This is a genomic window from Nonomuraea sp. NPDC005650, assembly GCF_040605375.1.
GTDB lineage: Bacteria > Actinomycetota > Actinomycetes > Streptosporangiales > Streptosporangiaceae > Nonomuraea.
This window is the reverse complement of the sequence record NZ_JBEXCR010000043.1, coordinates 57,129-114,799: the sequence shown is the minus strand read 5'-3', so window position 1 is coordinate 114,799 and position 57,671 is coordinate 57,129. Positions and strand designations below refer to the sequence as shown.

Genomic DNA, 57,671 nt, shown 5'->3' with positions numbered 1-57,671 from the left:
AGGAGATCGCGGAGACGCTCGTCATCAGCGTGAAGACCGTGGACCGGCACCGGGCGAACATCCTGCAGAAGCTCGGCATGCGCGACCGCCTCGACCTGACCCGCTACGCCATCCGCGCGGGCCTCGTCGAACCCTGATCTGCCGAACCCTGATCCGCCGAGCCCTGATCACAGGGCCAGGAACCGGCCGTCGTGGTGGACGAGCGGGCCGCCGCCCGGCCCGACCACGGTCTCGACCACGGTCTCGCGTACGTCGGCCACGACCAGCAGGTGGTCGCCCACCACCAGCCGGGTACGCGTGCTCACCAGCATCCACGCCGGCACCCCGTCGAGCAGCGGCAGCCCGCACGGCCCCCACCGCCACTCCACGGGACCGGCGAACTTCTCCGGCCCGGTGACCGCGAACGCCGACGCCACGTCCGCCTGGTCCGAGCGCAGCAGGTGGACGATCCCGTGGGCCGCCCGGCGCCAGGCCCGCCCCGACGTGGAGCCCAGGGCGACCCCGAACGACACCGTCGGCGGCTCCAGCGACACCGAGGCCAGCGAGGTCGCGCAGAACCCGACCGGCCCGCCGCCCCTGGTCGTGATCACGGCGACCCCGGCCGCGTGCCGCCGCATCACGGCACGCAGCTCCTCCGGGCCGGCGGCCCGGCCGGGCCGCTCTTCCGCGCGGGCGGGCAGCTCTCCCGGACGGGCGGGCAGCGGGGAGGACAGCGGGGACGGCGGCAGCGGGGAGGACAGCGGGGAGGACATGGTCACCGCACCAGCGCGGCCCTGAGCCGGGCGATCTCGTCCGCGTGCTCGGACACCTCGCCGCGCTCGGTCATGAGCCGCAGGTGCGTGTCCCAGTCGGCGGCGGCCCGGCCGTGGCTGCCCAGGGCGTGGTGGCTCAGCCCGCGCCGGAACAGCACGTCCGCCGGGTCCACCTCGCCCGAGGCCAGCGCGGCGTCGTAGTCGTCGACGGCGCCCGCGGCGTCGCCCAGCTCGTGCCGGCCGATCCCGCGGTTGACCCGCAGCATCGCCGCGTCCCTGAGCGCGATGGCCCGGTCGAGGTCGGCCACCGCCTCGGCGGCGCGGCCCGCGGTGAAGTGCAGGACGGCGCGGTTCCCGTACACCTCGACCAGCTCCGGGTCCAGCCGCAGGGCGGTCGCGTAGCACTCCAGCGCGCCGGCCTCGTCGTCCTGCTCGGCGCGCAGCAGGCCCTTGGCGGACCACAGGTGGGCGTGGCCGGGCTGCAGCGTCAGGCCGCGGTCAACGTCGGCGGCGGCCCGCTCCAGGTCGCCGGCGCCGATGAGCAGGGCGGCCCGGTTGAGCAGCGCCTCGGTGTAGTCGGGGTCGATGTCCAGCACGGTGTCGAGGTCGGCCAGCGCCGCCTCCTCCTCGCCGAGGTCCAGCCGGAGGTCGGCGCGGTTGTAGTAGGCGTCGGTGAAGGCCACGCTCAGCTCGATCGCGTGGTCGAGGTCGCGCAGCGCGCCCTCGATGTCGCCGCTCGCCTTCAGCGCCACCGCCCGGTCGAAGTACGGCTCGTCGTACTCGGGGTCGCGGGTGAGCACCTCGTCGAACGCCGTGATCGCGCCGTCGTAGTCCTTCAGCCCCAGCAGCACGCGCGCCCGGTTGTTGATCAGCACCGTGCGGTGGAGCTGGTGCTGGTCGGGGTCGAGGTGCTCGTCGAGGATCTCGATCGCCTGGTTGACCAGGTCCAGCGAGCCGGGCAGGTTGCCGCGGTGCAGCTCGACCAGGGCGCGGGCGTTGCGCATGAACGCGCTGTAGAACGCGTGCCGCTCCGGGTCCGGGGCGCCCTCGGCCAGCGCGAGCGCCGTGTTCACCCACGACAGCGCCTTGTCCTGGTCCAGCCGGTCCTTCTCCAGGTGCCGGGTGTAGATCATCGCCATCATGTAGGCGTCGTTCATCTGCTCGGCGACCTCGGTGGTCTCGCGACGGTGCTCGTCGATCACCTCCATGGCCTCGTCGCAGCGCGACAGGTACGTCAGCGCGCCGATGACCCGCTTGGTGAGGTAGTTGTGGGTCTTGGGGTCGTCGGCGTAGGCCAGCAGCGCGCGCCCCCGGCGGCCGAGGTCCAGCGCGGCCTCGTAGTAGCCCTCGCGGAACGCCTGGTTCTGCCCGGCGACCAGCCACTCCAGGGCCTCGGCCGGGTTCTCGCCGCGCTCCAGGTGGTAGGGGACGGCCCCGAGCTGGCTGCCCGGCTCGTTCAGCCCGATCAGCAGGCGGGCGCGCTCGCTGTGCCGCCGCTCGCGCTCGGCCCCGGCCAGCGACTCGTACGCCGCCAGCTCCGCCGGGTCCGCGCTGGTGCCGTCGGAGTCCACGTACCGCTGGGCCGGGTCCCCGCCGCCGCGCAGGCGTACGGGCGAGCTGACCAGGTCGGCGTCCACCACCTCCAGCAGGGCCGGGTCGCGGCGGCGGCGCAGCGTCCCGAACAGCTGGACGTCGGTCGGGTCCGCCTCCGTCAGCTCCCTGAACATCAGCGTGACCCCCTCGGGGTGGCACGTCCTGACCCAGAGGTTCACCAGCTCGGACACCATGAACGCGAGATCGCGGGTGCGCTGGATCGCGTAGAAGCGGGTTCGTTCGTCGCCCTTGGCCAGGTCGGTGAGGGTCTGCGGCCGGATGGGCACGTCGGACTCCAGATCGGGCGCGATCGCGACCACGGCCGTGGCGGCGGGCTTCACCAGCGCCGGATCGACGGCCGTCAGCTCGGGCACCAGCCGGCGCAGCAGCTCACCCCCCGCCGTGTACGGGCCGCGCAGCCGGCGATGGCCGCGTAGTTCGAGGAGGTGACGGCCGATCAACTGGCCGGCACGTGCCGGCAGGCGGACGGTCATGACGAGTTCCTTTCGATTCTGCGACGGCGCAGGTCGCGGATCGTGACGTAGGCGAGCAGGCCCAGCTCGGCCAGGGCGAGCAGGACGAAGACGGCGGTGTCGACGGCTTCCCAGACGGTCGGCGTACGGTCGAAGCGGTGGGCGACGGTGGTCCAGAACCGCACGGCGGCGGGCACGCCGACCGCCAGCAGCGTGCCGAGCGAGAGCCCGTAACCGGCCACCATCAGCGGCGCGTACCAGCGCGCCGCCGCGCGGTCGCGCTCGGACCACTCCTCGTCGCTCTGCCGGGCGGGCCGCCGCAGCACCGCGGCGAGCAGGCCCTTGACCCGCTGCCTGGCGGCGCCGTGCAGGTCGGTGCAGCCGGTGGCGGTGTTGATGACGAAGTAGAAGTCGGTCTCCAGGTAGAACAGGCACTCCCAGAGGATGCGCAGCACCCCGCTGAAGGCCAGGGCCAGCAGCAGCCCGGTCAGCCACGGCGGCCACCCCCACTGCCGTCCGGCCGCTGCGAGCAGCGTGAACGCGCCGACTCCGACGGCGTCCACCAGGGCCCCTGCGAGCAGCGGCAGGTAGCGCCGGGCCCGCGGGACGCTGTAGAGGGAGTCCATGCGGGTCTCGGCCACGAGGTAGTAGAAGCGCCGCCCCACCCCGAGCGTGGACGGCAGCCCCAGCCGCCGCGCGGCCAGCGCGTGGAACCCCTCGTGGAGCAGCAGCAGGGGGAACTGGGAGAGCGCGAGCACGATCGGGATGAACGACAGGTTCGAGGTGAAGAAGATGCGCTCGTAACCGGGCCGCAGGCCGGGGTCCAGCACCATGGCCGCCACCCCGGCCGCCACGACGACGGCGTACATGGCGAACGCGGGCGGCGAGAACAGCGCCCGGCCCAGCCACCGCCAGCGCACGGCCGGCGGCGCGGCCCGTTCCTCGCCCTCGCCGACCACGAACCCGAGGTCGTCGAGTATGCCCAGGAAGTCCTCGACGTCGAGCTGCTCGCCCGTCCGCTCGTGCCACCCGCGCGCGCCCGACTCCAGCGTCTCGCCCGCCTCCAGGCAGCGCAGCAGCTCGGCGCCCTCGCGGGGGAACAGGCCGTACGAGCCGGTGTCCGGGCGTCCCACCATGACCCCGTCGCCCTCGTCGACGTAGGTGAGCGGCTGCAGCCGCACGCGCGTGCCGACGCTGCCGTCCATGTCCTCCCCTTTCATTCATGATCAAGGAGAATCCCGGGGCGTCCCCGTCCCCGGGATCTCGTTCATGCCACTCGTTCATGCCGCCGTGCCGGCGGCTAGCCGCAGCACGGGCAGTAGTACGCGCAGCGGGCCGTCAGGCGGATAGCCCCCGGCTTGCGCACGGTCATCTTGGTCATCGAGTCACCCCCTCGGATCACGTGGCGAAGTCGCGAGCAACGCGACGGGAATCGGCCGGCGTGGGGAGAGTGGAAGGGCCCGCGCCGGCCGCACTCCCATGAAGCCACGGGCGTGCGGGCGCGAACCAGGACCACTCCTCGCGCTGTGGGAGCGGGTAGTGGCCCTCTGCCCGGGGATCAGAGCATGCGCTGGATGACGTCCGGCACGTCCGGCACGTCCGCGTTCTCGATCGAGTGCCGCTCCTCGGCGGTGATCAGGCCGAGGCCGTGCAGGATGGCGGCCGACCTGTGCCAGAGCCGGCGGGCCTGGCCGCATTCGCCGATCTCGCTCAGCGCGTGCCCGAGCCCCCAGAGGCTCTCCGCCTCGACGTAGTCGCCGCCGTGGCCCGCGGCCCGGTGCCGGGCCAGCGCCTCGCGGTGGTGCCTGACGGCCTGGTCCGGGTCGCCCGCCAGCCGGTACGCCTCCGCGAGGTTGGCCAGGGCGGTCACCGTGTCGAGCGCCGCGTCCGCCTCCTCCATGATCTCGACCGATCGGACGCCGGCCTCGACGGCCTCGGCGAACCGCCCGGCCCGCTGGTAGACCAGCCCCAGATGGGTGAGGATGACACCCTGGCCGTAGCGGTCGTCCATGAGTGCGAGGGCCTGCCGGTGATGGTCGGCGGCCTCGTCGAAGCGGCCCGCCCCGCGGTAGGCGATGCCGAGGTGGTCGAGCAGGGCGGCCGCGCGGCGGGTGTTCCCCAGCCGCCGGTGGATGGCCAGCGATCGGTTCAGGTGGGCGATGCCGACGATCTGGTTGCCCATGCACACGTGTGCCCAGCCGAGGTCGCCCAGGACGACGGCCTCCTGGAACGGCTCCGCGGTGTGCTCGGCAGACCGCAACGCGGCCTCGCTGACCGCCAGCAGAACGCGCCAGCGGCCCGCGTAGTAGAGCGGGACCGCGAACGTCACCGCCAGCGCGATCCCGAGCTCGACCAAGGCCGTGCCGCGGGTCTGGCCGACGACCGCGAGCAGGTTGTCCTCCTCGGCGTCGATCCAGGCCCGCAGGTCCTCGTTCGTCCGCAGCGCCAGCCCGGGACGCGTGAGGGAGCTCGGGCCGACCTCGTTGCGCCACGTGTAGGCGGGTTTCAGCATTCTGATCGCCGTGCGCGCGGTGGCCAGGTGGTGGTGCAGCACGCGCTCCACGGCCTGTTCTCCGGCCGGCTCGCCCTCCTCCTCCGCCGCCCGCTCGCGCGCGAACAGCCGGAGCAGGTCGTGCAGGCTGTAGCGGTCGGGGGCGCGGTCCTGCACGAGCTGCGCGTCCACCAGGAGGTCGAGCAGGCGCTGGGCGCGCTCCTCGGGGAGCCCGGCCAGCGCGGCGGCCGTGGGCAGGTCGAGGTCGGGGACGTCCAGCAGGCCGAGCAGCCGGAACATCCGCGCCGCCGCGACCCCGTCGAGGTCGGACTTCAGCCCCTGGTAGCCGGCCTGGAAGCTGGCGCGCACCCCCCGGTCGTCGGCCCGCAGCTCGTCGAGGCGGCGGTGGGCGGAGGCCAGCCGCCCGGCCAGCTCCGACACCTTCCACGACGGCCGGGCCCGCAGCCGGGCCGCGGCCAGGCAGAGCGCCAGCGGCAGGCCCCCGCACAGCCGGACCACCTCGCCCGCCGCTGTGGGCTCGGCGGCGATCCGCTCGTCGCCGACCACGCCGCTCAGCAGGGTCAGGGCGTCGCCGTCCGGCAGCATGTCCAGCGACAGCTGAACGGCGCCGTCGAACGAGGTGAGCATCCGGCGGCTGGTGACCAGCACGGCGCACGTCGCGCTGCCGGGCAGCAGGGGCCGCACCTGCGCGGCGTCCCTGGCGTTGTCCAGGATGACGAGCAACCTCTTGCCGACGGTCAGCGAACGGAACCGCCCCGCGGCCTCCTCCAGGTCCAGGGGCACCGTCGAGGCGGCCACGCCCAGCGAGCGCAGGAACCGCCCCAGCGCCTCGACCGGTTCGACGGGGGCGACCTGCGGCGAAGTGCCGTGCAGGTTCACGTAGAGCTGGCCGTCGGGGTATTGGGCGGCCAGGGCGTGCGCGACGTGGATGGCCAGGGAGGACTTGCCGACGCCGCCGATGCCGCTGATCTGGCAGATCCGCACCGCGCCCGGCTCGCCCCCGGCCAGCGCCGCGCTCACCCGCGCCACCTCCCCGGCCCGCCCGACGAACGACGCCACCGCGGCGGGCAGCTCCGCGGGCACCGGCTTCGTGGGCGCCGGTGTTGTGGGCACTGGGGTTGTGTGCGCTGAGGTCGCGTGCGCTGAGGTTGCGGGCGCCGGGTTTACGTGCGCCGGGCTTGTGTGCGCTGGGGCCGGTGGCGCGTCGCCGGCGGCCGGGGGCTCGGCGTCCGGCTCCTCGCGCAGGACGCGCTGGTGCAGCTCCTGCAGCTCGCTGCCCGGCTCGACGCCCAGCTCGGCGACGAGCCGCCGCCTGGCGTCGCGGAAGACCTCCAGGGCGGCGGCCCTGCGCCCGTCCTGGTGCAGCGCCGCCATCATCAGGTACGCCAGCCGCTCCCGCAGCGGATGCTCGCCGATCAGCACCGGCAGCTCGGCCAGCGGCTCCCGGCACAGCCCGAGGCGGAGGTCGGCCGCGATGCGCTCCTCGACGGCCGCGAGCCGCTCCTCCTCCAGCGGCCCGCCGAACGTGTCGCTCAGCCACTCGCCGGCGACCCCGGCCAGCGGCGGCCCGCTCCACAGGTCCAGCGCCCGCCGCAGCAGCGGGCCCGCCTCGTCCCCGCCGCCCGCCCGCGCCCGCTCGACCAGGTGGCGCGACAGGTAGAGGTCGACGCGCAGCGGATCGAGGTCGAGCCGGTAGCCGGGCGGGGAGGTGGCCAGCTCGACACCGGGGATCTCGGCCAGGACCCGGCGCAGCCGCGACACGTACCCCTGGATGGCGTTGCGGGCCGACGGCGGCGACTCCTCGCCCCAGACGGCCTCCACCAGCCGGTCGAGCGGCACCGTACGGCCCGGGTGGAGCAGCAGCACGGCCAGCACCGAGCGCTGCTGCGCGGTCGTGGGCCCGAGTGACCTGCCGTCCGCCCAGATCCCCACGGGCCCCAGCAGCCGGAACTCCACGCCGTCCAACGGCCGTCCCCCTCAGTGATCGGCCTTCAGCCTACCCAGCCGACGATCTTCGCGAGCGGAACCGACTTATCCTCCGGAATCGACCCGGCGGCCGTTGACCCACACGTCGCGCAGAACGAACCCCGTCACGTCGCGCACGACGTCGTCCTCGGCCATCTCCTCGAACACGCTGTCGGCCACCCGCACGCCCCTGATCGGGTTGCCCGGGTTGCCGATCAGGTTGAACGCCCGGGGCGCCCGCCCGGCCCGCAGGCGGCGCACGTCGATGGCGCCCACGTCGGGGAAGTACGGGCCGGTGTCCTTGTTCTCGTAGTTCAGGGCCACCTCGATCACCGCGTCGGCCGCCTGTCCCACCGTGATGTCCCTGAAGTAGACGTCCCTGACGTAGCCGCCGCGGTCGGGGTTGGTCTTGACGCGGATCGCGCGCTCCAGGCGGGCGCTGCTCATCGTGCAGTCCCAGGCGTAGACCCAGCGCACGCCGCCGGTGGTCTCGCTGCCGATCGTCACGCCGCCGTTGCCGTCGCGCATCACGCAGGAGTCCACGAGCACGTTCATGGAGGGCGCGTCGACCCGGCGGCCGTCGGCGTTCTTGCCCGCCTTGATCGCCACGCAGTCGTCGCCCGTGTTGAACTCGCACCGCTCGATGAGCACGTCCACGCAGGACTCGGGGTCGCAGCCGTCGTTGTTGGGGCCGTTCGGGCTGTCCACGGTGACCTCGCGGACGGTCACGTTCGTGCACAGGACCGGGTGGATGTTCCACATGGGGGAGTCCTTGACCGTCACGCCCTCGATCAGGACGTTGCGGCAGCGGTAGAGCTGGATGAGGTTGGGGCGCAGGTAGTGCCCCTCGCCGAACACCCGCTCGGCCACCGGCACGCCCTGCTCGGCCATGGCGGCCAGCAGGTTCTTGTCGGGCCGCTCGGACGGCGGCGGGTCGCCCGACCAGTCCCACCAGTGCGTGGCGTCGGCCTGGCCGTCGATCGTGCCGCCGCCGGTGATCGCGACGTTCTCCTGCCCGTAGGCGTAGATGAACGGCGAGTAGTTCATCAGCTCGACGCCCTCGTAGCGGGTGTGGACGACCGGCAGGTAGTCGGCCGGGTTCCGGCTGAACCGGATCGTGGCGCCCGCCTCCAGGTGCAGCTCGACGTTGCCGGCCAGGTGGATCGCGCCGGTGAGGTACGTCCCCGCGGGCACCAGCACGCGCCCGCCGCCCGCCGCCGCGCAGGCCGCGATCGCCTGCCTGAAGGCGTCGGTGCACATCGCGGTCCCGTCGCCGGCCGCGCCGTAACGCGTGACGGGGAAGGCGCGGCGGGGGAAGCGGGGCGGCCTGATCCGCCGCCGGATCAGCGGCACCCTGGCCCAGCCGCCCAGGTCGGGGGCCGCTTCCGCCCGGCCGGCCAGCTGGGGCGCCAGCGCGGCGCCGGCCGCGGCGGCCAGGAAGCTCCTGCGGGACCGGTTCATCTAGTTCTCCTATCCATGGGCCAGGGAGATGCCGCGCCGCTCGACCAGGGTGTGCTCGCCGACCCGGTACGGCTCCACCCGCCGCACCGCCGTGTAGAAGTGGTGGAGCCGCCCGCCGTGGGAGACGAGCGCGGGCTTGTGCGCGTACGTGTCGTCGGCCGAGCCCGGCGGCCCCACGTCGACGAGGATCTCGCCGCTCTTGCGCCAGGTGTGCAGGTCCCGGGAGACCGCGTAGCTCTCCCGGGCGTGCCCGTCGAACGAGAGCCCGAAGTAGAACATCACCCACCAGTCGCCGTCCCGCAGCACGCACGGGTCGGAGGCGAACCGCTCGTCGAACTCGCCAGGACCGCCGTGCGGGACGACCGGGCCGGGCTCCGGACGCTCCCAGCGTTCGAGGTCGGGGGAGACGGCGTAGCCGATCTGCTCGCGCCAGCCGTCGTAGGTGCGGTTCTTGGCGTTGTAGAAGCAGTAGTAGAGGCCGTCGTGGCGCAGCAGCCACGACTTGTAGAGGCCGCCGCGCTCCCACGCGCCGCCGTCCTGCGGGCGCAGCACCGACCCGACGTCCTCCCAGGTACGCAGGTCCTCACTGGCCACGAACCCGATGACCGCCGCGCCCATCTCCATGCCCGCCTCGGGATAGGCGTGGTACGTGCCGACCGCCCGCCCGTCCACCCGGGTCACCTGGCCGGGGGAGCCGAGGCGGTTGTCGCGGACGATCGAGGTGAGCGCCGCGTTGTAGCCCCGGTACGGGTGCGCGGGGTCGCGCGGCAGGATCACCTCGCCCGGGGTCCACGACACGAGGTCCGGCGAGCGGCTCAGCGCGGTCTGGTAGCCGGTGCCGTCGAAGCCGACGTACGTCATCAGGTACTCGCCGCCGTCGGAGCACACGAACGGGCAGTCCACGAAGAGGCCGTCGAACCTGCCCGGCTCCCGCGACCCCTCGACCAGCAGCCTGCCGGCCTTGTGCGGCGTCCTGACGCGAGCGCCGTCGTACCCGCCGATCACCGAGCCGCCCCGAACGTCCAGTGCCCGGCGGGCACCTCGTAGGCGCGGGCCCCGAGCTTGACCGCCCCGTCCGGCACGGCGTGCCGCGCGAGCCCGAGATCGGGCAGCCGCACCTCGGCCGACGAGCCCGGCGGGACCGTCACGTCGAGGGTGAACTCCCCGTCGGCGCGGGTCCAGGAGACCTCGACCGTGCCGTACGGGGTGCCGGTGCTCGCCCGCACCGACTCCAGGTCGCCGGGGGCGGCGGGCTCGATCAGCAGCCTGCGGAAGCCGTTCGAGCCCGGGGCCTGGCCGATGCCGCCGAGGCCGCGGTAGAACCAGGAGTCGATGGCGCCGAGCATGTAGTGGTTCTGCGACAGGCCCCGCGTCGGCCCGTCCCACGCCTCGGTGAGCGCGGTGGCGCCGTGCCTCACCTGGTAGCCGTAGCTGGGGTGGCTCGTCGAGGTGGCGAACGCCCACAGCGCGTCGTGCCGCCCCGCCCGGCCGAGCACCCTGAACAGGGCGGGCAGCGCGATCTCGCCGACCGTGATGCCACCGCCCGCCACCGCTTCGGCGATCCGGTCCAGCACCCGCTCGTCGGTGACGACGCCCATGTCGAAGGCCAGGATCTCCGACGCCTGGCTGCGGGGCTCGGCGAGGGTACGGGTGAACGCGGCGGTGATCTGCTCGGACAGGGCCCGGTAGCGCTTGGCGTCCTCGTCGCGGCCCAGCACCCCGGCGGCGCGGGCCATCGTGCGCGCGGCCCGCCAGTAGCCCCAGGTCGAGACCAGCGGGACGGGCGTCGAGTCGTCCAGGCCGATCCAGTCGCCCAGCCCGTGGCCGAGGACGCCGTGCTCGGCCTTGGACGTGAGGTAGTCCACGTAGCGGCGCATCGCGTCGTAGTGGGTCCTCATCGCGGACAGGTCGCCGTACCAGCGGTAGAGCTGCCACGGGATGCGGACGATCGCGCCGCCCCAGTTGGGGTCGTCCCTGAAGGGGGCGTCGAACACCAGGAACTCCGGCGCGATGTCCGGCACCAGCCCGTCCGGGGTCTGCGCCTCGGCGATGGTGACCAGCAGCTCGCGGTAGTAGGCGGCCACGTCGTAGTTGTAGGCGACGACGTCGAACAGCAGGTGGGTCTGCTCCAGCCAGCCCAGCTTCTCCCGGTGCGGGCAGTCGGTGAGGACGCTGTACATGTTGCCCCGCACCGCGCGGTCGATGATCGTGTGGATGTCGTTGACCAGGGCGTCGGAGGTCTCGAACGCGCCGGTGGGGGTGTTGTCGGCACGCAGCACGAGCGCGGTCACGGCCTCCGGGCCGACGTGCTCGGGCAGGCCCTGCACCTCGACGTAGCGGAAGCCGTCGTAGCGGAAGCTCGGGTGCCAGGTCTGCGGCCCGTCCTTGGTGACGTACGTGTTGAAGATCGGCGCGCCGGTGGTGGGCTTGGACTGGATGACGCGGCCGTAGTCGTCGAGCTGGTCGCCGGGCACGAGCCGCAGGTAACGGCCGGCCGGGAGGTCCAGGCTCAGCTCGGCCCAGCCGGCGACGACCGCGCCGACGTCGAAGACCGGCGTGCCGTCGGTGGCGACGAGCCTGGCGGTCGCGGGCAGCCGTTCGGTGACCCTGACGGGCGGGCAGGCGCGCGAGCTGAGCACGTCCTTCGTGCCCGGGACGACGGTGACGGGGCGCCAGCCGGTGGTGGTGCGGCGGGCGTCGTGGTCCTCGCCGCCGTACCAGTGCGAGCGCACGGTCGGGCTGTCGGCGGCCCGCCAGTCCGGGCCCGTGACGAACCGGCCGAACGAGCCGTCGGCGTAGCCCAGTTCGAGCTGCGCGATGGCGCGCGGGGCGGCCTTGGAGCCGAAGAACTTCATGTACCGGTCCTGGTGCGGGAAGACGTGCGCGATCCCCGGGCCCAGCTCGACGCCGAGCGTGTTGCGGCCCTCGCGCAGCAGCTCCGTCACGTCGTGGGTGGCGTAGACGACGCGCCTGGTGAAGTCCGTGTACGGCGGCTCCAGCACGGCGTCGGTCACCGGGGCGCCGTTCACCGTGGCGACGTAGACGCCCAGGCCCGCGACGTGCAGCCGGGCGCGGGTGACCGGCCTGGCCAGTACGAACTCGCCCTTCAGCAGCGGGAGCGGGCGCCCCTCGCCGGCTCGCGGGTTGCCCTCGTCGTACCAGTCGGGGTGGGTGATCCACGAGGCCGACCAGTCGTCCGGGCGCAGCAGGCCCAGCTCGAAACGGGCGTCCGGGCTCCAGCCGGACCAGCGGCCGGCCGCGTCGCGGATCCGCACCCGCCAGCGGGCCGCCGTGCGCGAGGTCAGGGGCCGCCCGTCGTACACCACGCGCTGGTCGGCCGACTCGACCTCGCCGGTGTCCCACAAGCCCGGCTCGACCTGTAGGTGGTAACCGGTCTGCGGCTCGGTGCCGGTGAGCTGCCAGCTCAGTGCCGGCCGGGTGATCTCGATGCCGAGGGGGTCGATCAGGTCGCACGTTCGCAGGTTCGTCACCATGGCGATGGGCTCCAGGTCAGGTGATTTTGATCATGTACGCGGCTTTCGTGGGCGGTTTCTGGGGCAGGTCGGCGTAGAGGGCCTCCTCGGCCAGCCGCCAGGCGACGGGGCCGTGGCCCAGGAGCTCGACCCCGGCGGGGCGGCGCTCCAGCAGCCCCGCGCCGGTGCCCAGGCTGGTGATCGCGGCGGTCCGGTCCTCCGGCCAGGCGAGCAGGGTCGCGTACACCGCGTCGCCGCGCCGGGTGAAGCGGATGTCGCCCGGCCGGTAGGCGCGGTCGGCCTCGTTGTAGCCCTCGTAGCCCTTGCTCTCGCCCAGGCCCGTGGCGCCCTCGGCGGCCCGCCGCCACGGCGTCGTGCCGTACACGCCCTCGCCGCACACCCGCAGCCACTCGCCCACCTCGCCCAGCAGGGCGCGGGCGTGGTCGTCCACGGTGCCGTCGGCGCGCTGCGGGACGTTGAGCAGCAGGGTGCCGTTCTTGCTGACCACGTCGATCAGCGTGTGGACGACCTGCTGGGACGTCTTGCGCGGGTGGAACATCGGGTCGTCGTCCGAGCAGTCGAACCACTCGCCGTCGCTGGTGTCGAACTGCCAGGGGTACGGCTGCGCCGCGTCCAGCTGGCGGCGTTCGCAGTCGAGGACGACGGCGGTGCGGTCGGCGTCGGGCACGTCCTTGACGGTCACCAGGCCGCCGGTCGGGCAGTTGTTGTAGTAGTGGGCGAGCAGGTCGAGACCCCGCGTGCTGACCGGGTCCGACTCGACCACGCTGCCCGCGTCGAACGGCAGGCGGCCGTCGTCGAGATAGACCAGATCGGGCCGGTAGCGGTCGAGCGCCTCGCGCACGCGGGCGTAGAACCGGTCCGCCACGCGGGGCGGGGGCTTGGCACCGGGGGCGTGCCGCTCCGGGTAGAGCTCGGCCGGGTCGAGGCCCTCCCACCAGGTGCCGGCGCCGTCGTGCTCGGTCAGCCCGCCGTCGTGCGGCTCGCCGGTGTCCGGGTCGGTGCCGTGCGCGACGTCGAGCCAGCGCCAGGTCCAGTTGTTGTGGAAGCTGAGCCCGAACGGCAGCCCGGCGGCGCGGGCCGCCCGCTCCCAGGCGCCGACGATGTCACGGCGGGGGCCGACGCGGGTGGCGTTCCACGCGTGCTGCTCGGAGTCCCACAGGTCGAAGTTGTCGCAGTGGGCGGCCAGGGCGACGAAGTAGCGGGCGCCGCTGGAGACGTACAGGTCGATCAGCTCGCCGGGGTCGAAGCGCTCGGCGCGCCAGCGAGGGAAGAGGTCCTTCGCGCCGCCGCCCCGGCCGAAGTGGGCGTGCTGGCGCTCGGCCCTTCGCCGCTCCCAGGGCTCGGACCAGGGCTGCATGCCGTAGAGGTGGCGGGCGTACCAGTCGCCGGAGCTCCCGACGGACTGCGGGCCCCAATGCGACCAGATGCCGAACTTGGCCTCCCCGAACCACTCGGGGATGCGGTGACGGCGTAACGACTCCCAATCCGGCAGAAACCCTCTCAATGGGCACACCTACCTTATTGAAACGATTTACGCATGATATATTTATTCAACCTCTGATGTCAATGCATACATTGGAGGATGACGGGCTGGCAAGTGGGGATCTCCGTATATAGGGTTAAAACGTTTTGTCTCGGAGGGACGTGCGGATGGTCGAATTCCATGAGGACCCCGGGCCGGGATCCGGGCGGCGGGCGGCCCGCGCGGACTTCCTCTCCGACGCGCCGCGCCTGTCGCTCAACGGCCGGTGGCGCTTCCGGCTCTCCGGCACGGCCGAGGGCACGGGCCCCTCGCTGCCCGACCCGGCACTCGACGACGGTGGCTGGGAGACGATCCGGGTGCCGTCGCACTGGGTCCTGGAGGGGCACGACCGCCCGCTCTACACCAACACCGCCTACCCGTTCCCCGTCGACCCGCCGCACCTGCCCGACGGCAACCCCACGGGCGACTACCGCCTCCGCTTCGACCTGCCCGGCGGCTGGCCCGGCGGCAGGTCCGTGCTGCGTTTCCAGGGGGTGGACTCCTGCGGCACGGTGTGGCTGAACGGCTCGCTGCTCGGCCACTCGAAGGGGAGCAGGCTGCCGTTCGAGTTCGACGTCACCGGGCTCGTCCGGCCGCGCGGCAACCTGCTCGCCGTACGCGTGCACCGCTGGTCGTCGGGCAGCTACCTGGAGGACCAGGACATGTGGTGGCTGCCGGGCATCTTCCGCGACGTCGAGCTGCTGTCCCGCCCCTCCGGCGGCGTCGACGACTTCACCGTCCGCGCCTCGTACGACGCCTCGGACGGCTCCGGCGCCCTCCTCGTCACCGCCGACGCCCCCGGCCTGGTCGAGATCCCCGAGCTGGGCCTCGCCGTCGCCACCGGCGAGGAGGCCGCCGTCCCCGGCGTCGAGCCGTGGAGCGCGGAGCGCCCGCGCCTCTACCGCGGCACCCTCACCGCGGCCGGGGAGACGATCGACCTCGCGATCGGGTTCAGGACCGTCGAGATCGCCGGCGGGCGGCTGCTGATCAACGGGGCGCCGGTCCTCTTCCGCGGCGTCAACCGGCACGAACACCACCCGGAGCGCGGCCGCGCCCTCGACCGCGAGACCATGATCCGCGACATCGTCCTGATGAAGCGGCACAACGTCAACGCCGTCCGCACCGCCCACTACCCGCCGCACCCGGAGTTCCTGCGGCTGTGCGACGAGTACGGGCTGTGGGTGGTGGACGAGTGCGACATCGAGACCCACGGGTTCATCTACGCGGGCTGGGAGGGCAACCCGCCGGCCGAGCCGATGTGGCGCGACGCCCTGCTCGACCGGGCCCGGCGCATGGTCGAACGCGACAAGAACCATCCCAGCGTGGTCATCTGGTCGCTGGGCAACGAGAGCGGCAGCGGGCCGGCGTTCGGCGACATCGAGCGGTGGATCCGGGCCCGCGACCCCGGCCGGCCGCTGCACTACGAGCGCGACCCGAGCTACCGGCACTCCGACTTCCACAGCCTCATGTATCCGTCGCTGGACGACCTGGAGCGCATCGGGCGGCGCGAGGAGGACACCCCGGACGGGGTGGCGCCGGAGTCGGCCGACGACGTGCGCCGTCGGGGGCTGCCGTTCCTGCTGTGCGAGTACGCCCACGCCATGGGGAACGGGCCCGGCTCGCTGGCCGACTACCAGGCGGTCCTGGAGTCGTACGAGCGGTTCTGCGGGGCGTTCGTGTGGGAGTGGATCGACCACGGGCTGACGGGGCACGACGCGTCGGGCCGCCCGTACTTCCGGCACGGCGGCGACATCGACCACCAGCCGAACGGGGGCCGTTACTGCCTGGACGGGCTGCTGTTCCCCGACCGGACGCCGTCCCCGGGGCTGGCGGAGCTGCGCAAGGCGATCGAGCCGGTCGGGATCGCGGTGGACGTGGCGGCGGGCTCCGTCGTGGTGGCCAACAAGCATGACCTGATCGACCTCGGCCACCTGGAGTTCCGCTGGTGGGCGGAGGTGGACGGCTGCCCCACGGATGAGGGCGGGGCGCTGCCGGTCCCGGCGTGCGGGCCGCGCGAGACGGTGCGGGTGCCGTTGCCGGAGGTCGCGGTCCGCGCCCTGGAGGGCGAGACGTGGATCACGGTCGAAGCGGTGCTGGCGATCGCGACCAGCTGGGCACCGGCGGGGCACGTCGTCGCCTTCGGCCAGGCCCGCTCAGGCGCCGCGGCCCACCGCCGCCCGCCCCCTCGGTCCACCGCCCAGTCGGCGGGCGGTCCACTGGATGGCGTCGGGGGCGATGCGACAAGCACGGCGGGCGGCGCGCCGGGCGGTAGGTTGCGGTTGGGTGGGGCGGTGTTCGAGCCCGGGACCGGGCGGCTGGTTCGGTTGCACGGCGTCGAGCTGGACGGGCCGGTGCTGGACGTGTGGCGCGCCCCGACCGAGAACGACCGTGGCCAGGGCCCCAGGAACGCGCTGGCCGCCGACTGGGAGGCCGTGGGGCTCGACCGCTTCCTCCACCGCACCGCCGCACTGGAAAGACCGGACGACCACACGCTCGTCGTACGCGGCCGGAGCGGCCCGGCCACCCGGACCCTGGGCTTCCGCACCACGTACACCTGGCAGTGGCGCGACGGCGCGCTGCACCTGCGGATCGAGGCCGAGCCCGTCGGCGACTGGCACGACACCGCGTACGGCCACCTCAACGTGAGCCCGCCGCGCATGGGCGCCAGGTTCGCCCTGCCCGGCGGCTACACCGACGTCACGTGGTTCGGGCGCGGCCCCGGCGAGTCGTACGCGGACAGCCGGGCCGCCGCTCGGGTGGGCAGGTTCGCGCGGGCGATCGACGAGCTCCAGACCCCGTACGTGGTGCCGCAGGAGAACGGCAACCACGTCGAGACCCGCTGGCTGGAGCTGTCGGGCCCGGGGCTGCCGGCCCTGCGCGTGGACGGCGAGCCGCACCTGGACTTCACCGCCCGCCGCTGGACCGGCGAGGCGCTGCAGGCCGCAGCCAGGCCGCACGACCTGCGCGACTCCGGGCGGGTCTGGCTGAACCTGGACCACGGGCAGCAGGGCGTCGGCAGCGCCTCCTGCGGCCCCGCCCTGCCCGATCGGTACCGGCTGCCGGTCCGGAGCTACTCCTGGTCGATGACGTTGACCGCCTGAGAGGATGAGGATCGCATGACGGAACCGACCGAGTTCGACTTCTGCCCGTGGCTGTTCTGGGACCACGCGACCGAGGAGGACCGCCGCGCCCAGGAGAGCCACCTGGAGGGGCTGGGGGCCAGGTTCGACCTCAAGGCGGGCAAGGTGTTCGTGTCGCCGCTGGCGGCCGTGTACGCCGACCGCCTGCGCATGGGCGACCACTGCTACATCGCGGCGCACGCGTACGTCACCGACGACGTCGTCATGGGCGACGACTGCACCGTCAACCCGTACGCCGTGGTGCGGGGGAACATCGTGCTCGGGAACGCCGTGCGGATCGGCGCGCACACGTCCCTGCTCGGCTTCAACCACGGCACCGCGCCCGACCGCCCGGTCTTCCGCCAGGCGATCACGTCGAAGGGCATCAGGATCGGCGACGACGTGTGGATCGGCTCGAACGTGGTCGTGCTCGACGGGGTGACGATCGGCGACCACGCCGTCGTCGGCGCGGGCGCGGTCGTCACCAAGGACGTGCCCGCCTGGGCCATGGTCGCGGGCAACCCGGCCCGCCGCATCCGCGACCGCCGCGCCGCCGGCCCGGGGGGCGACCTGGAACGGCTGCTCACCGGGTTCGCCGATCGCGCCAGGGAGCAGGCGGCGGACGTGCTCGGGCGCTGCTGGACGGGGGAGCGGTACGTGGACCGCCCGGACGCCCAGCCGACCGTACGCGCCTGGTGCGACGCGGTGGAGATCGCCGACCTCCTCCTGGACGGCCCGCCCCCGACCCCGGCGCGGGAGGAGATCGTCGCGTTCCTGCGCGACCGTCAGGACCCGGCCACGGGCCTGGTCCCGGAGCTCGACGCCTCAGGGACACCGGAGCTCGACGGGGTCACCGCCTATCACGTGCTCTGCGTCGGCTACGCCCTCGACCTCCTCGGCACCCCGTTCCGGCACCCGGTCCACGCCGTCGCGAACCTCAACTCGCAGCAGTTGACCGCCGCGCTCGACGCCCTCGACTGGGAGCGCAACGCCTGGACGGCGGGCTCGTGGGTGGACGCGTTCGGCACCGGCCTCCATCGCAACCTCGCCGGCTTCGGCGTGCGCGGCGAGACGGAGACCCTGTTCGGATGGCTGCTGACCCGCTGCGGCCAGGCCCACGGGATGTGGGGCGAACCGGACCCGGACGCGGGCTGGCTGCAGGTGGTCAACGGGTTCTACCGGCTCACGCGCGGGACGTTCGCGCAGTTCGGGGTGCCGGTGCCGTACCCCGAGCGGGCCGTCGACACCGTGCTCGCCCAGGCCCGCGACCCGCGCTACTTCGGCCCGGACACCGGCAACGCGTGCAACGTGCTCGACGTCATCCACCCGCTGTGGCTGCTGGGCAGGCAGACCCGGCACCGCCGCGAGGAGGGCGCGGCGTGGGCGAGGGAGCACCTCCTGCGGGCGGTCGCCGGCTGGCATGACGGCGCGGGCTTCAGCTTCGCCCTGACCGAGGGGAGCGGCGCGGCCCGCACGCCGGGGCTGCAGGGCACGGAGATGTGGCTGGCCATCATCTGGCTGCTCGCAGACTACCTCGGCATCTCCGACGCGCTCGGCTACCGCCCCCGGGGCATCCACCGCCCGGAGCCGGCGACGCGCCTCCCCGGCCCCGGTCGCTGACCGGCCTCGTCGAGCAACCTTTCCGGTCCCGGCCGCCGGCCGGACTCATTGAGTAGCCTTCCCGGTTCGAGCGCGGCGGCCATCGCCCGGTGGCCCGCCGCGCTCGGGTGCAGGTGGTCGCCGCAGTCGTAGCGGGGCAGCAGCCGGTACGGGTCGGCGGGGTCGCGCAGCGCCGCGTCGAAGTCGGCCAGCCCGTCGAACACGCCGCCCTCCCGTACGAACGCGTTCACCGCCTCCCGGGCCCGCTCGCCCTCGGCCGTGTGGTACTCGGCGCCGGCGAAGGGCGGGAGCGTGCCGCCGATCACGCGTACCCCGGCGGCGTGCGCCCGCTCAGTGATGCGCCGGTAGGCGGCGACGAGCGGCTCCGCCCGCGCGCCCGCCCCGAGGTCGTTGATCCCGGCCAGCAGGATCACCGCGCCGACGCCCGGCTTGGTCAGCACCTCGGCGGCCAGCCGCTCCTCGGCGTGGCGTCCCGTCCCGGCGGCCAGCACCCGGCCGCCGGACACGCCCTCGTTCACCACGGCGAGCGGCCACGACTCCAGCAGGGCCCGGTCGGCGAGGAGGTCCGGCCAGCCGTGGCCGGTCTCCGACCCGACGCCCGTCGTGATCGAGTCGCCGAGCGCCGCCACGGCCGACACCGGCTCGGGCGCGGTGACGATCAGCGCGTCCAGCCAGTGCCAGATCGCCACCCCTTCGACATACGCGGCCCCGTCCTCGTCGGCGGCGTGGTCGCCGGGGAGCGACCGGTAGGCCGCGTCGCCGGGGAGCGACCGGTAGGCCGCGTCGCCCGGCGGGGCCGTGGCCCGGTTGCGCCCGGTCAGGATGCCGCCGTCGCCCTGAAGGCAGAGGCTGACGGCGAGGCGCTGCCGGGGCGGCACGTGGCCGGGCAGCGGGTCGCCGAGCGCGGTCGCGCCCGGGGCCAGCGTCACCTCCGGCCGCCCGCCGAACGTCACCGCCCGGTTCGAGCCGGGCACCAGCGCCGCCCCGGAGCGGGGGACGCCCACGCGGACGCGCCCGAACGTCACCGGCCGGTCCCCGTGCGCGTTGGTCAGCCGTATCCGCAACCCGGTCCCGCCCACGCTGGTCCGCACGACGTTGCGCACGGTGAGGTCCCGCAGCCCGCCCCCGGCCCGCTCGGCGGCGGCCGCCCACGTGGTCACCGGACGGCCCTCGATCATCGCTCCCACGCCGCGGTGAACGCGTACCGGCCGGACGCCACCCGGCACACCAGCGCCCCGCCGGCCGCCTCACCGGAGAGCGGCGTGCCGGACTCCCGGACCGACGCCGGGTCGGTCGTCGGCACGTGCACGGTGGCCAGCGCGCCGGGCGGGACGCGGACGTCCAGCCGGAGCGTCCCTCCGTCCACCTCCCACCGGCCGGCCAGCCGCCCCAGCGGCGTCTCGTACGCGGCCGAGGCCCACCGGAGCCGTCCTCCGGGCAGCGGCCGGATGATCGGGCGGCGGAACCCGGCCGACCCCTCCTCCTGACCGATCCCCGCGACCCCGCTGTACAGCCACGCGCCCACGGACCCCAGCGCGTAGTGGTTGAAGGAGTTCATGGCGACGGGCCCGAAGCCGCCCTCCTCCGTCCACCCGTCCCACCGCTCCCAGATCGTGGTGGCCCCGCGCTTGATCGAGTACCCCCACGACGGGTAGCGGTCGTCGTGCAGCAGGGAGTAGGCCAGATCGTGGTGGCCGTGCGCGGACAGGACCGGGCCGAGCAGCCCCACCCCGGCGAAGCCGGTGGTCAGGCGTCGCCCGCGTTCTTCCAGGTCGGCGACCAGGTGCCCGACGGCCGCGGGGACGAGGGGCGCGGGGACGAGGCCGTGGGCGAGGGCCAGCAGGTAGCCCGTCTGCGTGCCGCCCGTGACGCGGCCGTCCGCCGACACGAACGCCCGGACGAAGGCCTCCCCGATCCTCGAACGCAGCTCGGCGTAATGGGCGCGGGCGGCGGCGTCGCCCACCACGGCGGCGGCCTTCGAGGTGAGCTCCGCGCTCAGCGCGAAGTACGCGGTGGCCATCACCTCGCGCGAGGTCCGCACGCCCGCCTGCAGCCAGTCGCCGTAGTGGCTGCCGGTCCGGTCGCGCCAGATGAGGCCGGGGTTGTGGCGTTCGACGTGGTCCACCCAGCGCCGCATGCTGGGCAGGCTGTCGCGCAGCACCCGCTCGTCCCCGTACACCCGGTACAGGTGCCACGGCACGACGGTGGCGGCGTCGCCCCAGCCGGGGGTGCCGTGCCGCTCGGTCATGACGTGCGGCACCACGTCCGGCACCGCGCCCTCGGCGGTCTGCGCGCACCGCAGGTCCGCCAGCCAGCCGGTGAAGAACGCGGCCACGTCGGCGTTGTAGCAGGCGGTGGGCAGGAAGACCTGCGCGTCGGCGGTCCAGCCGAGGCGTTCGTCGCGCTGCGGGCAGTCGGTCGGCACGGAGACGAAGTTGCCGCGCTGGCTCCACCGGATGTTGCCCATCAGCCGCCGCACCATGTCGTCCGAGCACGAGAACTCGCCCGCCACCGGCGTGTCGGAGTGCAGCACCCGTCCCAGGACCTCGACGTCCGCATGCCCGCTGACCTCGACGTACCGGAAGCCGTGCACGGTGAAACGCGGCTCGAACGTCTCCACCGCCGCCCCGGCGGCCACGTAATGGTCGGTCGCCTCCGCCGAGCGCAGGTTGGCGGTGTAGAGGCCGCCGTCGTCGTCGAGCGCCTCGCCGTGGCGCAACGTGACCCGGGCGCCCTCGGGAGCGCCTCTCAGCACCAGGCGGACCCGGCCGGCGATGTTCTGGCCCAGGTCGACGATCGTACGGCCGTCGCCCGGGCGGCGGACGTCCACCGGCACGAGGTCCTGGGTGACGCGGACCGGCTCGGCGACGGACGGGACGAGGACGTCGTGCGCGGTGTCCACGACTCCGGCGGGCGCCCAAGAGGTGTCGCCGAAGCCGGGCAGGTCCCAGCCGGGCTGTTCGAGGCGGGCGTCGTACCACTCGCCCATGAGCAGGTCGGCGTAGCGCAGCGGCCCGGTGCTCTCCCTCCACCGCCCGTCGGTGCCGACGACCGTACGGGAGCCGTTCTCGTGCTCGGCCACGATCTGGACCAGCAGTTGCGGGCGCCTGCCGTACCGCTGCGCCTGCTGGCGCGCGTCCCAGCCGAGGCTGCCCGACCACCAGCCGTCCGCGAGGATCGCCCCCACGCAGACGGGCCCGTCGCCGGCCAGGTTCGTGACGTCGTACACCTGGTACGGCACCCGGTGCCGGTAGTCGGTCCAGCCCGGCGTCAGCTCGCCGTCGCCGGCGCGGACGCCGTTGACGCGCAGCTCGTACAGGCCGCGGGCGCTGCACGCGATCCGCACGGCGGTCGCCGGGGGCAGGTCGAGCACGCGCCGGAAGTACCTGGGCGCGGGCAGGGACGCGGTGCGGGCCGAACGCGGCTCCCGGTCGTCCGTGGGCGGCTCGAACGGCGGCTCGGTCTCGGGATCGTGGCCGATCCACGCCGCCACCCACTCGTCCCGGTGCAGCACCCCGGTCTCGAACCACGACTCCGCCGCCTCGCCGGGCCGCGTCTCGACCCGCCACGTGTAGCGCGTGAACGACGCCAGCGGCGCGCCCCCGTAGTCGGCGCTGACGTCCTGCCCCTCGACCCAGCCGCTGTCCCAGACCAGGGCGCCGCGCGCGTGGACCCGGATCCGGTACGCCTCCTGCGCGTCCCCGCGCCGGTCCGAGGCCAGCCGCCAGCTCAGCCTGGGCACCGGCGCGCCGACGCCGAGCGGGGTGCCGAGGTGCTCGCAGCGCAGGTCGTACGGCCGCAGCGAGTCGCCGGCGGGCACCTCGGGAAGCAGGTCGTACGGCCGCGGCGCCTCGGGGAGGGATCGGCTCACCATGCCCACTCCTTCGCCGGCCGGGCCAGCGGGTAGTCGCGCCGGGGCGCGGTCGGGTGGACCTTGCGCCCGCTGTACATCGGCCGGGCGGTCCCCTCCGGGCTGATGCCGATCACGTCGTCGCCGCGCCATCGCACGCGGTACTCCCGCCCCGCCGCCACCTCGGTGGTCGCCGTCTCGGGCACGGGGAACGTGACCGTGACGCGCTCTCCCCGACGTGGCGCGGGGATCGACAGGTAGCCGTCCGGCGCCCACGCCCCGGCCTGGGTGCCGTCGAAGCCCCCGCTCTCGCGGGCGACGCGGACCTTGGCGTACCCGGCCCAGTCGGGCACCCGCATCCGCAGCTCGGGCAGGTCCTCGTGGACGTCCAGGTCGACGCGGCCCTCGTGGGGGAGGTGGCTGAGCACGGTGACCTGCCGGGTGGCCCGGGTGAGGAGCAGGTTGACCCGGACGGCCCGGGGGCCGGCGGTGACGATCGAGTTCCAGCCCCAGAACAGGCCGCGCAGCCCCGAGCCGACGCAGCACGCCTGCACGTCGGCCGTGTGCCCGCGGCCCAGCTCCACGTCGCAGACGAAGTCGTTGGGCGCGCCGTACCCGGCGAAGGCGCCGCGCACCCGCTCGCCCACCCGCACGTGCGTCACCCAGCCCGGCTCGTCCCCCGACGCGTCGGGCGCGGACTCCACCCAGCTCAGGTCCAGGAGCTGCGACTCCACGAGGTGGTTGCGCAGGAACCGCTCCACCACGCCCCAGTACGCGGTGTGGCCCGACCCGGCCAGCGTGGTGCCGGTGCCGATCAGGTCCACCAGGGAGCAGCTCTCGTGCTCGTACCGCTGGTCGGCCAGGTCGCCGGGCGTCCAGCCGAACGCGGTCGCCTGGCCGAGGGCCCAGTCGTAGGCGCGGCGGACGTACGCGGTCAGCCCGTGGTCGCCGACGAAGCGGGCGTAGCGGGCGAGCCCTTCGAGCGTGCCGAGCCGGGTGTGGAAGTGGGCGCTGCGGTACGCGCGGGCGGGGTTGAAGGAGCCGTCCTCGTTGAAGACCCCGCTCTTGTGCACGATCAGGCGGGCGAACCAGCCGCACAGCTCCAGCGCGTCCTCGTTGCCCGTCGCCTGGTGGTAGCGCAGCAGCGGCATGATGAGCCGGCCGCTGAACGAGGCGGGGTCGGGGGCGAGATGCAGCGCGACGGCGTTCGGCGAGGGCCAGCCGTCGGGGGTGTACTCGGAGGCGGGGTAGAACCACACGTCCCGCTCCTTGATCGCGATCCGCTTGAGCGCGGCCACGTGGCGGTCGGCCAGCCTCCTGGCCTCGGGGTCGCCGTCGGAGACGTACCAGGTGGTGAGCGACAGGAGGACCGCCCGCTGGTCGATGAGGTTGGCGTTCGGGGGCCAGCCCACCTCGGGGCGCGCCAGGCGGTAGCTCAGCCCGTCGTCGCCGAAGAAGCCGATCAGCCGCCGCCTGAGCCCCTCCTCCACCTCCCGCCAGGTGTTCTTGCCGGTCATGTGCCGGGCGAGCACGCAGGCGTCCAGGAGCCGGCCGTGGCTGGAGCCGTAGTCCCAGTCGCCGTGCCGCAGGGCCGCCGGGCGGGCCAGGAGGTCGGCGCTGAAGTACGGGATGCCGTCCATGTCCTGGTCGGGCAGTCCGGCCACCGCGTTCATCGCCAGCTCGGCCCGTTCTTCCAGCAGCACCGTGTCGGGGATTTGGGGCATGGGCGTCCCTTCGCATAGATATTCAAGCATGCATAGACGTCCCATTCAGCGTGCGTCGTCCCTTCCGCCCCGTCAAGGTGCCCCCCGCACTTCGGCCGAGGTCCCTTTGGGGGAGGGGTCTCCTCCCGAAGGACGGCAGCCCGGGTCGGCGGGTCCGGGTGCCCAGTCGGGATGGGCATAAATATTCGACTCTTGTTGGATATATAACCCTGAGGCAGGATGAAAAGCATGAGCGATGATCGGATGTCTTCGGCCGTACAGCCCGGTCCCGACGCGGCGGTGGCCCTGCGTCCCGTGGCGGGAGGGCGGGTCGAGGGCGGGTTCTGGGGCGCGCGGCAGCGGGTCAACCGCGAGGTCACGATCCCGCTGGGCGGCCGGCGGGTACGCGAGTCCGGCGCGTTCGACAACCTCAGGCCGGCGGGCCCGCATCGCGGCAAGGTGTTCGCCGACTCCGACGTCTACAAGTGGCTGGAGGCCCTCGCCTGGGAGCGCGGCAGGGCCGACGGAGACGACCTCGCGGGGCCGTACAAGGAGGCGTCCGAGCTGGTCGCGGCCGCCCAGACCGCTGACGGCTACCTGCACACCCACACCCAGCTCACCGGCGCCGAGCGCTACTCCGACCTGGCCTCCAGCCACGAGCTGTACTGCGCGGGCCACCTCATGCAGGCGGCCGTGGCGGGCAGCCGGGCCGTCGGCGACCGCACGCTGCTGGGCGTCGCCACCCGGTTCGCCGACCACCTGGTGGCGGCGCTGGCCCCGGACGCGCTCGACGGCCACCCCGAGGTCGAGATGGGCCTGGCCGAGCTGCACCGGGAGACCGGCACGCGCTCGTACCTGGACCTCGCCGCGCGCCTGGTCACCACCCGCGGCCACGCGCTCATCCCGCTCAAGGGGCACCACGGGCCCGGCTACCGGCAGGACCGGGTGCCGGTGCGGGAGGCCGCCACGGTCGAGGGGCACGCCGTGCGCGCCATGTACCTGGCCGCCGGGGCGGCCGACGTCGCCGCGGAGACCTCCGACCTTGAGCTGCTCGCCGCCCTGGAGCGGCAGTGGCACGACATGGTGGCGACCAAGACGTACCTGACCGGCGGGCTCGGCTCCAACTGGTACGGCGAGGCGTTCGGCGGCCACCACGAGCTGGCCCCCGACACCGCGTACTGCGAGACCTGCGCGGCCATCGGCAGCGTCCAGTGGTCGTGGCGGATGCTGCTGGCCACCGGCGCGCCCGGGTTCGCGGACCTGATCGAGCGCACGCTTTACAACGCCGTCCTGCCCGGCGTCTCGCTCGGCGGCGACCGCTTCTTCTACGTCAACGCGCTGCGCGTGCGCGCGGGCGCGGACCCCGACGACCTGCGCTCGCCCGCCCGCGGCCGGCAGGACTGGTACGGCACCGCCTGCTGCCCGCCGAACGTGATGCGCCTGCTCTCCTCCCTCGACCACTACCTCGCCACCCAGGACGGCGACGGAGTCCAGCTCCACCTGTACGCGCCCGGCACCGTACGGGCGGGCTCCGTGGTGCTGGAGGTCGCGACCGACTACCCGTGGAGCGGCCGGATCGAGATCACCGTCAGGCAGACTCCCAACCGGCCGTGGACGCTCTCGGCCCGCATCCCCGCCTGGGCCGACGCCGCCGGAGTGGACGACCGGCCGGCCGAGCCCGGCACCTACCATCGCGTCCGCCGGACGTGGAGACCCGGCGACCGGGTCGTGCTCGACCTCGGGATCCGGCCCCGGCTGACGGTGGCCGTGCCCCGGCTGGACGTGGCCCGCGGCCAGGTGGCCGTCGAGCGCGGCCCGCTGGTCTACTGCCTGGAGCAGGCCGACCATCCCGGCGTCATCGTGGACGACCTGTGCGTGGCGGGCGCGGACCTGCGTGACGGGACCGCCGTCACCGGCCTGCCCGCCGAGGTGGTGCCGGTCGTCGCGCGCGGCCGGGCCCACGTGCACCGGGAGGAGGACGGCGGCTTCCCCTACCGCACCGCCGCCGCCCCCCGCGAACCGGAGCACGCGGGCCCGGTCGATCTCACGTTCGTGCCGTACTACGCGTGGGCCAACCGGGGGGCGGGCCCGATGACGGTCTGGGCGCCGATGCACGGCTGACATATGATCTCCGGGCGCGCGCGGCTCGACCACGGGAGCCGCCTCGCCCGGCCACCCCCTGGGCCTACTCCTGAGCAGCGGCGGCCACCGTGACGCCGGTGACCGACAGGTCCTCGACGTTCTCCGCCACGTCGGCCCGCAGCACCCCGGTGAACGAGCTGTCCCTGATCGTGATCTCCCGCAACGGCTGCTCGGGATAGCCCCGCAGCAGGTACGCGCTGCGCGTCCGGTCGCTGCGCAGCCCCGCGACGTTGATGTTGCGGACGAGCGGGGCCTCGTCGCCGTGGTGGCCGTCGCCGTGGTAGAGGTCGATCGAGACCGCCTCCTTGGTCAGCCCGTCGATCTCGATGTCCTTGACGTAGACGTTCTCCACGAAGCCGCCCCGCACCGAGTTCGTCTTGATGTAGAGCCCGAAGTACAGGCCGGGGCCGCCCCAGCGGCAGCGGCGGACGAACACGTTGCGGATCCCGCCGGTCGTGTCCGTGCCGATCGCGACGGAGCCGTACCGGTAGCGCATGTCGCAGTCCTCGATCAGCACGTCCTCGCACGGCACCCCGACCCGCCGCCCGTCGGGGCCGCGCCCCGCCTTGATCGCGATGCAGTCGTCTCCGACGTCGAACACGCACCCCGAGATCACCACCGAGCGGCACGACTCGGGGTCGCAGCCGTCGTTGTTGGGGCCGCGCGAGTGGATCGTCACGTTCCTGACCAGGACGTACTCGCAGCGTACCGGGTGGATCTCCCACATGGGGGAGCGGACGATCCGGACGCCCTCGACCAGCACGTTGCGGCACAGGTACGGCTGGATCAGGTTGGGGCGCAGGTAGTGGCCCGCGCCGAACACGCGCTCCTCGACCGGCACGTTCCCGGCGGCCATCCGCTGCAGCGCGGCCCAGTCGTCGGCCTCGTGCGGCGTGCCCGGCAGCCAGCCGAACTCCGGCGTGCCCACCCACGGCCACCAGTGCTCAGGCCCCGCCCCGCCGTCGAGCGTCCCGGCGCCGGTGATCGCGATGTTCTCCTGGCCGTAGGCGTAGATGAAAGGGGAGTAGTTGTAGCACTCGATGGCCGAGAAGCGGGTGTAGACGGCCGGGAGGTAGTCGGCGGGGTCGGTGCTGAACAGGATCGTCGCGCCCGCCTCCACGTGCAGGTCCACGTTGCTGAGCAGGTGGATCGCGCCGGTGGGGTACGTCCCGGGGGGCACCCGCACGTGACCGCCGCCCGCCCGGTGGCACGCCTTGATCGCCGCCCGGAACGCCTCGGTGCACTTGTCCGCCGGGCCGAAGTCGGTGACGTCGAACCAGCGGTCGGGGAACTCCGGCGGTCGCACGCGCTCGCGCAGCTCGTCGGCGTACCGCCACGCCTCTTCCTCGTTCATGGAACCTTCCTCATGCGCAGCGCGTGGTAGAGGGGCAGGGCGATCACCCAGGACGGGTTCCACGTGTTCGCCTCCCCCTTGCGCTGCCAGTTGGTCTGGAAGAAACCCTCGCCCTGTTCGCCGGGCGTCTGGAAGCCCCAGTCGCCGGGCTCGCGGCAGACGCCCTGGCCCATGGCGTGCAGGATCGTCTCGGCCCTTTCCGCGTACCCGGGCCTGCCGGTCAGCAGGCCGAACTCCATCAGCTCGGAGGTCGGGAAGAACACGTCGAGGTGGTGGTTCTGCACGCTGACCGACGGCCAGCCGCAGGTCTTGAACCCGCGCCGCTCGAACGTGCTGCCCGCGTCGAACTCCGGCGACCAGACGTAGACGAACGTCAGCAGCCAGTCCGCCGCCGCCTCCGCCCACCGCGCGTAGAGGTCGCGGCCGGTGAGCCGGTACAGCTCGAAGGCGGCCAGGAAGTAGTACATCCCGGCCTCCTTGTCCTCGCCGGAGGCGTCCAGCGTGGCGTGCGCGAACGGCCGCTCGAACGTGGCCGCGTGCAGCCGGTGGTAGTGGCCCAGCACCTCCTCGGCGCGCCGCAGCCACACCCGCTCGCCGCTCAGCCGGTACGCGCCCAGCATGGCCTGGACGCAGGCGATGCCCGCCGCGCTGACCATCCCCGAGAACGGCCGCCCGTCCGGCGTCCAGCCGATCGGGACGATGCCCTCCTGGAGCCTGGTGCGCCAGAAGAAGGCGGCGGCGTCCTCCACCGCCTCCTCCCACGCGGGCGGGACCGGCAGCCCCGCCTCCTTGAAGTGGTGCGCGATCCCGGCCAGGTCGGCGACCGTCTCGCCGTGCGCGCGGCTGGAGACGAAGTCCGCGCCGTCCTTGCGGAAGGTCTCCCAGCTGCCGTCGTCGAGCAGGTAGCGGCCGTGCCGCAGCCCCGGGGTCCGCGTCCGGCTGCCCTCGACGTAGAAGTCCGCCGCGCGGCGGGTCCGCTCCGGCTGGCCCAGCAGGGCGTCGCACAACGCCAGCTTGAGGCACTGGCCGGTCCACCCGTACAGGTACGAGCGGGGCCGTCCGTGGCGGGTGCCCTCGTAGGCGAGGTAGCCGTCGCCGGTCCAGCGGGCGTCCATGGCGTTGGCCTTGAGCCGGACGATGTCCTCGCGGCCGAGCGGGCGGGCGCCCTCGTCCTCCTGGTGGAGCCGCAGGTGGACGAGCTTTCTGAAGCCGTGGCCGCGCGGCGCGACCGGGCCCCAGTCGAGGGTGTGCCTGGTGCTGATCGCCTTGCCCGGGGCCAGGGTCCGGTAACCGATCGGGTGGTCCGCCACCTCCGCCTTGCTGACGTAGCCGACGTCCGGCCTCCCGTCGAACATGATCACGCCGGTCATGGCCGCCACCGTCAGGCCCGGTTGCCGTATGACGCCCAGGGAGTCGTAGGTGACCTTGCCGGCCGCGTCGCGGCGGGGTGCCGGGTGGGCGAACAGGCTGACGTACCGGTCGTCCCAGGCGGCGTTCACGGCGGGGATGGGCAGGCGGTCCTGCTCGCACACGAAACCGCCGCCCGGCTCGATGCGGGGGACCTTGCGGCGGGGGTCGGAGGAGGGGTTGCCGTTGTAGAGGACGCCGGGCATGGTGACGTTGGCGTCGGAGGTGGGGAGGGGGAGCAGGAGGCCCGCCGCCACGTCGGTCACCTCGTACGCGGAGTCGTTGTGCCAGGTGGCGGTGAGGGTGAGCAGGCCGTCGGGGGTGAAGGCCAGCTCCAGCCGGGCCCCGAGCGGCCCCGTCCGCGCCGTCACCACCAGGGCCTCGCCCGGGGGCGCGGCCCCGAGCGGCCCCGTGACCGCCGGGGCCTCGCCCTGGGGCGCGAGGCGGACGGAGCCCGGGTGCTCGATCCGCCAGGGGCGGCCGGTGGAGGCGGTGAGCAGGCCGCGCAGGGGCGCCCGCAGGTGCGGGGCGCCGCCGTCGCGGTGGCGCAGCCGCACCTCGGGGCCGCCCTCGCCGGCCACCACCTCGACGACCTTTCCGCCCGGCTCGGTGAGGGCGGCGACGACACCGGGTGCCGGCGCCGTCATGGGCGCCGCCTGAGGCGGACGGCCTGGGCTCCGGTGGCCGGCAGCGGGACCGTCAGCGTCTCGCCCTCCTGGACCCCCAGCGAGCCGACCGTCATCTCCCACGTGTCGATCACCTCGACGTCGTACCGCCCGCGCGGCACCTCGTACTCGCGCACCGGGAACCGGTGCTCCCCGCAGTACTCCAGGTAGAACTCGCCGGGCACCTCCAGCATCGGCGCGTCCCGATCCCGGTACCGCGCCGCCTCTGGCGTCTCCGCGATCACCTCGCGCAGCAGCCCCAGCCGCGCCACGGCCGCGCCCACCAGCGTGCCGCCGGACTCCGACCAGGTCAGCCCCTCGTCGTCGAGGTACGACTCCCCGTGCGTGACGTACCGGCGCCGCACCGACCCGTCCCACGCCTGGGCGACGACCTCCTCGGGGGTCAGGCTGTGCCACGGATCGTCCGAGTCCCCCTCGTACCCGCACATGTCCATGAGCACCGGCTTGTGATGGTCGCGCGTCCGCACCCAGGCGTCGCGCGGGCTGCGCGCGGCCACGCTCCCGTGCGTGAACGCGCGCCGCCACAGCAGCGGCGACCCCGCGTCGGCGGTGATCGACAGCGGGTGGTGCCCGGGGTCCTCCTCGGCCACCAGGTCGGCCAGCCGTACCCAGTCGTGTTCGGAGATGCCGGGGAAGGGCGTGGGGTCGGCGGCCAGCGACCACCACACGTTCGCGTGCCCGGCCAGCCGGGGCACCACCTCCGCCACCAGGCGGGCGGCCGCGTCCACGTCCCCGATGCCGTCGGAGGGATGCAGCAGGACCAGCTCGGCCGTCACGCTGATCGCGCCCAGCTCCGCCACCCGCTCCTCCAGCGAGTCGAGCGTGCACCGGGTCGCGAACGCCGCCATCCGCACCCGGTCGAACGGCGACGACTCCAGCGTGGCCAGCGTCCGCGCCCGCCGCTTCTCGCCCTGCAGGTGCCAGCCGAGCGCGGTGGTCGCCAGCGAAACCATGATCACACCCTCGTCATTCGCAGCGCCAGGTACGGCCGGCTCGGCAGCCCGACGCGCACCCGGTCCCGGTGCACCCCGTCCACCGGGGTGATCGTCATGTTCCAGGCGTCGATCAGCTCCACCTCGTAGTCCCCTTCCGGGAGCTCGACGGTCACGGAGGAGGGCCGGCGCCGGCCGAGGTAGCGGAGCAGGACACCGTCATGGCGGGCCTCCATGACCTCGCGCAGGAACCCGATCCTGGCCGGGCTCTCCCCGTACAGCCCGCCGCCGTTGCCGATCCACGCCCGTTTCTGGAAGCCGGCCAGGCTCTCGCCGTGCCCCACATGGCCGCCGCGTGTCATGCCCTCCCAGAACCGGTCCACCAGCTCGGCACCGGTGACGTTGCCCCAGCGTTTGCCGATGTTCCCCTCGTAGGAGATCTCGTCGATCACCACCGGCTTGGGGCAGGCGCGCAGCCACTCGTCCGTCAGCGTGGCGTCCCAGTGCTGGATGCTCTGGTGGGTGATCCACGGCTTGGTGTTGTCGTACAGGGACGCCACCTCGTACATCCGGGTCCCGTTGTGGATGGAACGCAGGTGCTCGTACGGGTCCAGCCGCTGGATCGTGCGCAGGATGTCGTCCCAGTCGCGCACGGTCTTGGCCCGGTTGAAGTCGTACTCGTTGGCGGCCGACCACCACACGTTGCGGTAGGCGGCCAGGCGGGCGATGACGTGGCGCAGGTAGGAGTGGTCGGTCTCCCGGCCCATGTCCTCGACGCCGCGCAGGCCGCCGTCGTACGGATGGAAGAGGATGACGTCGGCCTCGATCCCAAGGTCGCGCAGGTCGCGGATCCTGGCCTCCAGGTGGCGGAAGAAGGCCGGATTGAACCGGGTCTTGTCCAGCCCGTCGGGGTCCCGCCCGGCGAACGGCACCTCGGGGGGCACCATCTGCCCGGTCGGCAGCACGCACATGCGCAGCTTGTTGAACGGCGAGGCCGCCAGCGTCCGCAGCGTCTCGCGCTCGCGGTCCTCGTCCATGTCGTGCGTCCAGTGGTAGCAGGTCGTCCCGAACGGCAGGTACGGCGTCCCGTCGGCGTACGCGAAGCCCGTCCCCACGGCCCGCACGGGGCCGTGGTTGCCGGCGGAGGCGGGCGTCACCTCGAAGCCGCCCGCGTGCCCGTCGAGTTCAGGGACATTGCTCACGGTGGTGAACCGCCACGGACCCACCGCGTCCGGCATGAACCGGACGCGGTAGACACCGCCGCCGTCGTAGAAGCCCTCGGCCTCGACGACGCGGTTGCGGTAGCGGTACCGGGCCGACAGGCGGACCTCCGCGAAGGGGTTGCCGCCTGCCGGTCCGGCCAGCTCGATCTCGTGGACGCCCCAGCGTTCCACGGTGTCCGGAGAGGTCACCAGTCCTTCCCAGCGGCGGCCTGCGCCTTGATGTAGGCGGGGATGTCCTGCTGCTCGGAGGCGGTCAGCGACTGCTCGGGCGTCATGCCGTCACGCAGCACGTGCTGGCGGAAGACCGAGTACAGCGGCAGGTCCCAGAACTCGGTGTTCTGGTAGTTCGACACCGCGGCGTTCTCGCCCCAGTACACGGCCGAAGTGTCGATGCCGGCCAGTTCTGGGACGCTCTTGCCGAAGTTCGACACGACGTTGTCGGTCTGCAGGACGGCCTTGATGCCCTGCTTGGACAGCTCGGTCTGGGCCTCCTCCGAGACCAGCCACTTGACGATCTGCAGCGCCTGCTCCTTCTTGGCCGAGGTCGGCGGGATGAACGCGGCCCGGGTGTTCGGCTGGTAGATCGCCTTGGAGCCCCGCTTGAGCACCGGGATCGAGGTGACCCCGATGTCGACGTTCTTGGCCTGCTCCTTGAACGACTCCTCGTCCCCGTCCTCGATGAACAGCTCGCTGCCGGCGTACATGTTCAGCCGCGACAGCGTCTCGACCGCCATGGCCAGGTGCCCCGGCCGGCTCATGTCGCCCTTGAGGAAGTCCGTGACGGTGGTGAAGTCGTTGCGCGGGATCTCCAGGAAGCGGTACAGGTTCTCCACGTACTGCTTCCAGCCGTTGCCGGTGATGCTGACCTTGACCTCTTCGGGCTTCGGCTCCTCGCTCGCGGTGGGCTGGAACGGGTAGAGGCCGAGCTGGTTGAACTCCAGATACTGGTCAGGGTGCTGCATGTAGCCCTTGTAGTGGTCCAGGCCGTCGTCCCTGGTCAGCTTCTTGGCCAGCTTGTACGCCTCGTCGTACGTCGTGCCGAGCTTCGGGTACGGCACCCCGAACTTGTCGAAGATCTTCTTGTTGTAGAGCAGCACGTGCTCGTCGATGAACAGCGGCACCCCGTAGACCCCGCCGTCGGAGCGCGACTTGACCAGCTCCACGCTGGCCTTGTTGAGCTTGGACAGGTCGATGCCGGCCTTCTGGAGGTCGGGGGTGAGGTCGCCGACCCAGCCCATCGGCTCCAGGTCGCGGTCGATGCGGGACTTCGGGTCCTCGATGATGATGTCGGGGGTGACCCCGGCGCTCTTGAGGTTCTCGTAACGCACGGGAAGGTCCCACGTCGCGTACTTGATCTTGACGCCGGGGAACGCCGCCCGCAGCTTGTTCCCGATGATCTCGTCGAAGACCCTGGTCCCCTGCCTGTTCGCGTCGACGCTCGACTCGAACGGCTTGTAGTTGGCGGCGAAGATGAGCAGCTCGTCGTCACAGACGCTGAACGGCTGGTTGTACTTGTTGGGGACGTTCTTACAGTCCGCGGCCGAAGCGTTCGCGGGGGTGGCGACGACGGTCAGAGCGAGCGCGAGCAGCGCGAGCCCGCGGGCCTTGTGGTTCATTCGGTTTCCCCCTTGGAAGGCGTGTAGCTGCACTGGCGCACGACATTCCGCCGGACGCCGTTCCTGAATTCGGTGATCGTGTGCTCGGGCCAGTTCGACAGCAGGCCCACGGAGTCGCGGAGGTAGGACTCGTTGAAGACGACGTGCCGGATGTTGTTGCGGTTGTAGGAATAGACCATGTGGATGAAGCCGTCGTTGCTCTGCGTCATCACCGGATAGGTGAACTGCGGCCCCGACTGCGCCTCCACGTCGACGGAGTTCTCCCAGGTCCGGCCCTTGTCGGGAGACAGTGACACCCGCATGGGGGAGCGGTGCTGGACCCAGGGGTTGTAGGCCAGCACCAGCTTGCCGTTGTCCAGCTTGAGCGCGGCGACGCGCGAGTTCGGGTTGCCGATGGGCTCGGCCACGGGCGCGCTCCAGGTGCGGGCGAAGTCGGTCGACACGCTCTGGTAGATCGCGCCGTCGCCGGTGCGCATGTAGGCGACCAGCTTGCCCGGCTCCACCTCCACGACCGTCGGCTGGATCGAGCCCTTCGGGGTGCGGATCCAGCTGGTGTGCTCCGCGGGGTAGGCCGTCCAGGTGCTCATGTCCTGGCTGAACACGTAGAAGCCTGAGCTGGAGCCGCCCTCGTCGTAGATCGGCAGCAGCACCTCGCCGTTCGACATGCGGATCGGGTTGGTGCCGACCATCCACCCCCACTCCTTGCGGAGGTAGGTCGGCTGACTCCAGGTGTGGCCGCCGTCGTCCGAGGTGATCAGCCGGATCGGCGCCTGCTCCCAGCCGTGCCCCTCGATCGTCACGAAGAACAGGTAGAGGCGCTTGCCGTCCGACCACAGCACGGGGTTGCCGTCGGCCTTGCCCGCCTCGTCGAACACCACCTCGGGCTTGGACCAGGTCTTCTTGCCCACCGCCAGGCGCGACAGGTAGAGCGCCTGGTTGGCCGCGCCCTCCGAGGTGCCGCCGTAGTAGACGGTCAGGATGTCGCCCGTCGGGGCCTGCGCGATCGCCGCCGCGTGCACCTTGGGCACGTTGGGGTCGGGGGCGGCCACGTCCTGGCGGCAGGCGTACGAGCCGGTCGGCTCCACCCGTACCACTCCGCCGCCGTCATCGATGAAGTACGACGGGACGGCCACGGCCGCCGCCAGCGCGCCGTACAAGATGCTCTGCCTGAACTTCATGGCTGGCCAATCTCCAGATATTTGATGGTTTTCCGCAGGTAGGAAAAGGCGACGTGGAGGCGTCCGCCGCCGCCGTCGATGACGCTCGGGTAGGAGTAGCCGAGCTCGTTCTGCCAGTACTCGGGGTCGGCGTCCTGCAGCACCCGCCGGTGCGGCCAGCGGGCGCCGTCCTCGGACATCGCGAGGACCAGCGGCGTGCGCAGCGCCTTCCTGCGCCGCTCCCCGTTCTTGGTCACCCATCTGAACTGGTCGCGCTCCAGGCTCGCGTCGTTGTAGACGAGCGCGAGCCGGCCATCCACCCTCGTGAGCTGGACGGAGGAGTCGTTGTTCGGCAGGTCGGTCCGCTCGGGAGCCGACCACGTGCGGCCGTCGGCGGAGGCCGAGGCGTGGACGCGCCCCGCCCTCCGGTCCCTGAACAGCGCGAGCAGCCGGCCGTCCGGCCGTCGCGCGATCGTCATCTGCACCAGGTCGCCGCTGCCGGGGACCTGGTGCTCGGCCCACGTGCGCCCGCCGTCCGCGCTGACCTCGACGACGCTGCGGTCGCCGGAGGCCCCGCAGTGGTAGGCGGGCAGCAGCCAGGTGCCGTCGTCCAGGATCAGCGGCGGGTGCCGCACGAAGATCCCGGGCTCGGCGAGGAGCACCCAGGGCTCGCTCCACGTGCGCCCGGCGTCCGCCGAGGTCCTGGCCACGACGTGCGCGGTCTTCTGGTCGTACGGCTCGCTGGAGGTGTGCAGCAGCCAGACCAGCCCGTCGGCCTCGAACAGCACCGGGTTCTGCTCGCTGCGCTCCGGGTCGGCGGCGACCACCTGGGGAGGTTCCCAGCGGTCGCCGATGAGCCGCGACAGCACCACGTCCGTGCCGGGGTGGCCTTCCCCGGGGCCGCTGAACCAGGCGCACAGCAGGTCGCCGCCCCGGGTGCGCACCAGGTTGGCCGCGTGGTTGTCCGGGCCGTGCGGCGCGGGCAGCAGCGCCTCGCGCACCCCCGGAATCGATGGCCTGACGATGCCGTCAAAGCGCGGATCACTCATGCCTTCACCTCTCGTACGTCCGGGTCCGGCACGCCGCGCAGCTCCAGCTCCTCGGCCAGGTGGCAGGCCACCCGGCGGCCCCCGACCTCGCGCAGCGGCGGCGGCTCCGTGCGGCAGGTGTCCCTGGCGTACACGCAGCGCGGATGGAACGGGCAGCCCGGCGGCACGTGCGCCGGGTCGGCGATGTCGCCCAGCAGCTTGATCCGCTCCCGGTGCCGCTTGGCCGCCGGGTCCGGGTCGGGCACCGCCGACAGCAGCGCCTCGGTGTAGGGGTGCAGCGGCCGCGTGTACAGCTCCTCGGTGGGGCCCTGCTCGACGACCTTGCCGAGATACATGACCGCGACGACGTCCGAGACGTGCTCGACGATGCCCAGGTCGTGGCTGACGAACAGGTAGGCCAGGCCCGACTCCTCCTGCAGGTCCATCAGCAGGTTCAGGATCTGGGCGCGGACCGACACGTCCAGCGCGCTCACGGCCTCGTCGGCCACCACCAGCCGGGGCGACAGGGCCAGCGCCCGCGCGATCCCGACCCGCTGCCGCTCGCCGCCGCTGAAGGCGTGCGGGTAGCGGTTGGCGTACTCGGGGCGCAGGCCCACCCGGTCGAGCAGCTCGCCGACGCGCTCGTCGATCTCCTCCTTCGTGCCGTACCTGTGGGCCCGCATCGGCTCGCCGATGATCTCGCGCAGGGTCTTGCGCGGGTTGAGCGAGGAATGCGGGTCCTGGAAGATCATCCGTACCTGCGCCCGGTACGGCTTGAGCTCCTTCTCCTTCAGCCCCGCCACGTCGATGACCGGGCCGTCCGGCCGCCGGTAGAGCATGCGCCCGCCGGTCGGGTCGTGCGCCCGCACGATGCACCGGCCGAGCGTGGTCTTGCCGCAGCCGGACTCGCCGACCAGGCCGAGCGTGCTGCCCGGCTCGATGGCCAGGTCGACCCCGTCCACCGCCTTCACCGCGCCGAGCCGGCGGCCCAGCAGCCCGCTGCGGATCGGGAAGTGCTTGGTCAGCCCCTCGATGCTGAGCAGGGGTTCCGTGCTCACGCTTCCTCCTCGTAGAGCAGGCAGGAGACTTCGCGGTCGGTCATGGGGACCAGGCGCGGCGGCACGGCGTCGCACTTCCCGGCCATGACGGAGTCGCAGCGCGGGTGGAACGTGCAGCCGTCCGGTCGCGCGTACGGCGGAGGCACCATGCCCTTGATCGCCGTCAGCCGGGTCCGCGAGGCCCGCCCGAGCCGGGGCATCGAGCGCAGCAACGCCCGCGTGTACGGATGCCGGGGCTCGGCCAGCACCTGCTCGGCCGCCCCGTACTCCACGACCCGGCCCAGGTACATGACCGCCATGCTGTCGGCCACCTGCGCGGCCACCCCCAGGTCGTGCGTGATCAGCATGATCGCCATGCCGAACTCCGCCTGCAGGTCCCGCAGCAGCTCCAGGATCTGCGCCTGGGTGGTCACGTCCAGCGCGGTCGTCGGCTCGTCGGCGATGAGCAGGCCCGGCCGGCACGACAGCGCCATCGCGATCATCGCCCGCTGCCGCATCCCGCCGCTCAGCTCGAACGGGTACGCGTCCACCCGCCGCTGCGGCATGGGGATGCCGACCCGGTCGAGCATCTCGATCGCGCGCTGCCGGGCGGCGGCCTTGCCGACGTTCTCGTGCAGGCGGACCGCCTCGACGATCTGGCTGCCGATCGTGTGCACCAGGCTCAGCGAGGCCATCGGCTCCTGGAACACCATCGCGATGTCCTGCCACCTGACCTGCCGCAGCAGCTTGCGGTCGGCGCCGACCAGCTCGACGGGGCCGCTGTCGCGGTGCAGCGTGATCCGCCCGCCCTCGATGTGGCCCGGCGGGTCCACCAGGCGCAGGATCGAGCGCGCCATGACGCTCTTCCCGCAGCCGGACTCGCCGACGATGGCCAGCGTCTCGCCCTTGCGCACCCGCAGGTCCACGCCGTCCACCGCGCACACCACGCCGTCGTCGAGCAGGAAATGGGTGCGCAGGCCCTCGATCTCAAGCAGCACGTCGTCTACGGCCACGCCGGATCCTCCTGTTCCCGTAAGGATCGGCGGCGTCCCTGAGCCCGTCACCGAAGAAGTTCATGGCCACCACGACCACCACCACCGCGACACCGGGTGCGAGCAGCCAGGGCGCGTTCGCGACCACGCGGACGTTCTGGGCGCCCTCCAGCAGCACGCCCCAGCTCACCGCCGGCGCCTGCAGGCCGAGCCCGAGGAAGCTCAGGCTCGTCTCGCCGAGGATCATGCTCGGGATGGCCAGCGACAGCGACGCGATGATGTGGCTGGCGAACGACGGGATCATGTGCCGGAAGATGATCGACAGCCGGCCCACGCCGTCCAGCCGGGCGGCCATGACGAAGTCCTCCTCGCGCAGCGACAGGAAACGCCCGCGCACGTCCCGCGCCAGCCCGGTCCACCCGATCAGCGACAGGATCACCGTGATGGCGAAATACCTGGTCAGCGGCCCCCAGTCGGTGGGGAGCGCGGCCGAGAGCGCCATCCAGAGCGGCAGTGTCGGGATCGCGATGAGGAACTCGATGAGCCGCTGGACGGCGTTGTCCACGCCGCCCCCGAAATATCCCGATATGCCGCCTATGAGCATGCCGAGTAAGAAGCTGGCGGCGACCCCCACCAGCCCGATCGACAGCGACACCCGGGCCCCGTGGATGAGCCTGGACAGCAGGTCGCGCCCGTTCTGGTCGGAGCCCAGCAGGAAGGCCGGCTCGCCCTTGGTGACCGGGCCGATCAGGTGGAGGTCCGACGGGATCAGGCCCAGCAGCTCGTACTCGTCGCCGTGCACGAACAGCCCGACGTCGATCCGCTGGCCCGGGTCCTCGGTGTAGCGCTGCTCGTACGTCTTGGGGTCGCGCTCGGTGCGGTAGCCGTGCACGTACAGGCCGAGGTCGCCCGAGAAGCGCAGCACCTGCGGCGGCGCGTACGTCATCGACGTGTTCGCGGTCGAGCTGGACATCGGCGCGAAGAACTCCGCGAAGATCGCCGCGAAATACACCGGGACCAGGATGGCCATGCCGGCCAGCGCGAGCCGGTGCCTGCGGAACTGCCGCCACATCAGCCGCCACTGCGGCAGCGTTCCCACTTCCTTGGTCGGTCGCCTGAGCAACATGCGGCGCTACTCTCTCTTGTACCGTTTACGGATTCGCGGGTCCCACCACGCCAGCGCCAGGTCGCTCACCATGGTTCCGATCACGGTCAGCATGCTGAGGATCATGATGAAGCTGCCGACCAGGTACATGTCCTGGTTCATGACGCCGTTGAGCAGCAGCGGGCCGCCGGTCGGCAGGCTCATGACCACCGACACGATCGTCTCGCCGCCGATCAGGCCGGGCAGCAGCCAGCCGACCGTGCTGAAGAACGGGCTGAGCGACATCCGCACCGGGTACTTCAGCAGCAGCTTCCACTCCGGCAGGCCCTTGGCCCTGGCGGTGTGCACGTACGGGCGGTAGAGCTCGTCCAGCAGGTTCGCCCGGGTGACCCGGATCATGCCGGCGGTGCCCGACACGCCGATCACCACGATCGGCACCCACAGGTGGCCGAGCAGGTCGAGGACCTTGCCGAGGTTCCAGGCGGCGTCCTGGAACTCGGGGGAGAACAGGCCGCCGACGCTCTGCCCGAAGAAGCGGAAGCCCACGTACATGAGGACCAGCGCCAGCATGAACTCCGGGACCGCCATGCCGATGAACCCCAGGAACGAGAAGCCGTAGTCGCCCCACGAGTACTGCTTGACCGCGCTGTAGATGCCGATGGGGAACGCGATCGCCCAGACCATGAGCAGCGAGCTGATCGACAGCACCGCCGACAGCGCGACCCGTTCGCCGATGAGCGTCGAGACCGCCTGATTCCAGGCAAACGATTGACCAAAATCGCCGTGCAGGAGGATCGCCGTGATCCAGCGCCAGTACTGCAGCAGGAGCGGGTCGTCGAGGCCGTACCGGTGCCTGAGGTTGGCGATCTCCGCAGGGGTGATGCCCTCGCCGCCCGCCTGCGCGTTCGCGACGAGCGTCGAGACGTAGTCGCCCGGCGGCAGGTTGATGATGACGAACGTGACGATCGAGATCGCCCAGAGCGTCACGACCACGTACACCAGGCGGCGGCCGAAGTAGCCCAGCACGTCAGCCCCTCAGAGGGAGTACTGCTCGGGCTGGGTCGGCCCGGGGGTCACGGGGGCGGATGCCATCGAGTCGGGCACGTTCTTGAAGCTGTTCGACACGATGCCGTACTCGTCCGGGTACGTGCTGATGCCGATCGCGTAGAACTGCTCCGCCGCGATCTCCACGACCTTCTTGGCGGACTCGATCGCCTTGGCGGGGTCGTACTCGGTGCGCATCTTGGTGAACGCCTCGAGCTGCTCCTTGACCTCCTTGGGCGGCTCGTCGCCGGACTTGCCCTTGCTGCCGTACCACTGCGCCCAGCGGATGGCGTAGCGGGCGCTGCCGGAGTTGCTCGGCACGTAGTAGTGGTCGCCGCCGGTGCCCGCGATGATGTCGAAGTCGCTGCAGGTGAACGTCGAGGCCTGCGGCTGGTTCGCCATCGTGCGCTCGGTGAACAGCGTGTCCGCCACCGGGTCCACCCGGAGCCCGACCCCGACCGCCTCCCACCCCTTCTTCACGAACTCCAGCGCCTCGGTGTGGTGCGGGAACTCGGTGCTGGCCATGACCGTGACGATCAGCGGCCTGCCGTCGGGGCCCAGTCGCTTGCCGTCGGCGTCCTTCTTGGTCAGCCCGGCCTTGTCGAGGAATTCGTTGGCCTTCGCGACGTCGAACTCGGTGTACTGCTTGGCGAGCTGCTCGTTGTGGACCACGTTCCGCTTGGACGGCGCGGCCTGCCACGGCTCGCCCTGGCCCGCGTACACGCCGTCGATGATCTCCTTGCGGTTGATCGCGTACGACAGCCCGATCCGGAAGTCCTTGTTCCTGAACAGGTCACGCAGCTTCTCGTCCGCGATCGTCTGGTTGAACTGGATGATCATCGTGTTGCTCAGCCGGCTCGGCACGTCGAACAGCCGGTACTTGCCCTTCGCGGCGTTCTGGGCGATCAGCGGCTTGTTCTCCGGCGTGTTGAAGTTGCGCAGCTGCATGCCGATCTCGCCGTTCATGATCTTCAGCAGCTCGACCTGGACGTCGCCGAGCACCTCCGCCCTGAACCGGTCGAAGTAGGGGAGCTGGCGCCCCTGCTGGTCGACCTTCCAGTAGTACGGGTTGCGCTCGGCCACCAGCGCCGTGCCCTTGCCGATCGGGTTGCTCACCTTCCAGGCGTGCAGCGTGGGCTGGTCGGGGTTGTGCCACGGGTCCTGCTTCAGCATGAACAGCTGCGTCCAGTCCTCGAGCTGCTGGTCCTTGGCCAGCTGGTCGACGTCCGGGTTGTACTTCTTGTGGAACTGCTTGAGGTAGTGCTTGGGCAGCAGGAACCCGACCAGTCCCGGCCGCTCGAACGTCGCCACGGCGATCTGGAACAGGAGGCCCGCCTTGGGCTCCTTGTAGACGTACCGGACGGTCCGCTCGTCCACCTTCTCGACCTTCACCCGCTCGGTGGTGCTGCCGTTCTCCAGGTAGAGGTCGTAGATGCCGGTGGTGTGCAGGTCGTGGTAGGTCGCCACGTCCTCGAAGGCGAAGATCAGGTCGTCGGCGGTGCACGGCTGGCCGTCCGACCACTTGAGGCCCTCGCGCAGGCGGAAGACGTACTCCCGGCCGTCGTTCTTGACCTCGAACTCGGCCACGTTGGCCACGATGTCGTCCAGGCCCTTCTGGCCGTTCGTGCCGGGCTTGAGCCTGACCACGGGCTCGTACCCGATGGTGCCGGTCAGCCACTCGATGTCGTCCTCGCCGACGAGAGCCGAGGCCCACGTGCCGCCGTACCTGCCCGGCTCCTTCAGCGGCGTGACGACGAGGGGGTTCTTCGGCAGGCGCTGCTCCAGCGGCGGCAGCTTGCCGCTCTTGACCAGCTGCGCCAGCGCCGGGGACTCCTTGGCGGACATGTCGGCGGCCTGGGCGGCGCCGCCGGTGTCGGGGCTGGTGTCGAGGAAGCTGCAGCCGGTGGCGGAGGTCAGCAGGAGAAGTCCGCCGCCGCGGAGCAGGTTCCTCCTCGTGAACGGTTCGTGGGTCATGGGGGTGCTCCAGTTCTAACGATTGACCTGCACCAGGCTGAACCTGGCCGTGGTGTAGGCGTGGACGGCGTTCGCCTCCTGGTTGCCGTCGACCGCGAGGCCGATGTAGAAGCGGCCGGTCCGCATCACGATGCGCTCGTAGCCGATGCGGTCCCAGTTCAGCGAGTTGGACGACAGGAAGGCCTCGAACTCGTTGTCCCCGGTCAGCAGGCTCCGGCAGACCAGGCGCAGCCAGTACGGCTTCTTCGGGTTCAGCGGATCCTCGCCGGCGGCCGGCCAGATGCCGACGCTGGGCTGCTTGCCGTTCGAGGCGACCCTGATGGCCTTGGCGCGCATGCCGGCCCCGTCATCGCCGCTCGCGGAGAGACTGATGCCGGCCAGCATGAACGGTGAGTTCGGCGCGAGGTCCTGACGCACCATGATGCCCGCGACGGCGTCGACGTGCCCCATGCTGATGCTGTCCACCCGGGCGGTGATCTCGATGACCTCGCCCCGCTTGCTGAACCCGACGGCCTGATAGGCGAAGTGGAAGGAGTCCTTCCAGCCGGCGATCTTCCCGGATCCCTTCAGCGTGAACACGCCGTCCTTCAGCGCCGTGCTCCCGGGGATGGCCACCTCGCCGATGTCCTTCGCCGTCCATGGCTTGTGGGTCATGGTGCGGGTGACGTGGATCGGCACCAGCGACGAGGTGGTCGCCGACCCGGTGCTGTCGGTCGCGCGCGCCGTCAGGGCGTAGGTCCCGTCGGTCGCGTCCGCCCAGGTCGCCTGGTACGGCGCCGCGGTGGCCTCGCCGATCTTCTTGTCGCCGTGGAAGAACTCGACCTTGGCGACGGACGCGCCGTCGAGGGCCTTGGCGTCGGCCTGGACGACGATGGACTGCTGGTCCGTGGCCGCCGCGAACACCTGGTCGATCTTGGGGGAGACGATCGCCACCTCGGGGTTGCGGGCCCCGGCTCGCTGGATGGAGTTCAGGTAGCGCTCCAGGTTCGTGTACCCGCTGCCGTCCACCGTCTTGGCGTCGTCGGCGCTCTCCGGGTTCAGCCCCTGGGCGGTCTCCCACTCGTCCGGCATGCCGTCGTGGTCGCTGTCGGCGGGAGCGGGCACCTCGGACGGCGACGGCAGCCAGCCGCCCACGTCCTTCTGGGAGTTGATGTGGCGCCCCGTGCCGGTGCGTGCCTCGTTGACCAGCCGGGCGTCGATGGCGTCCCGCCGCGGCAGGATGGCTCCGGCCTGCTCCAGGACCGTCGCGAACGCCTGCTCCGAGGTCTGCTCCGTGACGCCGTTCTCGAACTCCACCGGCCTGGGCCGCAGCGTGATGCCGCCGGTCGGATAGGTGATGCCGAGCGTGTTGTCGGCCGTGAGGTCGGCGTGGCCCTCGACCGTGTTGCCGCTGACGTGCCACTCGCCGAGCCGGCCGGGGGCCACGATCGTCCTGGCGATCGGGGGCAGCGTGTTGGGGCCGGGCTTGTAGTAGTTGCCGATGATGTTGATGCCGTTGGCCCACTCGCCGCCGTAGCAGGACGTGATCCCGGGGTTGTAGATCACGTTGTTGCGGTGGTCCACCACCATGCTCATGCCCTCGGTGAAACTGAAGCGCGGGTTGCGGCCGTTCTCGTGGATGAGCAGGTTGTGGTGGTAGGTGATGGTGTCGCCGCCCCACAGGCCGCCCATGCCGTGCCGGCCCTTGGGGTGCACCGAGTTCACCAGGCCCTCGGAGATGACGCACCACTGGACGGTCACGTTGGTGTTGCCGTAGACGGAGAAGCACTCGTCCACGCCCCAGCTGAAGGAGCAGTGGTCGATGATGATGTCTCGCACGCCACGGGCGCCGAAGGTGTCGATGGCGGTGCCGAGCTCGTCGCCGCCGCGGAAGCGCAGATGGCGCAGGATGATGTTGCTGCCCTTGATCTGCGTCTCGTTGCCGATGACGGTGACGCCGTGGCCGGGGGCGGTCTGGCCGGCGATGGTGAGGTTCGAGCCGGTGATGTCGAGCCCGCCCTTGATCTTGATGTTGCCGGACACCCGGAAGACGACCGTCCCGTCGGACTTCGCCACCGCCTCGCGTAAGGACCCTGGGCCGTCGTCATCGAGGGTGGTCACCTCGTACACGGCGCCGCCCCGGCCGCCGGTGGTGTACATCCCGGCCCCTTCGGCGCCGGGGAAGGCGGGCACGCCCTTCGCCTTCACCTTCGGCGCGATGGTGGGCGTGGGGCTCGGGCTGGGCGCTGCCGCCACGTTGTCCGCCAATGCCACGGCGGGCGGAACCAACGCCGCGGACCGCACGAAATCCCGGCGACTGAATTCTGATTGCTGGCGATCGAAGCCTTCGGCCTCGCTCATGCGAAACGCTCGCTTTCTGCCCCGAATAGACAGGGCTGTGCCGTCTTTCGGCACGACTCCGGACCACGCTGTCGCTAAGTGAGAATTTTTATTCAGCCATGAATGGAGTGGATTCATCACATCGTGAACGACACTGTTGTGACTGTCAAGAGCGCTTTCCAACCCAGCCAGCTCCCCCGTCAACCCCACACCCCACCCCGCGAAGCCCCGCCCTCCGGCACCCCGCCCCCGCACCCCGGGCACCCCGCGCCCGTGCTCGGCTCCCGCACTCTGCGCCCGGCACCCCGCGTTCCGCGCCCGGCGCTCTGCCACCTTCACCTGCGCTCCACGAGCCCATGAGCCGGGCGCCGTCCGCTAGGCGGGGTCGATGTTGCGGGCGAGCTGAGCGCCCTTCGCCGCGTGGGGCCGGCGACCTTCGGCGGGCGAGCCGGGCGTACCACACGGAGCCCGCCCCCGCCCGGCAGCTCGCGGCCGTGGCGCCTGCGCGACGCGCGGCCGCTTCATGGGGCGCATCGGGCCGCCTCGTGGGGACCGCCTTCAGGCCGCCGGGTCGGCGGGAGGTGTGACGGTGCGGCTCGGCGCAACGCGCACGGAGCTCAGCCGACGCGCCGCCGGTGGTCGCGCACACGCGCGCAACAGCGCCCCCGACGGCGCACCGTACGCACCGGCCGTCCCGGTGGGGCGGAGGTCAGTTCTTCAGGAGTTGCTCGGCCACACCCACATCCGTGATGAGCGTGTTCACCCATCCCCCGCGCAGCGCCGCCCGAATGGCCGCCGTCTTCCTGCGACCCCCCGCGATGGCGATCCGCCGGGGCACCCGGAGCAGGTCGGCGGCCGAGATGCCGAGGATGCGCTCCTCCAGCGGCGAGGCGATCAGCCGTCCCTCGGCGTCGAAGAAGCGCAGGCAGACGTCCCCCACCGCCCCCAGCTCCCGCAGCGTCTCGAAGTCCTCCTCCGAGATGGCGTTGCCGCTGTCACGCAGCAGCGGCGACGGGTCCAGGCTCCCGATCCCCACCAGCACCGTGGTCAGCCGCGACCAGGCGTCCACCACCTGTCGTACGACGTGGTCGTCGGAGAGCGCCTGCCGCGCCGCCGCGGAGCCGACCAGGCCGGGCGCGGGCAGGAAGACGGGCTCGGCGCCCGTGAGGTCGGCAAGGTGGGCGGCCAGGCGGGTGGCCTGGACCTGGGCGGACCCCTTGCCCACCCCGCCGATGAGCTGGACGACCTCCTCCGCCACCTGCACCGGGCGGCGCTGCATGGCCTCCACCGTGGCCAGCAGGCTCTCGCTCCAGGACGAGATGCCCAGGTGCTCGCCGCCGATCAGGGTGGCGTCCAGGTACGTGGCACCGGCCGAGCCCAGCGCGGCCACCACGTCGTGGTTGTCGCCGGTGGCGTCCACGACGATGATCTGCTCCACGCCGTACTTGCGCTCGAGGTCCTCCTCCAGCAGCGCGTGCACCCCGCTGGGCACCACGACCACCGTGCGGACGATGCCGATCTCCGCGGCCTCCTTGAGCAGCCGCGACACCCGCGGCTGCGAGATGCGCAGCTGCGCGGCGATCTGCGGCTGGCGCACCCCGTGCTCGTGGTAGAGGCGGGCGACCCGGACCAGGAGCCGCATGCGCTCCGACTCCTGGCCGAGCCTGCGACCGCCGAACCTCAGGGGCTCGCCGACGGAGCGGCCCTTCTCGAACTGACTGTCAGCTCCCACGATCGCTGGCCTCCGCTTCGGCTCCGCCGCTCATGCTGGTCCGGTGGCGAGCCCGGGCCACTGCCGAGTGCCATTGTGCTAGGCCGCGGCGACGCTCGCACCACCCCGCCGACGAGTCCGGCCGCCGCACGGCCCACCGACCCCTTGCGCCATCGGCCTCTGATCCGTGGCCCCGGCCTAACGAGGGGCGAAGGCCTGCAGCTTCGCGAAGAAGTCCTCGAAGATGAACCGCGCGTCGATCGAGTCGTACGTGCGGATCGCCCGGTTGTCGGCGGAGAAGTCGTACGACCCGTCGTGGCGGAAGTTCGGGGCGGGGCGCTCCACCCACGTGCCGCAGCCGGGGTGGAGCATCAGCCCGATCGCGGGGGAGTCGCCGAGCGCGCGGAACTCGATCGACAACCCGCTGTGCCGCTCGTTCCACTCGACGAGCTGGCGCACGAGGTACTCGCCGAGCTCGCCGTACGGCGCCACCTTCGCGTCGAGCTCGGCGTAGCCGACGGCCGTCATCCGGTACGTCGGCGCCGGGACCTGCCAGACCTCGAGCGCCGAGGAGAACACGACGTTCGCCGCCACGATGTCGTTGGACAGGTTGAACTCCGGCCGGCCGCCCCGGTCGCCCTGGCCGCCGCGCCCGTCGTAGCCGTCGCCGCCGATCCAGATCACGGTCACGTCGCGTTCGGCGATGCGCGGTTCGAGGAGCAGGGCGCAGGCCATGTCGGTCAGGGGGCCGAGGAAGGCCACGTACAGCGGCTCGGGGACGTCCCGCATGGCCTCTTCGACGATCAGCTCCGCGCCCGGCGACGGGACGGGGGTGACCACGTCGGGCAGCGCGTACGGGGCGCCGTCCTCGACCCTGACCGTGCCGTCGAGCTTCATCAGCCGCAGCAACAGGTCGATTTCCGCGCGGCTTTCCTCCAGGCTCGACCGGGTACGGCGGTTACCGAAATGTGCGGCGATCAGGCCGCGAATATCGAAGCTCGGGGACAGCAGGGCGTGCACGATGGCGAATTGGTCGTCCGCCTCGTTTTTGGCGTCGGTGTTGACGATCACTCTGCGCCGGTGGGAAAAGGTACGGCCCGCCATGCACACCCTTCCATCAAGCTTGAATATCCATTCAAGCAAGTATCTATATTCCGATATTATGTTGTGACATTTGTGGTGTCAAGGTCCCAGAGGATGACGGACAGCGCGTACGGCGAGATGGTGTGGTCGTCGTGCGTGGCGTCCTCGAGGAGCTCCCACCGCCCCCGCTCTGGCCGCCCGCCGGCGAGCAGCGCCACCCGGTCGCGTACCGGGGCGTGGTAGACCCGGTGCCCGACCCCGTTGAAGCAGCACTCGTCGAACCGGTTGAGGATCTGCAGCTGCCCCCGCCCCGGCCCCACCGACGCCAGCACGTACATGTCGAGGAAGTCGTCGGAGGCGCCCGCGTAGAACCCGGGCAGCGCCTCCTTGGTCTGCTCCCAGTCGCCGGTCGTGGGGCGCGGCTTGGGCGAGGCGGGACGCAGGAAGAACGGCAGCGACCCGGCCGTGGGATAGCTGCGGGTGACGCGCGGGTCCAGCGCCGAGAACACCGTCGTCGTCCAGCCGCCGCCCGACAGGCCGATCATCTCGACGGAGGCCGGCCGGTACGCGGCCTGCGCGTGGTTGAGGGTGACCGTGAGCGGTTCGAGGAAGAAGGTCAGGGCGGAGAACTCGGCGCTCTCCCAGGGCGGGAGCTCGCGGTGGGAGGGGTTCGGCAGCAGCTTCGCCGGGTCCTTGGGGTCGGCGATCTGCTGCTGGTTCCAGTGCTGGAACGGCATCGCGTACGCCATCACCCGGTAACCGCGGTCGAGCAGGGCCTGGACGGTGCGGAGCATGGTGTCGAACGGCTCGCCGTGGCCGTTGTGGTAGAGCGCGAGGCGCCGGTTCCACGCGCGGCTCGGGACGATGTCGTACACCTTGGCCGACACCTGGTAGCGCAGCGGGACCGTCAGCCGGTCGATCCGGCGGACGCCGGTCAGGGAGGCGAAGTCGGGGGCCGGCACGTCGCTCTCGACGGTGGGGAGCGTCTTGGGCCGGCCCGCGCCCTTCCAGATGTAGTCGACCATGTTCTGGCGTTTCGCGGCGAGGTCGGCGGCCGACGCGATGCCGATCAGCGGCTCGATGTCGACGCCCGCGACGGCGGCCGGCAGCGTCTTGTACTCGGGGCCGAACCTGGCCGCCACCTCCTGATTGACGGGCGCCACCGGCCGCGCCGCCCCCTTGCCCCCGTAGACGCCCCGGTCCGCCGCGTCGGTACGGCTCGCCGCCTCCGCCGGACCTGCGACGGCGGCCGCCCCGATGCCACCCAGCACTCCGCCCAGCAGAGTGCGCCTGCTCGCCAATCTGTCCATGCCGTCCATTCCTTTCACTCGGGATTCCATCCGCCCAGGACGTATGCGGGGTCGCTCCATCGCCCCGCCTCGGCGGCCGTGAGCTGACGGGAGCAGGGCAGCCGCTGCGCGGTGTCGATCGCGCGGCCGGTGGTGAGGTCGGTGCTGCCGTACTCCCAGAAGGAGAGGGTCTGTGCCTGCGCGCAGTCGTTCGGGTCGATGGCCCAGCCGACGGGGGCGATGTGCCCGTCCATCCTGGTGTCGATGAACACCGCCTGGCTGTGCGTGAACCGCCACACGGCGCTGCGGCTCAGCACCACGGAGCCGTCCGGCACGCCGGGGGCGCGCGTCAGCCTGGTGCGGACGAACACGGCGCCCGGCCTCGTCGCGTCGTTGCGGCTCTGCGAGATGTAGCCGGCGTCCGTCGACTCCAGCACCGAGTCCTGGATGAACACCGTGCCGGTGCCCCACACGAAGTCGGTGTCGCCGCTGATCCGGCTGCCGGTGACGAACCCCTTGCCCTGCAGGCGCAGGGTGTCCTGGTGGCTGCGCAGGTCGACGCGTTCGAGTGCGATCCGCTCGTTGTTGCCCCGGAACGCCTCCGCCTGCGAGCCGCCGTCGGGGGTCGTGTTGTGGAGTGTGAGGTTCTGCAGCCGGAAGTCCGCCGCGTCCACCCCGAACATGGCCCGCCAGCAGTTGTGCAGGTCCGAGGTCTCCAGGACGCGGCGCGGGCACACGTCGGCGGGGCCGCCCTGGCGCAGCGCGGCGTCGCCGTTCCGCAGGTCGTTGTTGGCGTACTGGATCACGGTCCGGCCCGCGCCCGCCCCGCGCACGGTGAGGTGGGGCCGGTCCTCGCGCACGTAGACGATCTCGGTGTAGACGCCCGGCCGGACGTCGATGGTCACGGGCGACCGGTTGCCGAGGGGCACGGCGTCGACGGCGCCCTGCACGGTGCAGAAGTCCCCGGTCCCGGCCCCGGAAACCGTCAGGTGCCGGGTCCGGACGCCCTGCTTGCGGGTTTTGAACTCCCACCTTCCGGGTTCCGGCACGCCGCCGAACCCCGTGAACACCTCGGGGTCGACGGTGACGTAGTACTCCTGCCCGTACTCGAGGCTCCGGTGCAGGTACACGTTGGCCGTGTTGCCGTCGATCATGATCGATTCGTACGAGAAATCGTGCGGCAGCCCCGTGTCGGAGACGGCGGCGCCGATGTTCTTCCTGTCGGCCCTGGCCGTGGCGGCTTCGACCCGGTCGACCAGCGTGCCGTCGGCCCGGCGCACCTCGATCGCGCCGGAGGAGCCCAGCGTCGGGGGCGCCGGGAAGGTGATCTTCAGGGGCGCGTCGACGCAGGTCGCCCTCGCCCGCCCCGGCACCGAGAACCGCACCCCCTCCCCATCGGTCATGGCCAGGGCGGCAGGCGGCGCGGTCGCGCCGGCGGGGGGTGCGGGGGTGAGGGATAAGGCGATCGCGGTGGCGACGAGCGCGGTGATCGGGGCCTTCACATTCACCTCTCAAGGAGCGAATGGATAGTTGGCTTTGAATATATATGTAGACGGCTCGACAAGATCGGTCAAGGGCGGGAGGTCTTGTCGGCTGGCGGGGGTTCGTGGCATGCTGGGCCGCCATCGCCCATGTGACACGTGTAGACTCGGCGCTTGACCTGGTCAGCGGCCGGAGGGCTTGAAGGAGCGAAGCCATGAAGAAGAGCCTGGCCCTGGTGAGCCTCCTGGCCGTGCTGGCCGCCGGGTGCGGATCCGGCGGCGGCGGGGGAGATTCGGCGTCGAAGACGCTGCGGTTCGTCGGCCCGGAGGATCCCAAGACGTTCCAGCCGGTCATCGACGGGTTCCAGGCCAAGAACCCCGGCGTCAAGGTCGCGTACACGCAGATCCCCTTCGACCAGCTCAACAGCACGCTGCAGCAGCGGCTGGCCGCCAAGGACGACACGATCGACGTCTACACCGTCGACCAGCCGCGCGTCGCGGCGCTGGCCACCCGGGGCTTCCTGGCCGACCTGAGCGACTGGAAGGACCGCGTCAAGCAGGCGGCCCTGCCCGCCCAGTACGAGGTCAACGAGCACAACGGCAAGCTCTGGGCCGTCCCCGTCTGGACCTCCGACCAGTTCCTCTTCTACAACAAGACCCTGCTGAAGAAGGCCGGGGTCACCCCGCCGCCGAGCGACCCCGCCAAGCGCTGGACGTGGGAGCAGACGATCGAGGCGGGCAAGAAGGCCCAGGCCGGGGCCGGCGCCCAGTGGGCGTTCATCCCCGAGCAGATCGAGCAGTACTACCAGCTGCAGAGCCTGGCCGAGTCGCTCGGCGGCGGCTCCGGGATCACCGGGCCCGACATGCTCACGCCCGACCTGACCACCGACGGCTGGGTGAAGGCGATGACCTGGTACCGCGACCTGTTCGCGAACAAGCTGGCGCCGCGCGGGGTCGGCTCGTTCCAGACCTCGCCGCTGTTCACCGAGGGCAAGGTGGCCTTCTTCGCGGGCGGCCCGTGGGACGTGGGCGTCTTCTCGGCGGCCAAGGACCTCGACTGGGGCGTGGCGCCGTACCCCTACTTCGAGGGCGGCAAGCAGGTGACGCCGACCGGCTCGTGGTCCTGGGGCATCAACCCGGCCTCGGAGAACCAGCAGCTCGCGCGCAAGTTCCTCGAGTACGGCGCGCTCGACCCCGAGGGCAACCTGCTGACCACGAAGGCCACCACGATCATCCCGTCGAACCGGGCCGCCTTCGAGAAGTACGTGCCCACCCTCGACGCGCTGGGCGGCGACAAGAGCAAGGGGGTCGGCGAGATCCTCACCTACGACGCCGACCACACGGCGGTCGCGCGGCCCAGGTCGGTGGGGTACATCCAGTTCGAGGACATCATGACCAAGGCGTTCGCCGACATCCGGAACGGCGCCGACCCCAAGACCCGGCTCGAACAGGCGACGCAGGAGGTCAAGACGGCCTGGGCCCAGCTGCGATGAGCGGCCGGTCGCGGACCGGGGTCGGGCGGCCGGTGCTGGTGTCGCTGGCGTTCCTGGCGCCCGCCCTGGTCGCGCTCCTCGTCCTCCGGCTGATCCCCGCCGCCATGGCGTTCGCCAGCAGCCTGAGCCACACCAGCCTGGTCAGCGGCGAGACCTCGTTCGTCGGCCTGGGCAACTACGCCACCCTCTTCGCCGACCCGACGTTCCTGCAGAGCGTCCGCGTCACGCTCGTGTTCAGCCTGATCGTCAATCCGCTGCAGATCGCCGCCGCCCTCGCCCTCGCGGTCCTGTTCACCCGCCGCTTCGCGGGCGTGCGGTTCCTGCGGGTGCTGGTGATCCTGCCGATCGCGGTGCCCCCGGCGGTCTCGGCGGCCATCTGGAGCGTCGCGTACCGGCCCGACGGCCTGCTCAACTCGGTGCTGAGCGTGCTGGGCATCTCGCCGCAGCCGTTCCTCACCTCGCCGGGCCAGGCCCTGTGGTCGCTGATCGTGCTGCTGTCGTGGATCGGCGTCGGCTACTGGATGATGTTCCTCATCGCCGGGCTCCAGGACATCCCCGCCTCCCTGTACGAGGCCGCCGCGATCGACGGGGCGTCGGCCTGGGCGCGCTTCTGGCATGTCACGCTGCCGCTGCTGCGCAGGCCGCTCGCGTTCGTGCTGGTGGCGGACACCGTCTCGAACTTCCTCGTCTTCGCCCCCGTGCAGATGCTGACCAACGGCGGCCCGCAGGGCTCCACCAACGTCACCATGTTCGACATCTTCACCCGCGCCTACTCCGTGGGTGACCTGAACCTCGCCCAGGCCGAGGTGATGCTGCTGGTGCTGCTCGTCCTGGCCGTGGTGATCGTGCAGTTCCGGCTGCTGCGGGGGAGGGACTGACCATGGTGTCCAGACGCCTGTACGCCCTGCTGGGCACGATCGTCGGCCTGGCCTTCGCGCTGCCCCTGCTCTGGGCCCTGTCCAGCTCGCTGCGCGGCGGCTCGGAGATCTTCCGGCACATCTCACAGCTGTCGTGGGAGACGCTCCTGCCGGCCGATCCCACGCTCGGCAACTACGCGAGCCTGGTCACCGGCGACTTCGGCCGCGCGATTCTCAACTCCCTGCTCGTGGCGCTGGTCACCGTGGCCGCGGGCCTGCTGATCTCGGCGGCGGCGGCGTTCGGGCTGTCGGCGGTGCGGTTCAGAGGCCAGGGGGCGCTGTTCGCGATCGTGGTGCTCAGCTTCCTCATCCCGTTCGACGCGATCGCGATCCCGCTCGCCACGCTGTTCCGCGACTGGGACCTGACGAACACCTACGCCGGGCTCATCCTCCCGGGCCTGGGCCACGGCCTGGCCATCTTCCTGCTGCGCCAGTTCTTCCTGGCCATCCCCAAGGACCTGGTGGAGGCGGCGCGCATCGACGGGCTCGGCTGGTTCGGCGTGTTCGCCCGGATCTACCTGCCGCTCTCGCGTCCCGCCCTGGTGAGCGCGGGCCTGACGCTGTTCATCTTCCAGTGGCAGTCGTACGTCTGGCCGCTGCTCATCGGCACCGACACCGCGCACCAGCTCGGCCCGATCGCCCTGGCCAACCTGCGCGGCCAGTTCACCATCGACTACGGCCAGCTGTTCGCGGGCTCGATCGTGCTGACGGTCATCCCGCTGCTGATCATCCTGCGCTTCCAGCGCCACTTCACGCAGTCCATCGCCACCACGGGCCTCAAATAACCTCCGAGAAGGGTCTTCATGAGTTCTCCGACCATGCGCGTCGTCTTCGACACCGACATCGGCTCCGACGTGGACGACGCGCTGGCGCTCGCCGTCCTGCTCGGCTCGCCCGAGGTGGACCTGCTCGGCTGCACGACCGTCTACGGTGACACGCTGCTGCGGGCGCGCCTGGCCAAGCGGCTCGTACGCCTCGCGAACCGCTCCCTGACCGTCATCCCGGGGGCGGCCCAGACCCTGACGGACCGGCCCGTCTGGTGGGCGGGCCACGAGGGCAGGCTCTTCACCGACCTGGAGACCGAGGCGGTGGACTCCGAGGACGCGGCGGCGTACCTGGTGGACCAGGTGAGCCGGGCGCCCGGCCAGGTGGACGTGGTGGCGGTGGGGCCCCTCACCAACCTCGCCAACGCCATGACGGCGTCCCCGTCGTTCGCCCGGGACGTCCGGCACCTGTGGATCATGGGAGGCCGCTTCGACGACCCCGAGCCCGAGCACAACCTGCGCTGCGATCCGGAGGCGGCGGCCATCGTCTTCGGCTCGGGGGCGCCCATCACGGTGACCGGCCTGGAGGTCACCACCACGGTCCGGATGGACGCGGCCGACGTGGCCGCCATCGCGGGGGCAGGGGCGCTGGGGGAGGCGCTGAAGGCGGAGATCGAGCAGTGGTGGCGGTTCTGGAACGAGGAGTGGAACAGCCCGCACGACCCGATCACGGTGCTGAGCATGCTGGTGCCCGGCCTGTTCACCTTCAGCCCGGAGGGGCGGGTGGAGGTGGGGGCGGACGGCTCCAGCACGTTCGTGCCCGGGGGCGGACGGACCCGGGTCACCGTCTCGGGCTCGCCTGAGCCCATCGCCCGGGACATCGTCCGCCGCATCGTGGCCGCGCAGGCCTGACCGCTACGACAGCCGGCAGGTCAACTCCGGCATGTACGGGTTCTGAGGCTGCTCGGCGACCGCGTTGCGGCCCTGGAACTTGAACTGGCACACCGACGTCGGCGTGATGTTCTTGCTCGTCATGCCGAAGCACGACAGGTTGGCCCAGCTGCCGGCGGCCATGCTGTAGCCCTCCGCCTTGCAGTATTCGTGGGCGTCGTTGAAGGTGATCGAGCCCTGGGAGGGCGCCGGCGGGCCGCTGCTCGGGGGCGGCGTGGTCTTGGTCGCCCTGGTCGTGGGCTTGCGGGTCGGCTTCTTGGTCGGTTTCTGGGAGGGCTCGACGACCTGGGCCTTCGTGCGCCGGGGCGTGTGGGTCTGGGTGGGCGTGCCCCGCGGGACGGTGCTCGAGCTGGGCATGGCCTCGGCCGACAACTTCCGCTTGGTGGCCGCCGGTTCGGGCGTGTCCTGGGCGAGCGGCGTCTCCGACACGCTGGGGGAGGGCGAGGGCACGGACACGGGCACCGACGCCGCCGAGGTCGTCCCCGCCGCCCTGTCGCCGGACGCGACGGGCGCCAGCGCGAAATAGCCGGCCACGGCGGCGACGAGCAGGGTCGCGCCCGCCGTACCCATGATCAGGCCGCGCCGCCGGTTGCTCGCAGCCTGCGAGGGGGCGACGGCGGGGCCTCGCGGGCGGGTGACCGGAACGGTGTTCCAGACGGGGGACGGAAGCGCGCGCAGGCGTTCGATCACCTGGGCGGCGGTGGGCCGCCGGTCCGGGGCCTTGGACAGGCACTCCTCCAGCAGCGTCCGCAGCGGCCCCTGCAGCCCGCCCAGGTCCGGCTCGCCGTGCAGGATCGCGTGCAGGACGCCGGGGATCGAGTCGCCGGAGAAGGCATGCTCCCCGGTGGCCGCGTAGACCATGGTCGCGGCCCAGGCGAACATGTCGCCGGCGGGCCCGACGCCGCCGCCGGAGATCTGCTCGGGCGCCATGTAGGCGGGGCTGCCGATGGCCTGGCTGCTGACGACCGACTGGCTGAGGTCCAGCGCCCGCGCGATGCCGAAGTCGATGACGACCGGGCCCTCGGGCCCGAGCAGCACGTTGCCGGGCTTGAAGTCGCGGTGCACCACCCCCGCCTCGTGGATGGCCATCAGGGCGGTCGCGGTGTTGATCGCCAGCCGCTGCAGCGCGGCCGCCCCGCGCGGCCCGTTGTCCCGTACGGCGGCGTGCAGCGACGGGCCGTCGACGAACTCGCTGACGATGTACGGCCTGCCCCCGTGGAACCCGCAGTCGAGCATCTGGGCCGTGCAGAAGAGCGCCACCCGCCGGGCGGTCTCCACCTCCTGCAGGAAACGTTTCTGCTCCCGCTGGTCGGCCATCAGGTGCGGGTGTAAGAGCTTGACCGCCACCAGCCCGCCGTCGTCGCCTCGCCCCACGTAGACGGTGCCCTGCCCGCCCACCCCGAGCCGCCCTTCCAGGCGGTAGGGCCCCACTGTTCTGGGGTCCTCGGCCAACAGGGCCAACACTTCGGCCACCAAGCCTCCAGCCGGTCAAATGGGCCAAGATCGTATCAGAGCGTTGCGCTGGGTAGTTAAGTGACGAGTCAGACGCCTGGGGCCCCTGGTGATCGGCTCGTCAGCGCAGTGAACCACAAAGTTTGCTCCATGGGCGAGGCCGATGTTGTCAATGATTCGGTACGAGGTTCCGATATGCCCGATTACCCGGCATATCGGACAGATGGTCGGCGCCCGCCATGGGCATAATGTTGGTTATATCGGCTCTTGGTGGCGTCTGGTGACCCACTCGCCCAAGCCGATGCGAGGCCATCGATGTCCAGTGCCACGCTGCGCACCTCGGCGCGAACGTACGCCGGCGAGCTGCCTGCGGAGGTGACCAGTTTCATCGGGCGTCGGCACGAAGTGGCGGCAGTCAAGCGCCTGCTGGCCGAGGCCCGCATGGTGACGCTCACCGGTCCCGGCGGCGTCGGCAAGACCCGCATGGCCCTGCGCGTCGCCACCGACCTGCGCCGGGCCTTCCCCGACGGGGTCTGGCTGGTCGAACTCGCCGAACTGGACAACCCGGCACTGCTGCCGCAGGCCGTGGTCGCCGCGCTGAAGATCCAGAGCCACGCCGCCCGGCCGCCCGTCCAGGTGGTCATCGAGCATCTGCGCGAACGGCGGGCGCTGGTCGTCCTGGACAACTGCGAGCACGTCCTGGACGAGTCCTGCCTGCTGGCCCAGGCGCTGCTGCGCTCCGCCCCCGAAGTCCGCATCCTGGCCACCAGCCGGCAGCCGCTCGGAGTCGTCGGCGAGCAGGCCTTCCCCGTGCCGACGTTGCCGCTGCCGAGCGGCGACCCCCAGAACGCCATGTCCGACGCGGTACGGCTCTTCGCCGAGCGGGCCACGGCCGTGCTGCCCGCTTTCACCGTCACCGACGAGAACCAGGACGCGATCGAGCAGATCTGCCGCCGCCTGGACGGCCTGCCGCTCGGCATCGAGCTCGCCGTCGTACGGCTGCGCGTGCTCTCGGTCCACCAGCTGCTCGACCGGCTGGACGATCTCTTCGGGCTGCTCACCGCGGGCTCGAGGGCCACGGCCTCCCGCCACCGGACGCTCCGCGCCCTGATCGACTGGAGTCACGGGCTCTGCACCGAGCACGAGCGCCTGCTGTGGGCGAGCCTGTCGGTGTTCACCGGCAGCCTGGACCTGGAGGCGGCCGAAGAGATCTGCGCCGGGGCCGGCCTCGGCCGCGACGAGATCCTCGACCTGATGATCGGCCTGGTGGAGAAGTCCGTCCTGATCCGGGAGGAGCACCCGTACGGGGTGCGGTTCCGGCTGCTGGACACGATCCGGCAGTACGGGCGTGAGCGCCTGGCCGCCTCCGGGCTGGAGCAGGAGCTGAAACACCGGTATCGCGACTACTACCGGCGGCTCTCGCACGAGGCGCAGGCGCAGCTGTTCGGCCCGTCGCAGGCCGAGCTGCTGACCCGGCTGCGCGCCGAGCATCCCAACCTGCGTACGGCCCTGGAGTACTGCCACGCCGAGCACGCCGGGCTCTGCATCGACATGGCGAGCGACCTGCTCGACCACTGGATCACCAGCAGCCACCTGGGCGAAGGGCGCGACTGGCTCGAACAGGGGCTCGCGCAGGCCGCCGGCCGCTCCGAGGTCAGGGCCCGGGCGTTCTGGGCCTGCGGGTCGCTCGCGATCATCCAGGGCGACCAGACCTCGGCCATCGGGCTGCTGGCCAAGAGCAGGACGCTCGGCGAGCAACTCGGGCTGAAATCGGTGCTCGGCTACGTCGAGCTCTACTCCGGGATGGTCGCCATGCACGCGGGAGACACCGTGTCGGCCGTCAGGTCCTTCGAGGAGGCGGTCACCCACCATCGCGCCGACGGCGACCCCGCGGGCGAGGTGCAGGCGCTGACCTGGCTCTCCCTCGCGCACTCGTTCCTCGGCGACTCCGAACGCGCCGTCACCGCCGCCGAGGAGGGCATCGCCGTCTGCGACGCCCATGGCGAGAGCTGGCACCGGGCGTACACGACGGCGGCGCTCGGCATCGAGCTCTGGCGCCAGGGCGACCTGCGGCGCGCGACCGCCCTGGAGCACGAGAGCCTGCGCGTCTTCCACGACCTGGACGACCCGGTCGGGGTCGGGCTCGCCGTCGAGGTGCTGGCCTGGATCGCCGCCGCACAAGGGGAGCGCGCCCGGGCCGGTGAGCTGCTGGGCGTGCTGCGCACCCTCTGGGAGGCGATCGGCGCGCCGCTGCTGGGATTCGGCCACCTCATCGGATACCACGACGAATGCGCGGCCCGTACGCGTTGCGACCTCGGCGAACAGGCCTTCCAGGCGGCCGTCAGACGCGGGGCCAGGCGCACCCCCGAACAGGCGCTCGCGTACGCCTTCAAGCAGGAGGCGCCCGCTCCCTGCCCGTCCGATGCGGCGGACCAGTACGCGCCGCTCAC

General features: G+C 72.0%; 38 protein-coding genes (2 of these 38 cut by a window edge). 9 read left to right on the top strand and 29 right to left on the bottom strand.

Going from position 1 to position 57,671, the window contains the following annotated elements; all coding sequences use genetic code 11:
* A protein-coding gene (locus tag ABZS69_RS51160; RefSeq protein ID WP_355387492.1) for a response regulator transcription factor crosses the window boundary here: on the top strand, window positions 1-137 show its final stretch. It extends 520 nt beyond the left edge of the window; only the last 137 of its 657 coding nucleotides appear in the window; the start codon falls outside the window, past its left edge; its stop codon occupies window positions 135-137.
* A 30-nt stretch (window positions 138-167) separates the two neighbouring features.
* Here the strand turns inward: ABZS69_RS51160 and ABZS69_RS51155 are convergent, their stop codons facing one another.
* From ABZS69_RS51155 to ABZS69_RS51120, 8 genes are all read right to left on the bottom strand, one after another.
* On the bottom strand, window positions 168-752 hold the full coding sequence (locus ABZS69_RS51155; protein ID WP_355387489.1) for a flavin reductase family protein: 585 nt from the start codon (window positions 750-752) through the stop codon (window positions 168-170).
* A 2-nt stretch (window positions 753-754) separates the two neighbouring features.
* Window positions 755-2,839: a tetratricopeptide repeat protein gene (locus tag ABZS69_RS51150; protein WP_355387486.1), complete on the bottom strand. Its 2,085-nt coding sequence runs from the start codon at window positions 2,837-2,839 to the stop codon at window positions 755-757.
* A complete protein-coding gene (locus ABZS69_RS51145; RefSeq protein WP_355387483.1) occupies window positions 2,836-4,023 on the bottom strand; it encodes a hypothetical protein in 1,188 nt (395 codons plus the stop codon). The genes ABZS69_RS51150 and ABZS69_RS51145 overlap by 4 nt, the downstream gene beginning before the upstream one ends.
* A gap of 353 nt (window positions 4,024-4,376) precedes the next feature.
* Window positions 4,377-7,286 (bottom strand): BTAD domain-containing putative transcriptional regulator, encoded by a 2,910-nt coding sequence (locus tag ABZS69_RS51140; protein ID WP_355387516.1) that lies wholly within the window; start codon window positions 7,284-7,286, stop codon window positions 4,377-4,379.
* A 75-nt stretch (window positions 7,287-7,361) separates the two neighbouring features.
* Entirely contained in the window at window positions 7,362-8,756 is a 1,395-nt protein-coding gene (locus ABZS69_RS51135) for a glycoside hydrolase family 28 protein (protein ID WP_355387480.1), read from the bottom strand.
* A 9-nt stretch (window positions 8,757-8,765) separates the two neighbouring features.
* Window positions 8,766-9,761: a hypothetical protein gene (locus ABZS69_RS51130; RefSeq protein ID WP_355387477.1), complete on the bottom strand. Its 996-nt coding sequence runs from the start codon at window positions 9,759-9,761 to the stop codon at window positions 8,766-8,768.
* Window positions 9,758-12,250: a family 78 glycoside hydrolase catalytic domain gene (locus tag ABZS69_RS51125; RefSeq protein ID WP_355387474.1), complete on the bottom strand. Its 2,493-nt coding sequence runs from the start codon at window positions 12,248-12,250 to the stop codon at window positions 9,758-9,760. Before ABZS69_RS51125 ends, ABZS69_RS51130 begins: the two co-directional genes overlap by 4 nt.
* A gap of 16 nt (window positions 12,251-12,266) precedes the next feature.
* Window positions 12,267-13,754, bottom strand: coding sequence for an alpha-L-fucosidase (locus ABZS69_RS51120; RefSeq protein WP_355387471.1), 1,488 nt, complete (start codon window positions 13,752-13,754; stop codon window positions 12,267-12,269).
* A 146-nt stretch (window positions 13,755-13,900) separates the two neighbouring features.
* On the opposite strand from ABZS69_RS51120, the gene ABZS69_RS51115 reads away from it, so the two are divergent.
* Together ABZS69_RS51115 and ABZS69_RS51110 are read left to right on the top strand one after the other, a co-directional pair.
* A complete protein-coding gene (locus ABZS69_RS51115; protein WP_355387468.1) occupies window positions 13,901-16,873 on the top strand; it encodes a glycoside hydrolase family 2 TIM barrel-domain containing protein in 2,973 nt (990 codons plus the stop codon).
* A gap of 15 nt (window positions 16,874-16,888) precedes the next feature.
* Complete coding sequence (locus ABZS69_RS51110) at window positions 16,889-18,511, top strand: acyltransferase (RefSeq protein ID WP_355387464.1); 1,623 nt, start codon at window positions 16,889-16,891, stop codon at window positions 18,509-18,511.
* Here ABZS69_RS51110 and ABZS69_RS51105 read toward each other — a convergent pair.
* From ABZS69_RS51105 to ABZS69_RS51095, 3 genes are read right to left on the bottom strand one after another with little or no spacing between them, the layout of a single operon-like run.
* Window positions 18,448-19,689 (bottom strand): GDSL-type esterase/lipase family protein, encoded by a 1,242-nt coding sequence (locus ABZS69_RS51105; RefSeq protein ID WP_355387461.1) that lies wholly within the window; start codon window positions 19,687-19,689, stop codon window positions 18,448-18,450. The genes ABZS69_RS51110 and ABZS69_RS51105 overlap by 64 nt on opposite strands.
* The gene (locus ABZS69_RS51100) at window positions 19,686-22,385 is read right to left on the bottom strand and encodes a family 78 glycoside hydrolase catalytic domain (RefSeq protein ID WP_355387458.1); all 2,700 of its coding nucleotides are present in this window, start codon (window positions 22,383-22,385) and stop codon (window positions 19,686-19,688) included. The genes ABZS69_RS51105 and ABZS69_RS51100 overlap by 4 nt, the downstream gene beginning before the upstream one ends.
* Window positions 22,379-24,085, bottom strand: a complete 1,707-nt coding sequence (locus ABZS69_RS51095; protein WP_355387455.1) for a hypothetical protein — start codon at window positions 24,083-24,085, stop codon at window positions 22,379-22,381. The genes ABZS69_RS51100 and ABZS69_RS51095 overlap by 7 nt, the downstream gene beginning before the upstream one ends.
* Before the next feature lie 228 nt (window positions 24,086-24,313).
* On the opposite strand from ABZS69_RS51095, the gene ABZS69_RS51090 reads away from it, so the two are divergent.
* Window positions 24,314-26,185 carry a beta-L-arabinofuranosidase domain-containing protein gene (locus ABZS69_RS51090; RefSeq protein WP_355387452.1) on the top strand — a complete coding sequence of 624 codons (1,872 nt, stop codon included), beginning with the start codon at window positions 24,314-24,316 and terminating at the stop codon, window positions 26,183-26,185.
* 64 nt (window positions 26,186-26,249) lie between these two features.
* Here the strand turns inward: ABZS69_RS51090 and ABZS69_RS51085 are convergent, their stop codons facing one another.
* The 17 genes from ABZS69_RS51085 to ABZS69_RS51005 form a co-directional block, all read right to left on the bottom strand.
* Window positions 26,250-27,560: a glycoside hydrolase family 28 protein gene (locus ABZS69_RS51085; protein WP_355387449.1), complete on the bottom strand. Its 1,311-nt coding sequence runs from the start codon at window positions 27,558-27,560 to the stop codon at window positions 26,250-26,252.
* Window positions 27,557-29,614, bottom strand: a complete 2,058-nt coding sequence (locus tag ABZS69_RS51080; protein WP_355387446.1) for a hypothetical protein — start codon at window positions 29,612-29,614, stop codon at window positions 27,557-27,559. The genes ABZS69_RS51085 and ABZS69_RS51080 overlap by 4 nt, the downstream gene beginning before the upstream one ends.
* Complete coding sequence (locus ABZS69_RS51075; RefSeq protein ID WP_355387443.1) at window positions 29,611-30,606, bottom strand: DUF5605 domain-containing protein; 996 nt, start codon at window positions 30,604-30,606, stop codon at window positions 29,611-29,613. Before ABZS69_RS51075 ends, ABZS69_RS51080 begins: the two co-directional genes overlap by 4 nt.
* Before the next feature lie 2 nt (window positions 30,607-30,608).
* Window positions 30,609-31,997 carry a DUF5060 domain-containing protein gene (locus ABZS69_RS51070; protein ID WP_355387440.1) on the bottom strand — a complete coding sequence of 463 codons (1,389 nt, stop codon included), beginning with the start codon at window positions 31,995-31,997 and terminating at the stop codon, window positions 30,609-30,611.
* The gene (locus tag ABZS69_RS51065; protein ID WP_355387437.1) at window positions 31,994-33,424 is read right to left on the bottom strand and encodes an ABC transporter substrate-binding protein; all 1,431 of its coding nucleotides are present in this window, start codon (window positions 33,422-33,424) and stop codon (window positions 31,994-31,996) included. The genes ABZS69_RS51070 and ABZS69_RS51065 overlap by 4 nt, the downstream gene beginning before the upstream one ends.
* Entirely contained in the window at window positions 33,421-34,602 is a 1,182-nt protein-coding gene (locus ABZS69_RS51060; RefSeq protein ID WP_355387434.1) for a sialidase family protein, read from the bottom strand. The genes ABZS69_RS51065 and ABZS69_RS51060 overlap by 4 nt, the downstream gene beginning before the upstream one ends.
* Window positions 34,599-35,630: a sialidase family protein gene (locus ABZS69_RS51055; RefSeq protein ID WP_355387431.1), complete on the bottom strand. Its 1,032-nt coding sequence runs from the start codon at window positions 35,628-35,630 to the stop codon at window positions 34,599-34,601. The genes ABZS69_RS51060 and ABZS69_RS51055 overlap by 4 nt, the downstream gene beginning before the upstream one ends.
* Window positions 35,627-36,667, bottom strand: a complete 1,041-nt coding sequence (locus tag ABZS69_RS51050) for an oligopeptide/dipeptide ABC transporter ATP-binding protein (protein ID WP_355387428.1) — start codon at window positions 36,665-36,667, stop codon at window positions 35,627-35,629. The genes ABZS69_RS51055 and ABZS69_RS51050 overlap by 4 nt, the downstream gene beginning before the upstream one ends.
* The gene (locus ABZS69_RS51045) at window positions 36,664-37,659 is read right to left on the bottom strand and encodes an ABC transporter ATP-binding protein (protein ID WP_355387425.1); all 996 of its coding nucleotides are present in this window, start codon (window positions 37,657-37,659) and stop codon (window positions 36,664-36,666) included. The genes ABZS69_RS51050 and ABZS69_RS51045 overlap by 4 nt, the downstream gene beginning before the upstream one ends.
* Entirely contained in the window at window positions 37,634-38,764 is a 1,131-nt protein-coding gene (locus ABZS69_RS51040; protein ID WP_355387422.1) for an ABC transporter permease, read from the bottom strand. The genes ABZS69_RS51045 and ABZS69_RS51040 overlap by 26 nt, the downstream gene beginning before the upstream one ends.
* Window positions 38,765-38,770: 6 nt before the next feature.
* Window positions 38,771-39,769 (bottom strand): ABC transporter permease, encoded by a 999-nt coding sequence (locus tag ABZS69_RS51035; protein WP_355387419.1) that lies wholly within the window; start codon window positions 39,767-39,769, stop codon window positions 38,771-38,773.
* A 9-nt stretch (window positions 39,770-39,778) separates the two neighbouring features.
* Window positions 39,779-41,761 (bottom strand): ABC transporter substrate-binding protein, encoded by a 1,983-nt coding sequence (locus ABZS69_RS51030; protein WP_355387416.1) that lies wholly within the window; start codon window positions 41,759-41,761, stop codon window positions 39,779-39,781.
* 15 nt (window positions 41,762-41,776) lie between these two features.
* Window positions 41,777-44,014, bottom strand: coding sequence for an Ig-like domain-containing protein (locus ABZS69_RS51025; protein WP_355387413.1), 2,238 nt, complete (start codon window positions 44,012-44,014; stop codon window positions 41,777-41,779).
* A gap of 775 nt (window positions 44,015-44,789) precedes the next feature.
* Window positions 44,790-45,812, bottom strand: coding sequence for a sugar-binding transcriptional regulator (locus ABZS69_RS51020; RefSeq protein ID WP_355387410.1), 1,023 nt, complete (start codon window positions 45,810-45,812; stop codon window positions 44,790-44,792).
* 177 nt (window positions 45,813-45,989) lie between these two features.
* The gene (locus ABZS69_RS51015; RefSeq protein ID WP_355387407.1) at window positions 45,990-46,895 is read right to left on the bottom strand and encodes a nucleoside hydrolase; all 906 of its coding nucleotides are present in this window, start codon (window positions 46,893-46,895) and stop codon (window positions 45,990-45,992) included.
* Window positions 46,896-46,951: 56 nt separating this feature from the next.
* Window positions 46,952-48,184: a hypothetical protein gene (locus tag ABZS69_RS51010; protein ID WP_355387404.1), complete on the bottom strand. Its 1,233-nt coding sequence runs from the start codon at window positions 48,182-48,184 to the stop codon at window positions 46,952-46,954.
* 14 nt (window positions 48,185-48,198) lie between these two features.
* Window positions 48,199-49,665, bottom strand: coding sequence for a pectinesterase family protein (locus ABZS69_RS51005; RefSeq protein ID WP_355387402.1), 1,467 nt, complete (start codon window positions 49,663-49,665; stop codon window positions 48,199-48,201).
* 194 nt (window positions 49,666-49,859) lie between these two features.
* On the opposite strand from ABZS69_RS51005, the gene ABZS69_RS51000 reads away from it, so the two are divergent.
* Genes ABZS69_RS51000 through ABZS69_RS50985 form a run of 4 tightly spaced genes read left to right on the top strand, consistent with a single transcriptional unit; the run spans window position 49,860 to window position 53,730 of the window.
* Complete coding sequence (locus tag ABZS69_RS51000; RefSeq protein WP_355387399.1) at window positions 49,860-51,137, top strand: sugar ABC transporter substrate-binding protein; 1,278 nt, start codon at window positions 49,860-49,862, stop codon at window positions 51,135-51,137.
* Entirely contained in the window at window positions 51,134-52,015 is an 882-nt protein-coding gene (locus ABZS69_RS50995; protein ID WP_355387396.1) for a sugar ABC transporter permease, read from the top strand. Before ABZS69_RS51000 ends, ABZS69_RS50995 begins: the two co-directional genes overlap by 4 nt.
* A 2-nt stretch (window positions 52,016-52,017) precedes the next feature.
* Window positions 52,018-52,839 carry a carbohydrate ABC transporter permease gene (locus tag ABZS69_RS50990; RefSeq protein ID WP_355387393.1) on the top strand — a complete coding sequence of 274 codons (822 nt, stop codon included), beginning with the start codon at window positions 52,018-52,020 and terminating at the stop codon, window positions 52,837-52,839.
* 18 nt (window positions 52,840-52,857) lie between these two features.
* On the top strand, window positions 52,858-53,730 hold the full coding sequence (locus ABZS69_RS50985) for a nucleoside hydrolase (protein WP_355387390.1): 873 nt from the start codon (window positions 52,858-52,860) through the stop codon (window positions 53,728-53,730).
* A 3-nt stretch (window positions 53,731-53,733) separates the two neighbouring features.
* On the opposite strand, the gene ABZS69_RS50980 is transcribed toward ABZS69_RS50985, so the two are convergent.
* A complete protein-coding gene (locus ABZS69_RS50980) occupies window positions 53,734-55,242 on the bottom strand; it encodes a serine/threonine-protein kinase (RefSeq protein WP_355387387.1) in 1,509 nt (502 codons plus the stop codon).
* A gap of 294 nt (window positions 55,243-55,536) precedes the next feature.
* Between ABZS69_RS50980 and ABZS69_RS50975 the strand changes: the two genes are divergently transcribed.
* Window positions 55,537-57,671: the 5' portion of a LuxR C-terminal-related transcriptional regulator gene (locus tag ABZS69_RS50975; RefSeq protein WP_355387384.1), read on the top strand. 208 nt of this gene lie beyond the right edge of the window; only the first 2,135 of its 2,343 coding nucleotides appear in the window; it begins with the start codon at window positions 55,537-55,539; its stop codon lies off the right edge, out of view.

Coding starts and splice junctions, on each gene's coding strand:
- ABZS69_RS51155 (WP_355387489.1), bottom strand. CDS start 752: ATGTCCTCCCCGCTGTCCTCCCCGCTGCCGCCGTCCCCGCTGTCCTCC.
- ABZS69_RS51150 (WP_355387486.1), bottom strand. CDS start 2,839: ATGACCGTCCGCCTGCCGGCACGTGCCGGCCAGTTGATCGGCCGTCAC.
- ABZS69_RS51145 (WP_355387483.1), bottom strand. CDS start 4,023: ATGGACGGCAGCGTCGGCACGCGCGTGCGGCTGCAGCCGCTCACCTAC.
- ABZS69_RS51135 (WP_355387480.1), bottom strand. CDS start 8,756: ATGAACCGGTCCCGCAGGAGCTTCCTGGCCGCCGCGGCCGGCGCCGCG.
- ABZS69_RS51125 (WP_355387474.1), bottom strand. CDS start 12,250: ATGGTGACGAACCTGCGAACGTGCGACCTGATCGACCCCCTCGGCATC.
- ABZS69_RS51115 (WP_355387468.1), top strand. CDS start 13,901: ATGGTCGAATTCCATGAGGACCCCGGGCCGGGATCCGGGCGGCGGGCG.
- ABZS69_RS51110 (WP_355387464.1), top strand. CDS start 16,889: ATGACGGAACCGACCGAGTTCGACTTCTGCCCGTGGCTGTTCTGGGAC.
- ABZS69_RS51105 (WP_355387461.1), bottom strand. CDS start 19,689: ATGATCGAGGGCCGTCCGGTGACCACGTGGGCGGCCGCCGCCGAGCGG.
- ABZS69_RS51100 (WP_355387458.1), bottom strand. CDS start 22,385: ATGGTGAGCCGATCCCTCCCCGAGGCGCCGCGGCCGTACGACCTGCTT.
- ABZS69_RS51095 (WP_355387455.1), bottom strand. CDS start 24,085: ATGCCCCAAATCCCCGACACGGTGCTGCTGGAAGAACGGGCCGAGCTG.
- ABZS69_RS51090 (WP_355387452.1), top strand. CDS start 24,314: ATGAGCGATGATCGGATGTCTTCGGCCGTACAGCCCGGTCCCGACGCG.
- ABZS69_RS51085 (WP_355387449.1), bottom strand. CDS start 27,560: ATGAACGAGGAAGAGGCGTGGCGGTACGCCGACGAGCTGCGCGAGCGC.
- ABZS69_RS51080 (WP_355387446.1), bottom strand. CDS start 29,614: ATGACGGCGCCGGCACCCGGTGTCGTCGCCGCCCTCACCGAGCCGGGC.
- ABZS69_RS51075 (WP_355387443.1), bottom strand. CDS start 30,606: ATGGTTTCGCTGGCGACCACCGCGCTCGGCTGGCACCTGCAGGGCGAG.
- ABZS69_RS51065 (WP_355387437.1), bottom strand. CDS start 33,424: ATGAACCACAAGGCCCGCGGGCTCGCGCTGCTCGCGCTCGCTCTGACC.
- ABZS69_RS51060 (WP_355387434.1), bottom strand. CDS start 34,602: ATGAAGTTCAGGCAGAGCATCTTGTACGGCGCGCTGGCGGCGGCCGTG.
- ABZS69_RS51055 (WP_355387431.1), bottom strand. CDS start 35,630: ATGAGTGATCCGCGCTTTGACGGCATCGTCAGGCCATCGATTCCGGGG.
- ABZS69_RS51040 (WP_355387422.1), bottom strand. CDS start 38,764: ATGTTGCTCAGGCGACCGACCAAGGAAGTGGGAACGCTGCCGCAGTGG.
- ABZS69_RS51030 (WP_355387416.1), bottom strand. CDS start 41,761: ATGACCCACGAACCGTTCACGAGGAGGAACCTGCTCCGCGGCGGCGGA.
- ABZS69_RS51015 (WP_355387407.1), bottom strand. CDS start 46,895: ATGGCGGGCCGTACCTTTTCCCACCGGCGCAGAGTGATCGTCAACACC.
- ABZS69_RS51010 (WP_355387404.1), bottom strand. CDS start 48,184: ATGGACAGATTGGCGAGCAGGCGCACTCTGCTGGGCGGAGTGCTGGGT.
- ABZS69_RS51000 (WP_355387399.1), top strand. CDS start 49,860: ATGAAGAAGAGCCTGGCCCTGGTGAGCCTCCTGGCCGTGCTGGCCGCC.
- ABZS69_RS50995 (WP_355387396.1), top strand. CDS start 51,134: ATGAGCGGCCGGTCGCGGACCGGGGTCGGGCGGCCGGTGCTGGTGTCG.
- ABZS69_RS50990 (WP_355387393.1), top strand. CDS start 52,018: ATGGTGTCCAGACGCCTGTACGCCCTGCTGGGCACGATCGTCGGCCTG.
- ABZS69_RS50985 (WP_355387390.1), top strand. CDS start 52,858: ATGAGTTCTCCGACCATGCGCGTCGTCTTCGACACCGACATCGGCTCC.